The organism is Phytohabitans sp. LZ39 (genome assembly GCF_059359075.1).
Genome location: NZ_JCADBM010000015.1, coordinates 1 through 57,671, shown reverse-complemented (window position 1 = coordinate 57,671; position 57,671 = coordinate 1). Strand labels below are relative to the sequence as shown.

At 71.9% G+C, this 57,671-nt stretch carries 48 protein-coding genes (1 of these 48 running past the window's edge); 32 read left to right on the top strand and 16 right to left on the bottom strand.

The genetic code is table 11. The features are described 5' to 3' along the window. The 9 genes in view from AC5L36_RS26740 to AC5L36_RS26700 are tightly spaced (at most 5 nt apart) and all read left to right on the top strand, a layout consistent with a single transcriptional unit that may run on beyond the window. Positions 1-301, top strand: partial view of a hydantoinase/oxoprolinase family protein gene (locus tag AC5L36_RS26740; protein ID WP_441223023.1) — the final stretch only. The gene continues 1,748 nt to the left of window position 1, outside the view; only the last 301 of its 2,049 coding nucleotides appear in the window; its start codon lies beyond the left edge, outside the window; the stop codon is at positions 299-301. Further along, complete coding sequence (locus AC5L36_RS26735; RefSeq protein WP_441223022.1) at positions 298-1,953, top strand: hydantoinase B/oxoprolinase family protein; 1,656 nt, start codon at positions 298-300, stop codon at positions 1,951-1,953. Before AC5L36_RS26740 ends, AC5L36_RS26735 begins: the two co-directional genes overlap by 4 nt. Further along, on the top strand, positions 1,946-3,607 hold the full coding sequence (locus AC5L36_RS26730) for a hydantoinase B/oxoprolinase family protein (protein WP_441223021.1): 1,662 nt from the start codon (positions 1,946-1,948) through the stop codon (positions 3,605-3,607). Before AC5L36_RS26735 ends, AC5L36_RS26730 begins: the two co-directional genes overlap by 8 nt. Beyond that, positions 3,604-4,866: an amidohydrolase family protein gene (locus AC5L36_RS26725; RefSeq protein WP_441223020.1), complete on the top strand. Its 1,263-nt coding sequence runs from the start codon at positions 3,604-3,606 to the stop codon at positions 4,864-4,866. Before AC5L36_RS26730 ends, AC5L36_RS26725 begins: the two co-directional genes overlap by 4 nt. Further along, positions 4,863-5,300, top strand: a complete 438-nt coding sequence (locus AC5L36_RS26720; protein ID WP_441223019.1) for a YybH family protein — start codon at positions 4,863-4,865, stop codon at positions 5,298-5,300. The genes AC5L36_RS26725 and AC5L36_RS26720 overlap by 4 nt, the downstream gene beginning before the upstream one ends. Beyond that, positions 5,297-6,298: a zinc-binding dehydrogenase gene (locus AC5L36_RS26715; protein ID WP_441223018.1), complete on the top strand. Its 1,002-nt coding sequence runs from the start codon at positions 5,297-5,299 to the stop codon at positions 6,296-6,298. Before AC5L36_RS26720 ends, AC5L36_RS26715 begins: the two co-directional genes overlap by 4 nt. 5 nt (positions 6,299-6,303) lie before the next feature. Next, positions 6,304-6,609, top strand: coding sequence for a TIGR04076 family protein (locus AC5L36_RS26710; RefSeq protein WP_441223144.1), 306 nt, complete (start codon positions 6,304-6,306; stop codon positions 6,607-6,609). A gap of 5 nt (positions 6,610-6,614) precedes the next feature. After that, positions 6,615-7,616: an LLM class flavin-dependent oxidoreductase gene (locus tag AC5L36_RS26705; protein WP_441223017.1), complete on the top strand. Its 1,002-nt coding sequence runs from the start codon at positions 6,615-6,617 to the stop codon at positions 7,614-7,616. Further along, entirely contained in the window at positions 7,613-8,713 is a 1,101-nt protein-coding gene (locus AC5L36_RS26700) for an alpha/beta hydrolase family protein (protein ID WP_441223016.1), read from the top strand. Before AC5L36_RS26705 ends, AC5L36_RS26700 begins: the two co-directional genes overlap by 4 nt. Here AC5L36_RS26700 and AC5L36_RS26695 read toward each other — a convergent pair. Next, positions 8,694-9,311: a helix-turn-helix domain-containing protein gene (locus tag AC5L36_RS26695; RefSeq protein WP_441223015.1), complete on the bottom strand. Its 618-nt coding sequence runs from the start codon at positions 9,309-9,311 to the stop codon at positions 8,694-8,696. The two genes, AC5L36_RS26700 and AC5L36_RS26695, sit on opposite strands and share 20 nt — an antisense overlap. A 239-nt stretch (positions 9,312-9,550) precedes the next feature. On the opposite strand from AC5L36_RS26695, the gene AC5L36_RS26690 reads away from it, so the two are divergent. From AC5L36_RS26690 to fxsT (AC5L36_RS26635), 12 genes are all read left to right on the top strand, one after another. Beyond that, a complete protein-coding gene (locus tag AC5L36_RS26690) occupies positions 9,551-10,375 on the top strand; it encodes a tryptophan 2,3-dioxygenase (protein ID WP_441223143.1) in 825 nt (274 codons plus the stop codon). A gap of 8 nt (positions 10,376-10,383) precedes the next feature. Next, positions 10,384-11,601, top strand: coding sequence for a kynureninase (gene kynU / locus AC5L36_RS26685; RefSeq protein WP_441223014.1), 1,218 nt, complete (start codon positions 10,384-10,386; stop codon positions 11,599-11,601). Continuing rightward, complete coding sequence (locus AC5L36_RS26680; RefSeq protein WP_441223013.1) at positions 11,598-12,923, top strand: FAD-dependent oxidoreductase; 1,326 nt, start codon at positions 11,598-11,600, stop codon at positions 12,921-12,923. The genes kynU and AC5L36_RS26680 overlap by 4 nt, the downstream gene beginning before the upstream one ends. Further along, on the top strand, positions 12,920-14,425 hold the full coding sequence (locus AC5L36_RS26675) for a 2-hydroxymuconic semialdehyde dehydrogenase (protein WP_441223012.1): 1,506 nt from the start codon (positions 12,920-12,922) through the stop codon (positions 14,423-14,425). Before AC5L36_RS26680 ends, AC5L36_RS26675 begins: the two co-directional genes overlap by 4 nt. Further along, a complete protein-coding gene (locus AC5L36_RS26670; RefSeq protein ID WP_441223011.1) occupies positions 14,422-15,201 on the top strand; it encodes a 2-keto-4-pentenoate hydratase in 780 nt (259 codons plus the stop codon). The genes AC5L36_RS26675 and AC5L36_RS26670 overlap by 4 nt, the downstream gene beginning before the upstream one ends. Further along, positions 15,201-16,097: an acetaldehyde dehydrogenase (acetylating) gene (locus AC5L36_RS26665; RefSeq protein ID WP_441223010.1), complete on the top strand. Its 897-nt coding sequence runs from the start codon at positions 15,201-15,203 to the stop codon at positions 16,095-16,097. The genes AC5L36_RS26670 and AC5L36_RS26665 overlap by 1 nt, the downstream gene beginning before the upstream one ends. Next, entirely contained in the window at positions 16,094-17,104 is a 1,011-nt protein-coding gene (gene dmpG / locus AC5L36_RS26660) for a 4-hydroxy-2-oxovalerate aldolase (protein WP_441223009.1), read from the top strand. The genes AC5L36_RS26665 and dmpG overlap by 4 nt, the downstream gene beginning before the upstream one ends. Further along, positions 17,101-17,811 carry a 2-keto-4-pentenoate hydratase gene (locus AC5L36_RS26655; RefSeq protein ID WP_441223008.1) on the top strand — a complete coding sequence of 237 codons (711 nt, stop codon included), beginning with the start codon at positions 17,101-17,103 and terminating at the stop codon, positions 17,809-17,811. Before dmpG ends, AC5L36_RS26655 begins: the two co-directional genes overlap by 4 nt. Beyond that, a complete protein-coding gene (locus tag AC5L36_RS26650) occupies positions 17,808-18,206 on the top strand; it encodes a RidA family protein (RefSeq protein ID WP_441223007.1) in 399 nt (132 codons plus the stop codon). Before AC5L36_RS26655 ends, AC5L36_RS26650 begins: the two co-directional genes overlap by 4 nt. A 12-nt stretch (positions 18,207-18,218) precedes the next feature. Next, positions 18,219-18,743: a 3-hydroxyanthranilate 3,4-dioxygenase gene (locus tag AC5L36_RS26645; protein ID WP_441223006.1), complete on the top strand. Its 525-nt coding sequence runs from the start codon at positions 18,219-18,221 to the stop codon at positions 18,741-18,743. After that, positions 18,740-19,786 carry an amidohydrolase family protein gene (locus AC5L36_RS26640; RefSeq protein WP_441223005.1) on the top strand — a complete coding sequence of 349 codons (1,047 nt, stop codon included), beginning with the start codon at positions 18,740-18,742 and terminating at the stop codon, positions 19,784-19,786. The genes AC5L36_RS26645 and AC5L36_RS26640 overlap by 4 nt, the downstream gene beginning before the upstream one ends. A gap of 99 nt (positions 19,787-19,885) precedes the next feature. Further along, a complete protein-coding gene (fxsT, locus tag AC5L36_RS26635) occupies positions 19,886-22,843 on the top strand; it encodes an FxSxx-COOH system tetratricopeptide repeat protein (RefSeq protein ID WP_441223004.1) in 2,958 nt (985 codons plus the stop codon). Positions 22,844-22,850: 7 nt separating this feature from the next. Here fxsT (AC5L36_RS26635) and AC5L36_RS26630 read toward each other — a convergent pair whose 3' ends face one another. From AC5L36_RS26630 to fxsT (AC5L36_RS26610), 5 genes are all read right to left on the bottom strand, one after another. After that, positions 22,851-23,033 (bottom strand): hypothetical protein, encoded by a 183-nt coding sequence (locus AC5L36_RS26630; RefSeq protein ID WP_441223003.1) that lies wholly within the window; start codon positions 23,031-23,033, stop codon positions 22,851-22,853. Between the two features lie 98 nt (positions 23,034-23,131). Continuing rightward, a complete protein-coding gene (locus AC5L36_RS26625) occupies positions 23,132-23,317 on the bottom strand; it encodes an FxSxx-COOH-like cyclophane-containing RiPP peptide (protein WP_441223002.1) in 186 nt (61 codons plus the stop codon). A 116-nt stretch (positions 23,318-23,433) separates the two neighbouring features. Continuing rightward, positions 23,434-24,714, bottom strand: a complete 1,281-nt coding sequence (locus AC5L36_RS26620; RefSeq protein WP_441223001.1) for an HEXXH motif domain-containing protein — start codon at positions 24,712-24,714, stop codon at positions 23,434-23,436. Continuing rightward, entirely contained in the window at positions 24,711-25,889 is a 1,179-nt protein-coding gene (locus tag AC5L36_RS26615) for an FxsB family cyclophane-forming radical SAM/SPASM peptide maturase (protein ID WP_441223142.1), read from the bottom strand. The genes AC5L36_RS26620 and AC5L36_RS26615 overlap by 4 nt, the downstream gene beginning before the upstream one ends. 177 nt (positions 25,890-26,066) lie before the next feature. Continuing rightward, a complete protein-coding gene (gene fxsT / locus AC5L36_RS26610) occupies positions 26,067-28,895 on the bottom strand; it encodes an FxSxx-COOH system tetratricopeptide repeat protein (RefSeq protein ID WP_441223000.1) in 2,829 nt (942 codons plus the stop codon). 368 nt (positions 28,896-29,263) lie between these two features. On the opposite strand from fxsT (AC5L36_RS26610), the gene AC5L36_RS26605 reads away from it, so the two are divergent. Continuing rightward, complete coding sequence (locus tag AC5L36_RS26605; RefSeq protein WP_441222999.1) at positions 29,264-31,480, top strand: CATRA conflict system CASPASE/TPR repeat-associated protein; 2,217 nt, start codon at positions 29,264-29,266, stop codon at positions 31,478-31,480. A 67-nt stretch (positions 31,481-31,547) separates the two neighbouring features. Here AC5L36_RS26605 and AC5L36_RS26600 read toward each other — a convergent pair whose 3' ends face one another. After that, complete coding sequence (locus AC5L36_RS26600) at positions 31,548-32,213, bottom strand: hypothetical protein (RefSeq protein WP_441222998.1); 666 nt, start codon at positions 32,211-32,213, stop codon at positions 31,548-31,550. Positions 32,214-32,237: 24 nt separating this feature from the next. After that, positions 32,238-33,113: a CE1 family esterase gene (locus AC5L36_RS26595; protein ID WP_441222997.1), complete on the bottom strand. Its 876-nt coding sequence runs from the start codon at positions 33,111-33,113 to the stop codon at positions 32,238-32,240. 125 nt (positions 33,114-33,238) lie between these two features. On the opposite strand from AC5L36_RS26595, the gene AC5L36_RS26590 reads away from it, so the two are divergent. After that, a complete protein-coding gene (locus AC5L36_RS26590) occupies positions 33,239-33,703 on the top strand; it encodes a winged helix-turn-helix domain-containing protein (RefSeq protein ID WP_441222996.1) in 465 nt (154 codons plus the stop codon). Between the two features lie 283 nt (positions 33,704-33,986). Here the strand turns inward: AC5L36_RS26590 and AC5L36_RS26585 are convergent, their stop codons facing one another. Then, positions 33,987-38,387 carry a S8 family serine peptidase gene (locus AC5L36_RS26585; protein ID WP_441225176.1) on the bottom strand — a complete coding sequence of 1,467 codons (4,401 nt, stop codon included), beginning with the start codon at positions 38,385-38,387 and terminating at the stop codon, positions 33,987-33,989. 443 nt (positions 38,388-38,830) lie between these two features. Between AC5L36_RS26585 and AC5L36_RS26580 the strand changes: the two genes are divergently transcribed. The 6 genes from AC5L36_RS26580 to AC5L36_RS26555 all read left to right on the top strand — a co-directional run bounded on the left by AC5L36_RS26580 (position 38,831) and on the right by AC5L36_RS26555 (position 48,786). Next, positions 38,831-39,790 (top strand): sugar phosphate isomerase/epimerase family protein, encoded by a 960-nt coding sequence (locus AC5L36_RS26580; protein ID WP_441225175.1) that lies wholly within the window; start codon positions 38,831-38,833, stop codon positions 39,788-39,790. Positions 39,791-39,826: 36 nt separating this feature from the next. Continuing rightward, on the top strand, positions 39,827-41,881 hold the full coding sequence (locus AC5L36_RS26575; protein WP_441225173.1) for a PQQ-dependent sugar dehydrogenase: 2,055 nt from the start codon (positions 39,827-39,829) through the stop codon (positions 41,879-41,881). Between the two features lie 653 nt (positions 41,882-42,534). Beyond that, positions 42,535-46,560 (top strand): phage tail protein, encoded by a 4,026-nt coding sequence (locus AC5L36_RS26570; protein ID WP_441225171.1) that lies wholly within the window; start codon positions 42,535-42,537, stop codon positions 46,558-46,560. Between the two features lie 25 nt (positions 46,561-46,585). Further along, complete coding sequence (locus tag AC5L36_RS26565; protein WP_441225170.1) at positions 46,586-47,350, top strand: hypothetical protein; 765 nt, start codon at positions 46,586-46,588, stop codon at positions 47,348-47,350. A gap of 71 nt (positions 47,351-47,421) precedes the next feature. Beyond that, entirely contained in the window at positions 47,422-48,084 is a 663-nt protein-coding gene (gene lexA / locus AC5L36_RS26560; RefSeq protein WP_494909044.1) for a transcriptional repressor LexA, read from the top strand. Positions 48,085-48,132: 48 nt separating this feature from the next. Beyond that, on the top strand, positions 48,133-48,786 hold the full coding sequence (locus AC5L36_RS26555) for a hypothetical protein (protein WP_494909043.1): 654 nt from the start codon (positions 48,133-48,135) through the stop codon (positions 48,784-48,786). On the opposite strand, the gene AC5L36_RS26550 is transcribed toward AC5L36_RS26555, so the two are convergent. From AC5L36_RS26550 to AC5L36_RS26520, 7 genes are read right to left on the bottom strand one after another with little or no spacing between them, the layout of a single operon-like run. Continuing rightward, positions 48,749-49,528 carry an SIR2 family NAD-dependent protein deacylase gene (locus AC5L36_RS26550; RefSeq protein ID WP_441225164.1) on the bottom strand — a complete coding sequence of 260 codons (780 nt, stop codon included), beginning with the start codon at positions 49,526-49,528 and terminating at the stop codon, positions 48,749-48,751. The two genes, AC5L36_RS26555 and AC5L36_RS26550, sit on opposite strands and share 38 nt — an antisense overlap. A gap of 42 nt (positions 49,529-49,570) precedes the next feature. Next, the gene (locus tag AC5L36_RS26545; RefSeq protein WP_441225162.1) at positions 49,571-50,515 is read right to left on the bottom strand and encodes a M20/M25/M40 family metallo-hydrolase; all 945 of its coding nucleotides are present in this window, start codon (positions 50,513-50,515) and stop codon (positions 49,571-49,573) included. Position 50,516: 1 nt separating this feature from the next. Next, positions 50,517-50,783 (bottom strand): DUF6295 family protein, encoded by a 267-nt coding sequence (locus tag AC5L36_RS26540; protein ID WP_441225161.1) that lies wholly within the window; start codon positions 50,781-50,783, stop codon positions 50,517-50,519. A 2-nt stretch (positions 50,784-50,785) separates the two neighbouring features. After that, complete coding sequence (locus AC5L36_RS26535; RefSeq protein WP_441225160.1) at positions 50,786-51,559, bottom strand: dienelactone hydrolase family protein; 774 nt, start codon at positions 51,557-51,559, stop codon at positions 50,786-50,788. Positions 51,560-51,569: 10 nt separating this feature from the next. Continuing rightward, positions 51,570-52,421: a DUF72 domain-containing protein gene (locus AC5L36_RS26530; RefSeq protein ID WP_494909042.1), complete on the bottom strand. Its 852-nt coding sequence runs from the start codon at positions 52,419-52,421 to the stop codon at positions 51,570-51,572. A 9-nt stretch (positions 52,422-52,430) separates the two neighbouring features. Further along, positions 52,431-52,868, bottom strand: coding sequence for a hypothetical protein (locus AC5L36_RS26525; RefSeq protein ID WP_441225158.1), 438 nt, complete (start codon positions 52,866-52,868; stop codon positions 52,431-52,433). A gap of 11 nt (positions 52,869-52,879) precedes the next feature. Beyond that, positions 52,880-54,364, bottom strand: a complete 1,485-nt coding sequence (locus AC5L36_RS26520) for a hypothetical protein (protein WP_441225157.1) — start codon at positions 54,362-54,364, stop codon at positions 52,880-52,882. A gap of 117 nt (positions 54,365-54,481) precedes the next feature. Between AC5L36_RS26520 and AC5L36_RS26515 the strand changes: the two genes are divergently transcribed. From AC5L36_RS26515 to AC5L36_RS26505, 3 genes are all read left to right on the top strand, one after another. Continuing rightward, positions 54,482-55,474: a TRAP transporter substrate-binding protein gene (locus tag AC5L36_RS26515; RefSeq protein ID WP_441225155.1), complete on the top strand. Its 993-nt coding sequence runs from the start codon at positions 54,482-54,484 to the stop codon at positions 55,472-55,474. Positions 55,475-55,889: 415 nt separating this feature from the next. After that, positions 55,890-56,555 carry a hypothetical protein gene (locus AC5L36_RS26510; RefSeq protein ID WP_441225153.1) on the top strand — a complete coding sequence of 222 codons (666 nt, stop codon included), beginning with the start codon at positions 55,890-55,892 and terminating at the stop codon, positions 56,553-56,555. A gap of 5 nt (positions 56,556-56,560) precedes the next feature. Next, positions 56,561-57,169, top strand: a complete 609-nt coding sequence (locus AC5L36_RS26505; RefSeq protein WP_441225178.1) for a hypothetical protein — start codon at positions 56,561-56,563, stop codon at positions 57,167-57,169. Positions 57,170-57,671: the final 502 nt, after the last annotated feature.

Genomic DNA, 57,671 nt, shown 5'->3' with positions numbered 1-57,671 from the left:
CCAGATCCTCAACCTGCGCGTGCGCGGCATCGGCCGGACCAGGCGACCGGCGCTGGCGTCGCCTCCGCCCGGCGACGGCGATCCACGGCGGGCGCTGCGCGGGCACCGCACGGCGTACGACGTGGCCACCCGCGCGATGGTGCCGTTCGCGGTGTACGACCGGGACGCGCTCGCGCCCGGCGACGGCTTCACCGGCCCGGCGCTCGTCGACGAGGGCACCTCCACCACGGTCGTGCCGAGCGGCCAGCGCGTCGACGTGGACCCGCACGGCTACCTGCTCGTGACCTTGGGGGACTCATGACCGACGGCGCGACCGTCGAGGTGGTGCGCAGCTACCTCATCTCCGCGGCCGAGGAGATGCGGGCGACGCTGATCCGCACCTCGTTCAACCCGGTCATCTACGAGGTGCACGACTTCGGCATGTCCATGTACGACGCCGACCTGCGCCTGGTCGCCGAGGCCACCGGCCTGACGTTCTTCCTCGGCGCCAACGACTTCTCGATCCGCAAGGGCGTCGAGTACGTCGGCCGGGAGAACCTGCACCCGGGCGACGTGGTGCTGCTCAACTACCCGTACTGGAACGCCGCGCACGCCGCCGACGCCACGCTCTTCGCGCCGGTGTTCCAGGGCGACACGCTGGTGGGCTTCCTCTGCGTCCGGGCACATTGGATGGACCTCGGCGCCAAGGACCCCGGCTACGTGCTCGACTCGACCGACATGCACCAGGAAGGGCTCATCTTCCCGGGCACCAAGGTGGTCTCGCGCGGCGAGCCGGTACACGAGATCCACGAGCTGATCCGCTTCAACTCGCGGATGCCGGCCGAGGTGCTCGGCGACCTGCACGCCCAGATCGCCGCGCTGCGCACCGGCGAGCGGCGGCTGCTGGAGATCCTGGAGAAGTTCGGCCGCGACACCGTGGCGGCGGCCGTGCAGCTGATGATCGACGACGGCGCCGCGCGCAGCCGGGCCGCCCTCGACGCGCTCCCGCAGGGCTCGTGGACCGCGGTCGACTGGCTCGACGACGACGGCATCGGGACCGAACCCGTCCGGATGCAGGCCACCGTGACGATCGCGGACGGCGAGTTCACCGTGGACTTCGCCGGGTCGTCACCGGCGACGGCGGGCCCGATCAACATGCCGTTCGGCGCCACCGAGGCGATCTGCAAGGTGGTGCTCAAGTCGCTCACCTCGCCGGACCAGCCGTCCAACGAGGGCACCGTGGCGCCGCTTCGGGTCAAGGCCGAGCCGGGGACGCTCTTCCACGCCGTCTATCCGCAACCCACGTACACGCTGTGGACCGGCATCGTCGCGGTCGAGCTGATCCTCAAGGCGCTCGCCCAGGGGATGCCGGACCGGCTGCCCGCCTCGTCCGGCGGTGACGTGCCGGGCTTCATGATGGTCGGCACGCACCCGGACACCGGGCAGCTCTTCGCGGTCAGCAACAACGACCCGGTCGGCTGGGGCGCGACCGTCACGCACGACGGCATGAACGCGGCCACCCACGTCTCCGGCAGCACCGGCCGCGTCACGCCCATCGAGGTCCTCGAAGCGAAGACGGGCATGTTCTTCGAACGGGTGGAGATGCGCACCGACTCCGGTGGCGCCGGCCGCTTCCGGGGCGGTGTGGGGCTGCGGCGGGACATCCGGTTCGTGACGCCGGGCGAGTTCCTGTCGGTCATCAAGAAGACCCGCAGCCGCCCCTGGGCCTTGGCCGGTGGCCTGGAGCCCGAGCCCAATCAGGTCGTCGTCTTTCCGGATACGTCACGTGAGGCGCGGGTCAGCACGAAGCGGACCCGGGTGGACGTGGGCGACCGGGTGACGCTGCTGACCGCCGGCGGCGGTGGGCACGGCGAGCCGGGCGAGCGCGACCCGGTGGCGGTCCGGGAGGACGTGGCCGAGGGTTTCGTCTCGCCCGAGGCCGCCCGCGACGTGTACGGGGTTTCCGATGTCTGAGGTGGACGGTGCGACCGTCGAGGTGGTGCGCAGCTACCTCGTCGCCGCGGCCGAGGAGATGCGGGCCACACTGATCCGCACCGCGTTCAACCCGGTCGTCTACGAGGTGCACGACTTTGGCATCTCGGTCTACGACGCCGACCTGCGCCTCGTGGCCGAGTCCACCGGGCTGAGCCGCTTCCTCGGCGCCAACGACTACTCGATCCGCAAAGGCGTCGAGTACGTCGGCGCGGACACCCTGCGCGCCGGCGACGTCGTGCTGATGAACTATCCGTACTGGAACGCCGCGCACGCCTACGACGCGACGCTCTTCGCGCCGGTCTTCCTGGGTGCCACGCCGGTCGGCTACCTGTGCATCCGGGCGCACTGGATGGACCTCGGCGCCAAGGACCCCGGCTATGTGCTCGACTCGACCGACATGCACCAGGAAGGCGTCATCTTCCCGGGCACCCGGGTCTTCCGGGCCGGCGAGCCGGTCGCCGCGATCACCGAGCTGATCCGCTTCAACTCGCGGATGCCCGACCTGGTCCTCGGCGACCTGCACGCCCAGGTGGCCGCGATCCGCACCGGCGAGCGGCGGCTGCTGGAGATCTTCGCCAAGTTCGGCCGGTCCACCGTCGCGGCGGCCGTGCGCCGGATGATCTCCGACGGGGAGGCCCGGGCCCGGGCGGCGGTCGAGGGTCTGCCGCAGGGCTCGTGGACCGCCGAAGACTGGCTCGACGACGACGGCGTCACCGCCGACCCCATCCTGATGCGGTGCACCGTGACCGTCGCGGATGGACGGTTCACCGTGGACTTCGCCGGCTCCTCGCTGGCCGTGCCCGGCCCGGTCAACCTGCCCTTCGGCGCCACGATCGCCACCGCGCGGGTCGCGTTCAAGGCGATCACCACCCCGGCGGAGCAGACCAACGCCGGCCACTTCGCGCCGCTCGACGTGCGGGCCGCGCCGGGCACGCTCTTCCACGCCGTGTACCCGGCCGCGACGTTCACCCAGTGGACCGGCACCGTCGCGCTGGAGCTGATCTACAAGGCGCTCGCCCAGGGCATGCCGGAGCGGCTGCCCGCCTCCTCCGGCGGCGACGTGCCCGGGTTCATGATGGTGGGGACCCATCCGGACACCGGGCAGCTGTTCGCGGTCAGCAACAACGACGCGGTCGGCTGGGGCGCGGCGCCCGACCACGACGGCATCGGGCCGGCCAACCACCTGTGCCAGACGCAGGCCCGCAACACGCCGGTCGAGGTCCTGGAGGCGAAGACGGGCATGTTCTTCGAACGGGTGGAGATGCGCACCGACTCCGGTGGCGCCGGCCGCTTCCGCGGCGGTGTGGGGCTGCGGCGGGACATCCGGTTCGTGACGCCGGGCGAGTTCCTGTCGGTCATCAAGAAGACCCGCAGCCGCCCCTGGGCCCTGGCCGGCGGCCTGTCACCCGAGCCCAACCAGGTCGTCGTGTTCCCGGGGACAGACCGCGAGGCGCGGGTCAGCACCAGGCGGACCCGCGTGGCGGTGGGTGATCGGGTGACGGTGCTGACGGCCGGCGGAGGCGGACACGGCGACCCGCGGCGGCGCGGTGCGGCCGCGGTGCGGGAGGACGTCGCGGAGGGCTACGTCTCCGCCGCGGCCGCACGAGACGTGTACGGGGTGACGGCCGTATGAGTGAGCGGGTCCTGGAACGGTCCACAGTGGTGCTGGGATGCACGGTCGTGGACGGACGGATCGTGGACGGCGTGCCCGCCCTGCCCGACGCGGCCGTCTGGGTGCGCGACGAGCGCATCGCCGCGGTCGGCCCGCGCGACGAGGTGCTGGCCGAGGCCCGCGACGCCGGCGAGCACGAGACGGTCGACCTCGACGGCGCCTACCTGACGCCCGGCCTGGTCAACATGCACACCCACCTGTCCCTCTCGCTGCCCGGGAGCGGCGGCGACGGTGTGAAGACGATGAACCCGTACGAGCTCGCCCTCTACATGGCCGACGGCGCCCGCCGCACCCTGCTGTCCGGCGTCACGACCGTCCGGTGTGTCGCCGAGAAGGACCACGCCGACTTCGCGCTGCGCCGGGCGATCGCCGCCGGCCGGGTCGCCGGCCCGCGCGTCTACACCGCCGGGCGCGCGCTGGTCTGCACCGGCGGCCACGGCCACGAGAGCCCGGACACGCTCGAATGCGACGGCGCCGACGGGTTCCGCCGCGGTGTGCGCAGCCAGGTCAAGGCCGGCGCCGACCTGATCAAGGTGATGATCTCCGGCGGCATCGCCGGCGAGCACGAGCGGATCACCACCCGCCAGCTCTTCCCCGACGAGCTGGCCGCGGTCATCGAGACCGCGCACGCCTGGGGCCGGCGGGTCACCGCGCACGCCGGCCCGGCCGAGGTGATCGCCGAGGCGGTCGCGCTGGGCCTCGACTGCGTCGAACACGGCTACGAGCTGACCGAGGAGGTGGCCGCGCTGATGGCCGAGCGCGGCACCGCACTGGTACCGACGTTGCTCGTCACCCGGTGCAAGGAGTTCTTCGACGAGCTGGGCGTGCCGGAGTGGATGCAGGCCCGCTCGCTCGGCGCCGGGCCGAGGCACCTCGACAGCTATGCCATCGCCGTGGCAGCCGGGGTCGAGGTGCTGCTGGGCAGCGACATGCCGCCGTTCTGGCACTTCGAGGGCACCAACGCCTCGGTGCGCGAGCTGGAGTACATGTCCGAGGCGGGCATCGGCCCGGCGCGCGCCCTGTACGCGGGCACGCTCGGCCCGGTGCGCTGGCTCGGCGCGGCCGACGACCTCGGCACCGTCCAGCCTGGACGGTACGCCGACCTGATCGCGATGGACGCCGACCCGGTCGCGCACACCTCCGCCTTCCGCGGCGTGCGCTGGGTGATGGCCGGCGGCCGGGTGGTTCGGGACGACCGGGCGGGATGGAGCGTGTCATGAGTCAGGACGTGGAACGGATCGCGGACGGCATCGCGGACATGTACGACGCGTTCCTCGCCGGCGACCGCGACCGCTTCGACAGCCACCTGCACCCCGAGGTCACCACCTGGGAGACGCACCTGCCCGGGCCGCTGCGCAGCCGCGCCGAGCTCGACGCCTACCGGGACGGGCGCGACGCCTCCGGCCAGCGGCCGCGGCTCGACCGGCTCGACGCCACCGATCTGCGCGTCGACGTCTGGAACGACACCGCCGCCGCCCGCTACGTCCTCGTCGCCGTGCCGGCCGGCTCGCGCGACGCCGAGCAGACCCGGGTCACCGACGTACTGCGCCGCGACGGCGGCCGGTGGCTCATCGTGCACCACCACGCCGAACGGGTCGCCACTCCCGCCGGAGCCCCCGCCGGGCCTCGCACCAGGCCCGGCGGGCCGGCGTGATCCGCCGCCTGTGCGCGTACACGACCGGCGAGCCGGCCGACGTGCTCGCGGTCGCCGAGCTGCCCGACGACCCGCCGCCGGGGCCCGGCCAGGTCACCGTGGCGGTGCGCGCGGTCGGGCTCAACTTCCTCGACGTCATGCTCTGCCGCGGTACCTACCCGGTGCGGCCCGACCCGCCGATGACGCCCGGAGTCGAGGTGGCCGGCCGCGTGGTCGCGACCGGTGCCGGCGCCGAGCATATGTCCGATGTGGACGTCGTAGCCTGCCCGGCGCTGCCGCACGGCGCGCTGGGCGAGACCGTCACGCTGGACGCCGCGCTCGCCACGCCGTTGCCCGCGGGGTTCGACCCGGTCGTCGCCGCGGCGCTTCCGGTCACGTACCAGACGGCCTTTTGGGCCTTGGAACGGGCCGGTGTGGGTGCCGGCCAGACGGTGCTGGTGCACGCCGGCGCCGGCGGCGTCGGGATCGCCGCGACGCAGCTGGCGGTGGCCCGCGGCGCCCGGGTGATCTGCACCGCCGGCGGCCCGGCGAAGCTGGCCGTGTGCCGCGACAACGGCGCCGACCTCGCCGTCGACTACCGGGAGGGCGACTTCGTCGCGGCGGTGCTCGACGCCACCGGCGGCACCGGCGTCGACGCGGTCCTGGATCCGGTGGGCGGTGACGTGTTCGCCCGTTCGCTGTCCTGTTTGGACTTCGAGGGCCGGATCGTGGCGATCGGCGCCGCCGGCGGCCCGCCACCCCCGGTCGACCCCATGGCGCTCGTCGCGGCCAACACCACGCTCATCGGCCTGTCCTGGGGCTCGGCCTACCCGTGGCGGCGCCCGGATCGGGTGCGGCAGGTGTACGCGGAGCTGTTCGCGCTCTGCGCCGCCGGCGCCGTCCGCCCGCCGGTCGGCCGCACGCCCACTCTGGACGAGGCGCCGGCCGCGCTTGCCGACCTGGCCGCCCGCCGCACCACCGGAAAGATCGTCGTCCACGTTGGAGGGAGAACGCCGTGACCGATATGGAGCTGTACGACCTGCGCGTGTGCGTCGACCGCATAGAGGGCCGCTCGGTGTGCGGCATGGCGATGGGCGACTATTTCGAGCTGACCGACAGCGCCCACCTCACAATCCCAGAGGGCAAGCACTTCTGCGTGTACGCGCTTGCCGCCGTGCTGCCGTTCCTGGCCGCCAAGCAGCGCGACGTGCCGCCCGGCGACTGGCTGGCACAGGACTCGCACTTCGCCTGCCCCGACCCCGAGGAGCGCCTCGTCATGCGCGTGGAGCGCACCGGCCGGCGGGGCATGAACTCCGCCGACTTGACGTGAGTGCCGTGGAGATCGGCTTGGGCCTACAGAGCGACAAGCCGGCCGGTGCCTACGCGCGGCTCGCCCGGCGGGCCGAGGAGTGCGGCTTCGACGTGCTGACGGTCTTCGGCGACCTCATGTACCAGCCGCCGATCTTCCCGCTGCTGGAGATGGCGGACGCCACGGAGCGGGTGCGGCTCGGCGCGGCCTGCCTCAACCCGTACTCGATGGCGCCCTACGAGATCGCCGGCCAGGTCGCCGCGCTCGACCTCGCCTCGGCCGGCCGCGCCTACCTCGGGCTGGCCCGGGGCACCTGGCTCGGCGCGGTCGGGATCGCCCAGCCGCGCCCGCTCGCCGCGCTGCGCGAGTGCGCCGAGGTCGTGTACCGGCTGCTGAGCGGCGACTCGAGCGGGTTCACCGGCGAGGTGTTCACGCTCGCGCCGGGCACCGCCTTGCGCTACAAGGTGTGGCGCCCCGACCCGCCGCTGCTGGTCGGCGCGTGGGGCGCGCGTGGCGCGGCGCTGGCCGGGCGGATCGCCGCCGAGATAAAGGTGGGCGGCAGCGCCAACCCCGCGATGGTCCCGGTGATCCGCGACCGCCTGCGCGCCGGTGCCACACGGGCCGGCCGGCCGGTCGACGAGATCGGGATCGTGCTGGGCGCGGTCACCGTCGTGGACCGCGACGGGGGCGCCGCCCGGACCCGTGCCCGCACCGAGGTCGCGATGTACCTCGCCGTCGTCGCCGACCTGGACCCCACCGCGGGCGTACCGGCCGACCTGCTCGCCCGGGTGGCCGCGCTCGTCGACGCGGGCGAGCACGCCGCGGCCGGGCGCCTGATCCCGGACGACGTGCTCGACATGTTCGCCTTCGCCGGCACCCCGGAGCACGTGGCCCGGCAAGCGCAGGCGCTGATCGACGCGGGCGTGCGCCGGGTCGAGTTCGGCACCCCGCACGGCCTGACCGACGAGCGCGGCGTCGACCTGCTCGGCACGGAGGTCCTGCCGTCGCTGCGCCGGGAGGCCTCGTGAGCGGCGCGCGGGTGGTCGTCGCGGGCGGCGTGCGCGCCGACCACGCCCTCCTCGCTTCGGTGGCGCAGGGGGAGTTCGACCGGCTCGGCGTCGACGGCACCGTGGCGGTCGTCGACAGCGCCGCCGCGGTGCGCGCGCACCTCGCCGCCGGCGTGCCCACCGTCGTGCTGCCCGGCCGCCACCCGGAGATACGCGCGCTCATGCCGCACGCGCCCGCCGCCGTCTGGTACGACATCGAGGTCACCGGCCCGGCGGCGGTCGCGGCCGGCGCGGTCCACCTCTACGGCCGGGGCGTCTGGGGTCTGGTCTGGGCGATCCGGCACGCGGTGCTGCGGCGACGCCGGCCGGCGACCCGGATCGCGTACGGGCCCGGCGCCGAGCGGTACGGCGAGTTGCGGCTGCCACCCGCCGCCGAGCGGCCGTGTCCGGTGGCGGTCCTGCTGCACGGCGGGTTCTGGCGCTCGGTGTGGGCCGCCGACCTGATGGACGCGCTCGCGATCGACCTCGCGGCGCGCGGGTTCGCGTCCTGGAACCTGGAGTACCGGCGCCCGGACCGCCACGGCTGGGCGGCCACCGTGAGCGACGTCGCGGCCGGCCTCGCCGCGCTGTCCGATGTGGACGGCGGCCTCGATCTGGGTCGGACTGTCGTGCTCGGCCACTCGGCCGGCGGCCAGCTCGCGCTGCGGGTGGCCGCCGACCACGGGCGGGTGGTGCTCGCCGTGCCGCTGGCCGGCGTGCTCGACCTCGCCGGCGGTGACGGGCGAGGGATCGGCACCGGCGCGGTGACCGCCGCGCTGGGCGGCCCGCGCTACGAGGTGCCGGAGATCTACGCCGCCGCCGACCCGTTGGCCCGGGTGCCGATCGGCGTGCCGCAGCTCGTGGTGATCGGTGCCGACGACGACCTCGACCTGATCGACTTCAACCGGCGGTACGTGGCGGCGGCGCGGGCGGCCGGCGACGACGTGCGGTACATCGAGGAGCCCGGCGACCACTTCGCGGTGATCGACCCGGCGGCCCCGCTGTGGCACACGACGGCGGAGGCCATCGAAAATTACGTGACAGTGAACAAGGGCGGGTCTAGAACAGCCGCGGAGTGACTACCGAGACGACCGTGGTCACCTCGTCGGTGTCGTTGTACATGTTGTGCGGCACGTTGGAGCGCAGGTGCACGCTGTCGCCCGGCCGCAGCCGGTGCTCGACGCCGTCGACCTCGTAGAGCAGCTCGCCGGTCACCACGTACGCGAACTCCTCGCCGGCGTGCGCGTACGCCTCTTCGCGACGGCCGCCCGGCGCGATGTGCACCACCATCGGCTCGAGCACCAGGTTGGGCCCCCGGTCGGAGAGCATCCGGTAGGTGACCTGGCCCGACACGTACTCCGTCGCGCCGCTCTCGGCGCGGGTGAGCGTGAAGTGGCCGGGCAGCGCGGCCGCCGCGCCGTCGGAGCTGGCCTCGTCGCCCTCGGCGAAGAACTCGGCCACCGGCCGGTCGAGGGCCGCGGCCACACTGTTGAGCGCGGTCAGCCCGATCGACGAGACACCCCGCTCCACCTGCGACAGGAAACCGATGGAGAGCCCGGCCCGGGCGGCCAGCCCGCGCAGGGTCAGGCCGCGCTCGGTGCGGAACCGCCGCATCCGCGCGCCCACCCGGTCGGGGTGGGCGTCTGTCTTCTGCTCGCGGGCGGCCGAGGTGCGCAACGATCCTCCAGGGGGTGCCGAATCTGTTCGATCCTATCGAACTTGCCGCCTTCGGGACAGCAGGAGAACAGGACGTAGCACTCCAAAACAACCCCACTTTTCACTCGTTAAGTCGCGACGGCGTTCCACCGCTGGTTCTGCGGGTACTGCTGTCAGGGACCCGTTGAACCGCCATTCACCGCGGGCCCGTGACCGACGATGCTGGTGGTTGGAGGTGATCTTGCGTGACTGCGGCACCCATGGCCGTCCAAGAGGACGACCAGACGATCCAGTTCGCGGAGAGCGCGCCGTACGACGAGTACGTCCACGCCAGCACGCTGCACACGCTCCAGCAGACCATCAGCGACGACGCGGGCGAGATGTCGTTCCTCGTGGTCAGCCAGATCATGGAGCTGTACTTCGGGCTGATCCGCTACGAGCTGCGCGAGGCGCAGCGGCTGGTCCGCGACGACGACGTGTGGGGAGCGCTGGAGCCGCTGCGCCGCGCCGGCCTGCACCTGGAGGGCCTCAACGCCTCCTGGCGCACGCTGCGGTGGATGTCCCCGGCCGACTTCAACCGCTTCCGCGGCCAGCTCGGCGAGGCGTCCGGCTTCCAGTCCGCGATGTACCGGCACATGGAGTTCGCGCTCGGCCTCAAGAGCGAGCCGCTGATCCGCCCGTTCCGCCGCCAGAAGGCGGTGTACGCGGAGCTGACCCGCGACATCCGCGAGCCGAGCCTTTGGGACGAGGTGGTGGCGCTGCTGGCCCGGCGCGGCAACGACATCCCCGCCGACGCGCTCGACCGCGACCGCACCAGCGACCACGAGCCGCACCCCGCCATCGAGGACGCCTGGGTGCGGGTCTACCGCGAGCCGACCCCCGGCAACGACCTGTGGCTGCTCGCCGAGGCGCTCACCGAGGTCGGCGAGCAGTTCATGGACTGGCGCTACCTGCACCTCAAGGCCGTGCTGCGGACCCTGGGCGACAAGCCGGGCACCGCCGGCTCGTCGGGCGCCAACTGGCTGCGCCGCAGCATGGCCCGCCCGGTCTTCCCGGAGCTGTGGTCGGCCCGGACCCACATGTGAGGACCGCGATGACTGGGGACGACGCCCTCCGCCGGGACGAGGCCGATCCTGGCCACCGCGAGCTTTTCCACATCCCGCCGGGTACCGCCTACTTCGCCGGCAACTCGCTGGGCCTCCAGCCCAAGGCGACCGTGCCGGAGCTGCTGGCCGACCTCGACGACTGGGCCAGGCTCGGCGTCGAGGGGCACCTGGAGGGCGGCCGGCCGTGGCTGCCCTACCACGAGCTGCTGACCGAGCGGGCGGCCCGGCTCGTCGGCGCGCTGCCCACCGAGGCGGTCGTGATGAACTCCCTGACCGTCAACCTCCACCTGCTGATGGTCTCGTTCTACCGGCCGGCCGGCGACCGCACCCAGATCCTGATCGAAGACACAGCCTTTCCCTCCGACAGCTACGCGGTCCGCAGCCAGGCCCGCTTCCACGGCCTCGACCCGGACACCACCGTGGTACGCCTCGCGCGCACCGAGGACGTTTTCGCGTACCTGGGTTCGCACGGCGACCGGGTCGCGCTGGTACTGCTCGGCGGCGTGAACTACCTGACCGGCGAGCTGCTGGACATCCCCGCGATCACGCGCGCCGGCCGGGCGGCCGGTGCCGTGGTCGGCTGGGACCTCGCGCACGCGGCCGGCAACGTGCCGCTGCGCCTGCACGACTGGGACGTCGACTTCGCCGCGTGGTGCTCGTACAAGTACCTCAACGGCGGGCCGGGAGCCCTCGCCGGCGCGTTCGTGCACGAGCGGCACCTGGCCGACCCCACACTGCCGCGCTTCGAGGGCTGGTGGAGCACCGATCCGGCCACCCGCTTCGAGATGGCGCCGGTCGCCCGGCCACCGACCACAGTGGACGCGTGGCAGGTCTCCAACCCGCCCATCTTCTCGATGGGTCCGGTGCGCACCTCCCTGGAGATCTTCGACCGGGTCGGCATGGACGCCTTGCGCGCCCGCAGCCTGCGGCTGACCGGATACCTGCGGGAGCTGCTCGACGAGGCGGTCCCGTTCCTGGAGGTGGCCACCCCGCGCGCGCCGGAGCGGCACGGCTGCCAGCTCTCCGTGCGGATCCCCGACGGCGCGGCCGGCGACGTCACCCGCCGGCTGCGGCACGAGCACGGCGTGATCGCGGACGCGCGCGAGCCCGACGTCGTGCGCTTCGCGCCGGTGCCGCTCTATTCCACGTACCACGACTGCTGGCGCGCGGCGCGTGCGCTGGCCGCGGTCACGAAGGAGGTGTGACGGTGTCTGACTCCGATGTGGCCGTCGTCGGCGCGGGTCTGTGTGGCTGCCTGATGGCGTGCTTCCTGGCCCGGCGCGGCTACCGGGTCACCGTGTACGAGCGGCGGCCCGACCCGCGCACGAGCCAGCCCGAGCGGGGCCGCTCGATCAACCTGGCGCTGTCCGAGCGCGGGCTCAACGCGCTGCGCCAGATCGGCCTCGCCGACCAGGTGATGGCCGACGCGCTGCCGATGCGCGGCCGCATGATCCACCCGGTCGAGGGCGAGCTGGACTTCCAGCAGTACAGTGTGGACGGTCAGCGGGCCATCAACTCGATCAGTCGCGGCGCCCTCAACAACGCGCTGCTCGACGCCGCCGAGCGGGCGCCTGGCGTGCGGGTCGTCTTCGGCCACAAGCTCGTCGGGCTGGAGCCGGCCACCGGCGACATGGTCTTCGAGACCGCCTCCGGGAAGGTGCAGGCCGCGGCGGGCGTGGTGCTCGGCGCGGACGGGGCCGGCTCCGCGGTGCGCGGCCAGCTCCTCGCCCACGACGCGCTCACCGAGTCGCTCGACTTCCTCGACTACGGGTACAAGGAGCTGACCATCCCGCCGGCCGGTGGCGACTTCGCGCTCGACCCGGGCGCGCTGCACATCTGGCCGCGCGGCACGTCCATGATGATCGCGCTGCCCAACCCGGACCACTCGTTCACCTGCACGCTCTTCTGGCCCAACGGCGGCACCCGCAGCTTCGCGTCGTTGAGCAGCCCGGCGGCGGTCGAGCGGCACTTCGCCACCCACTACCCGGACCTCGTGCCGCTCGCGCCCAACCTCGTCGACGACTACCAGCACAACCCGGTCGGGCTGCTCGGCACCGTGCGCTGCGACCCGTGGCACGCGCACGGCCGGGTCGGGCTGATCGGCGACGCGGCGCACGCGATCGTGCCGTTCTACGGCCAGGGCGCCAACTGCGCGATGGAAGACGTCGTCGAGCTGGACCGGTGCCTGGACGGCACCGGCGACGACTGGACGCGGGCGCTGCCGCTCTTCCACGAGCGGCGCCGCGACGACGCTGATGCGATCGCCGAGATGGCGCTCGCCAACTTCGTCGAGATGCGCGACAAGGTCGCCTCACCCGTCTTCCGCCTCGGCAAGCGTGTCGAGCACGCCCTGGAACGCGCGCTGCCCGGCCGTTACGTCTCCCGTTACGAGCTTGTGTCGTTCTCCAACACGCCGTACGCCGAGGTGCGCCGCCGCGTCCAGTGGCAACACCGGGCCGTGGGCGTCGCGGCGCTCCTCGCCGGCGCCGGGCTCGCCGCCGTGGGCATCCGGAGGTGGGCGGCATGACGCTCTGGGATCCACGGTTGGCGACGACCGGCCGCCCGGTCGGGTCGCCCGGCCAGCTGCGCAACTTCGTCGGTGGGCGCTTCGAGTCCGGGCGGGCCTTTTCGAAGGTCTCACCGGTCACCGGCGAGCAGATCTTCGAGGTGGCCGAGGCCGATCAGTCCACGGTGGACGCCGCCGTCGCCGCCGCGCGCGCCGCGCTGCGCGGGCCGTGGGGCCGGCTGGGGGAGCGGGACCGGGCGGCGGTGCTGCGCGGGATCGCCGACGAGCTCGACCGGCGCTTCGACGACCTGGTGACCGCCGAGGTCGCCGACACCGGCAAGCCGGTGAGCCAGGCCCGGACGCTCGACGTGCCGCGCGGGGCGGCCAACTTCCGGGCGTTCGCCGACATCGTCTCCGCCGCGCCGACCGAGTCGTTCACCACGGTCACGCCCGACGGCGGCCGCGCGCTCAACTACGCGGTGCGCAAGCCGGCCGGCGTCGTGGCCGTCATCGTGCCGTGGAACCTGCCGCTGCTCCTGCTCACCTGGAAGGTGGCCCCGGCGCTCGCGTGCGGCAACGCCGTCGTAGTCAAGCCCTCCGAGGAGACACCGGCCTCCGCGACGGTGCTGGCCGAGGTGATGGCCGCGGCCGGCGTCCCCGACGGCGTCTTCAACCTGGTACACGGCTTCGGTCCCGACTCGGCCGGCGAGTTCCTGACCCGCCACCCAGGGGTCGACGCGATCACCTTCACCGGCGAGTCGGCCACCGGCAGCGCCATCATGCGGGCCGCCGCCGACGGGGTGAAGGCGGTCTCGTTCGAGCTGGGCGGCAAGAACGCCGGGCTCGTCTTCGCCGACGCCGACCTCGACGCGGCGGTCGACGGCTCGGTCCGCTCCAGCTTCACCAACGGCGGCCAGGTGTGCCTGTGCACCGAGCGGCTGTACGTGCAGCGGCCGGTCTTCGACGAGTTCGTCGAGCGGCTCGGCAAGCGCGCCGCGGCCTTGCCGTTCGGCTGGCCGTCCGACGAGGGCACCGGCACGATGCCGCTCATCTCCCGCCAGCACCGCGAGAAGGTGCTCGGCTACTACGACCTGGCCCGCACCGAGGGCGCCTCGGTCGTGGCCGGTGGCGGGGTGCCGGCGCTCGGCGACGCCCGCGACGGCGGCGCGTACGTGCAGCCGACCGTCCTCACCGGACTGTCCAACGCCGACCGTACCAACCGCGAGGAGATCTTCGGACCGGTGTGCCACATCGCACCGTTCGACGACGAGGAGGAGGCGTTCACGCTGGCGAACGACAGCCAGTACGGCCTGGCCGCCACGGTCTGGACCCGCGACGTCGGGCGGGCGCACCGCGCCGGCGCCGGCCTGGACGCCGGGATCGTGTGGGTCAACACGTGGTTTCTGCGCGACCTGCGCACCCCGTTCGGCGGGGTCAAGGCGTCCGGCGTGGGGCGCGAGGGTGGCGTGCACTCGCTCGCCTTCTACTCCGAGCTGACCAACGTCTGCGTGGACCTGTCATGACCGCAGCGGCTCTTCTCACCGAGGCTTACCGGACCGGGGTCCCGTGCCCACCGCTGCGTGGAACGCATATCCCGGTGGGCGATGTGGACGCCGCGTACGCGGTGCAGCGCGAGCAGGTCGACGCCTGGCTCGCCGCCGGTCGCCGCCAGGTCGGCGCGAAGATCGGCCTGACCGCGCGGGCGGTGCAGGAGACGTTCGGCGTGTTCCAGCCCGACTTCGGCGTGCTGATGGCCGACGCGGCCGTACCCGACGGCGCCGAGATCGCGCTCGACCGCCTCTTGCAGCCGCGGGTCGAGGCCGAGGTGGCGTTCGTGCTCGGCGCCGACCTCGTGGAGCCACAAGTGACCACGGTCGACGTGATCCGGGCGACCGACCACCTGCTGCCCGCCATCGAGGTGGTCGACTCGCGGGTCGCCGGCTGGGACATCTCCATCGTGGACACGGTCGCGGACAACGCGTCCAGCGGCCTGTTCGTGCTCGGCACCCGCCCCGTCCGGCTCTCCGATGTGGACCTTCGGCTGTGCGGCGCGGTGCTGGAACACGCCGGCGAGCCGGTCTCGGTCGGCGCCGGCGCCGCGTGCCTCGGCAACCCGCTGCACGCCGTCGCGTGGCTGGCGGCCACCCTGGCCACCGCCGGGCAACCGCTGCGCGCGGGTGACGTGGTGCTCTCCGGCGCGCTCGGGCCGATGGTGCCGGTCACTCCCGGCGCCGCGTACGAGGCGCGGATCTCCGGGCTGGGCTCGGTGCGCGCCTGCTTCGACAAGGGGGCGGTGTGATGACGACCGGGGTGGCGGTCATCGGTTCGGGCAACATCGGCACCGATCTGATGATTAAGGTCCTGCGGCTCTCCACATCCTTGAGAATGGTGGCCATGGCCGGCATCGATCCGGAGTCCGACGGCCTGGCCCGCGCCGGGCGGCTCGGTGTCGCCACGACGGCGGGCGGCATCGACGGGCTCGTCGCGATGCCCGAGTTCGCCGACGTCGGCATCGTCCTCGACGCCACGTCGGCCGGCGCGCACCACCGCCACGCGGAGGTGCTCCGCGAGCACGGGCGGCTGGTGGTCGACCTGACGCCGGCGGCCGTCGGCCCGTACGTGGTGCCGCCGGTCAACCTCGACCAGCACCTGCGCGAGCCGAACGTCAACATGGTCACCTGCGGCGGTCAGGCCACGGTGCCGATCGTCGCCGCCGTCGCCGCGGTCACGCCGGTCGGGTACGCCGAGATCGTCGCCGCCATCGCCTCCCGCTCGGCCGGGCCCGGCACCCGCGCGAACATCGACGAGTTCACCGTGACGACCGCGCGGGCCCTGGAGGTGGTCGGCGGGGCCGGCCGCGGTAAGGCCATCATCGTGCTCAACCCGGCGGACCCGCCGATGCTGATGCGCGACACCGTCTACTGCCTGTGTCCCGACCCATCCGCCGACCGGGAGCGGATCGCCGCGTCGGTGGGGGAGATGGTGGCAAGCGTCCAGCAGTACGTGCCCGGATACCGCCTCAAGCAGGACGTGCAGTTCGCGTCCACCCCGGACGGTCTACAGGTGACGGTCTTCCTGGAGGTCTCCGGTGCCGGGCACTACCTGCCCGCGTACGCCGGAAACCTGGACATCATGACGTCGGCGGCCCTGCGTACCGCGGAGCGCATGGTGGCGTTGCGGGGTGCGTTCGCATGAGCCTCTACATCCAGGACGTGACGCTGCGGGACGGCATGCACGCCTCGCGGCACAGCTTCACCGTCGACCAGGTGCGCGAGATCGCCGCCGCGCTCGACGCCGCCGGGGTCGCCGCCATCGAGGTGGCGCACGGCGACGGCCTCGCCGGTTCGAGCCTCAACTACGGGCGCGGCGCGCACACCGACGCCGAGTGGATCGCGGCCGCCGCCGAGGTGGTCCAGCGGGCCACGCTCACCACGCTGCTGCTGCCCGGCATCGGCACCATCGACGACCTGCGCGCCGCTCGCGACCTCGGCGTGACGAGCGTGCGGGTCGCCACCCACTGCACCGAGGCGGACATCGCCGCCCAGCACATCGGCTGGGCCCGGGAAAGCGGCATGGACGTGTCCGGATTCCTGATGATGTCGCACATGAACGACCCGGCCGGCCTCGCCGCGCAGGCCAAGCTGATGGAGTCGTACGGCGCGCACTGCGTGTACGTGACCGACTCCGGCGGCCGGCTGCTGATGCGCGACGTGGCCGCGCGCGTGGACACCTACCGCGAGGTGCTCGACCCGGCGACCCAGATCGGCGTCCACGCCCACCACAACCTCTCGCTCGGCGTGGCCAACTCGGTCGTCGCCGTCGAGCACGGCGCGACCCGCGTCGACGCGGCCCTCGCCGGGCACGGCGCCGGCGCCGGCAACGCACCCCTCGAGGTCTTCGCCGCCACCGCCGACCTGATGGGGTGGGCGCACGGGTGCGACGTGTTCGCGCTGATGGACGCGGCCGACGACCTGGTCCGCCCGCTTCAGGACCGGCCGGTGCGGGTCGACCGGGAGACCCTCTCGCTCGGCTACGCGGGCGTGTACTCGAGCTTCCTGCGGCACGCCGAGGCCGCCGCCGACCGCTACGGCGTCGACGTGCGCACGATCCTCGTCGAGCTCGGCCGCCGCGGCATGGTCGGCGGTCAGGAGGACATGATCGTCGACGTCGCGCTCGATCTGGTGAAGGAGGGCGCACGGTGAGCGACCTGGCTGAGCGGCTCGACGCGGCGGCGCGTGACGGTGTGGCCATCCCGCAGATCGTCTCCGCCGCCGGGCTGGACGCGGCCGACGCCTACACGGTGCAGGAGGCCCTCGTGGCGCGGCGGCTCGCCCGGGGTGAGCGGCTCGTCGGCATCAAGCTGGGCCTCACCAGCCGCGCGAAGATGGCACAGGTCGGCGTCGACGAAGTGATCTGGGGCCGCCTGACCGATGCGATGGCGATCGCCGACGGCGCCACTGTGGACACTTCGGGCTACATCCATCCGCGGATCGAGCCCGAGGTGGCCTTCCTCCTCGACGCCTCCGGAAACGCCACGGCCGTGGCCCCGGCGTTGGAGATCATCGACTCCCGGTACGCCGACTTCAAGTTTTCGCTGGCGGACGTCATCGCCGACAACTCCTCCGCGGCGGCGTTCGCCATCGGGGATTGGAAGCCCTTGCCTGGCGGCTTGGACAACCTCGGCGTGCTGCTGGAAGTCGACGGCCGGGTGGTCCAGATCGGATCGACGGCGGCGATTCTGGGCGACCCGCGGCGGGCGGTTTCCTGGGGTGTCCGCCTCGCAGGCAAGGTCGACCCGGGCTGGGTGCTGCTAGCCGGCGCGGCCACGGCGGCGGTCCCCTTGGCACCTGGTGTCCATGTGCGCGCGGTCGTCGAGGGCCTCGGCACGGTGGCGGTGCGGACAGCATGATCGTCGACGGCATGGCCCGCCCACGCGGCCGCTTCCCGCACGTGAAGGTCGCGGGCGGCTTCGCGTTCGTCTCCGGCACCTCCAGCCGCCGGCCGGACAACACCATCGCCGGCGCCGCCGTCGACGAGCTGGGCACGACCACATTGGACATCCGCGAGCAGACCCGCGCCGTCATCGAGAACATCCGCGAGATCCTCCGCTCCATCGGCGCGGACCTCCGCGACCTCACCCAGGTCACCACCTACCTGGTCAACATGAACGACTTCGGCGGCTACAACGAGGTGTACGCCGAGTTCTTCGACGAGACCGGACCGGCCCGCACCACCGTCGCCGTGCACCAGCTGCCACACCCGCACCTGCTGATCGAGATGCAAGCCGTGGCCCTTCTACCGTAAAAGGGAGTTGCCATGTCCGAGGTCGCGCAACCGGTGAGCTTCCCGAGCTGGCTCGCCGAAAACCAGCATCTGCTCAAGCCACCGGTGGGCAACAAGCAGATGTTTCCGACGGGGTCCGACTTCATCGTGATGGTGGTCGGCGGACCCAACCAGCGCACCGACTTCCACGTCGACCCCTACGAAGAGTTCTTCTATCAGATCAAAGGCAACATGCACCTCAACGTGATGACGCCCGACGGCCCCGACACCATCCACATCAAGGAAGGCCACATGTGGGTGCTGCCGGGCAACATGCCGCACTCGCCGCAGCGCCCCGAGGAGGGCTCGGTCGGGCTCGTCGTGGAACGGGTCCGCGAGGAGGGCACGCTGGAGAAGTTCCAGTGGTACTGCCCCGAGTGCGGCAACCTGGTGCACGAGGTGGAGCTCCAGGTGCGCGACATCGTGGTCGACCTGCCCCCGGTCTTCCAGGCGTTCTACGCCGACGAGACCGCCCGCACCTGCGACAAGTGCGGCACGCTCCACCCGGGCAAGGGATGACGCACCGACCGGTGTACGACGTGCACACGCACGTCGTGCCCAAGGGCTGGCCGGACCTGGCCGCCGAGTGCGGTGGGACCGGCTGGCCCTGGCTCCGCGTAGACAACGAGCGCGCCGCCATGCTCATGCTGGGCGAGCGCGAGTGGCGGCCCATCCAATCCGCCTGCTGGGACGCACCGACCCGACTGTCCGACATGGACGCCGACGGCATCGACGTCCAGGTGGTCTCGCCCACCCCGCTCTTCTTCTCCTACGACCGCCCGACGGACCAGGCGATTCGCGTCGCCCGCATCTTCAACGACCTCGTGCTGGAGTGCGCGGCCGCGGGCGGCGACCGGCTGATCCCGTTCTGCCAGGTCCCCTTGCAGGACCCGGACGCCGCCAGCGCGGAGCTAGACCGCTGCCTGGCCGCCGGCCACGCCGGCGTAGAGATCGGAAACCACGTAGGCGACCGCGACCTCGACGACCCAGGTGTGGTGGAGTTCCTCAAACACTGCGCGGCGGTGGGAGCGCCCGTGTTCGTACACCCGTGGGACATGCCCGACAGCCCCAGGCTGGACCGGTGGATGGCCCGCTGGCTGACCGGCATGCCGGCCGAGACCCACCTCTCCCTATTGGCGATGATCCTCGGCGGCGTCTTCGACGAGGTGCCCGATTCGCTGCGGATCTGCTTCGCGCACGGCGGGGGCAGCTTCCCGTATTGGCTCGGCCGGGCCGACAACGCCTGGCACCGGCGGGGGGATCTGGTGCGGGGGCGCTCGGCGCACCCGCCGAGCCACTACCTCGGGCGCTTCTATGTGGACAGTGTGGTGTTCGAGGAGCCGGCATTGCGCCTGCTGGTCTCGGTGGTCGGCGAAGACCGGGTGATGGTCGGCAGCGACTACCCGTACCCACTCGGCGAGCGCCCAGCGGGTCAGGTGGTGCGCAAGTCCGAATTCCTGACCGACGAACAACGGACGAAACTCATGAGCGCCAATGCCGCACGATTTCTGGGACACCGCGCGTCAGATCCGGCTAGCGGTCCGGAACCTGACAGGAACTGACGTTTTCTGGTGCGAATGTTCAAGCCAACTATCGTACAGTCATCCGCCACACGATTTGCTGACTGGTCCCATATGAGATCTGTAGATTAGATTCGGGGTGTGACGGGCGAGCAACACTCCGCGTTCGCGGGTCATCTCCGCGACGCCCTGATTCGCCTGCTCGATGCTGTGACGCCCGCGCAGCTCGCGGTGGCCGGCGAGACGCTCCGGCCCACTCAGGACGATCTTCCGTGGCACGACACCGCCGCGGTCGTCGAGCGCATCGCCGCGATGTCGGCTGATGCGGCCGGGATTCCGCCGTTGCTGGCATTCGCCGCCAGGATAGGTGCGGAGGCTCCGAGCGGCCTGGCCGCGGAGATCGACCGATGGATCGACGTGGCCGCCGCCGCCAGTGGCACCGATCGTTCCACCGTCCGGCACTGGCTCCGACAAAACCCCACGAAACACGAGACACCACCCAATAATGGTTCGCAGCGGATCTTGTCAAGGGGGGAGTCGGGAGCCGTCACGGTGATCGGCCGGAGCGCATCGGCTGTGCGGGAGCCGACCGGAGCGCCCCAGGAGAGCGGCAGGCGGCTGCCGATCTGGGGCGGTGTGCCGGCGCGCAACGCCGCGTTCACCGGCCGGGCGGGTCTCCTGCTCGCCCTACAGCGGGCGTTGGAGCGGCGTTCCAAGGCCTCGGTGTTGCCGCGCGTGCCGCACGGGATGGGCGGTGTGGGAAAGACGCAGCTCGTCACCGAATACGCGTACCGGTACGCGGACCGCTATGACATCGTCTGGTGGATTCCCTCCGAGCAACAGTCGCTTGTGCTCCAGTCGCTGCACGAGCTCGGCCGGCGCCTCGACACGCCCGCGACCGCGGACCTCCAGCAGGCCGCCAGTCTCGTGCTGGAGGAGCTGGCGGCCAGCTCGCTGCGCTGGCTCCTGATCTACGACAACGCCAACGAGCCGGAGGACATCACCCGGCTGATACCCGTCCGGGGCGGCCACGTCGTGCTCACTTCGCGCGACCAGACCTGGTCGGAGGTCTGGGACCCGATACAGGTGGGCGTTTTCGAGCGGGCCGAAAGCATCGAGTTGCTCCGGAAGCGGAGCGGGAGCATGTCGGCGGCGGACGCCGACCGTCTGGCGGCCCGGCTCGGTGACCTGCCGCTCGCGCTGGACCAGGCGGTCTCGTGTCAGGTCGCCACCGGCTTGTCGGTTACCGAGTACCTCGCGGAGCTCGACCAGCAGGTGCACGAGCTGTCGAGGCCGGAGTCGCTCCGTCCCACGATCGTCGCGCTCGTGCGGCTCACCATCAAGCGGCTGCGGGACGCCGCGCCGGCGGTGGCCGATCTGCTGGAAATGTTCGCGTTCCTCGGCGCGGAGCCGATCTCCGGCGAGCTGTTGCGGCGGGGCAAGGACGCGCGTGTCTCGCCGGCGCTGGGTGCCGCGCTTCGCGACCCGGTCGCCTGGGAGCGGGTGATCCACGATCTGCGCCGGTACGGTCTGGCCAAGGTCGACCCGGACCAACGTATCCACGTGCACCGGCTCTTCCAGGCGGTACTGCGGGACGAGCTGAGAGAAGAGGCGGCCCAGCGTGGCCTGGGCAACGTGCAGCGCCTGCTGGCGGCGGCGAACCCCGGGGATCCGATAGACCAGGCCACCTGGCCGTTCTACGCCGAGTTGGGGCCGCACATCGGTCCGGCCGGTCTGATTGACTCCGACCTGCTCGACGCCCGCCGCGCCTTTCTCGAGCAGGCGCGATACCTGAACATCACCGGCGACACCGAAGGCTGCCGGCGTCTGGCGGAGGCGGCGGTCCAGGTGTGGTCGAAGGTTGAAGGAGTGCGGAGCCTCGGGCCGGACGGCGAGTTGACCCTGCGCGCCACCCTCTGCCTCGCGATCACGTTGCGGCAGCTGGGTTTCAACGACCGGGCGTGGAGTCTCACCAGAAGCGCGTTCGAGCGGCTGCGGCACCATCCCGCGTTCGGGCCGGACCACGTGTACACGCTGGCCGCCGTGGACGGGCTCGCGGTGAGTCTGCGCGTCGCCGGTCTTTTTCGTGAGGCCATGGAGTGGGACCGGGAAAACGTCGATCGGCACCTGAGGGTTTTCGGTGGCGAGCACGAGAGGACGCTCCGGGCCCGCACCAACCTCGCCGTCAACCTTCGGATGCTGAGCGACTTCGCCGGAGCTCACCGGATCGACGCCGATGTGGTCCGCACGTGGCAGCGGGCGGTGGGCCAAGACGACCGCCGGTTGCTTTTCGCCCAGGCCAACCTCGCGCGTGACCTGTACGGCCTCGGTCGCTACGCCGAGGCGCTCGCACTCATCCGGAAGGTCGTTCCCCCGTTTCGCCGGCAGCTGGGTGCCGCACATCCGAACGTGTTGCTGGCCAGCCGCACGCTCGCCATCACACTGCGGAAGGCGGGCCGGTACGAGGAGGCGCTGGCGGCAGCGGCCGAGCACGACCGCGACAGCGAGCGGCGGTACGGGCCCCAGCACGAGCATGCCCTCGCAGCCGCGATGACCCACGCGAACACGCTCCGCGTCACCGGCGACCTGGCCGCCGCGCACGGTCGCGCGGCGGCGACGATGGACCAGTACGTCCTCGTGTTCGGGGAGGGCCACCCGCTCGCACTGACGGCGGCGGTCAACCTCGCGATCGTGCTGCGCGAACTGGGCCAGCTGGCGCAGGCACGCGAGCTGGACGAGCGTGCCCATGCCCGGATGAACGAGGTGCTCGGACCCGAGCACGAGTTCACACTGAGTGCGGCCGTCGGCCTCGCGAACGACCTCGCGTTGGCGGGCGAGTTCGAGGCGGCGCGGCGACTCTCCGCGGCGACCCTCCAGATCTCGCAGCGGGCCCGCGGCCAGCCGCATCCGTACACAGTGGCCTGTGCGGTCAACGCGGGGCTGGACGCGGTGTCGACAGGTCGGGGCGACGAAGGCCGGTCACTGATCGACGAGGCGGTGACAGCGCTCGCCGCGCTGCTCGGTGCCGACCATCCGGAGACGGTGGCCGCGCGCGAGGGACGCCGGGCCGAATCCGACATCGAGCCGGCGCCGACGTAGCGGCCGCTCAGTCTCGAAGGGTCGACGGCGGCACGGCGTCATACGCCGTGTACCGCTCCGTGGGCTGCCGGCGCGACACGAACTGCTCCGTGATGACCGTCAACATCGGATGCCCGCCGTCGAAAACATCGTCTATCGACCAGCGTGTGAGGTCGGGTATCGCCGCCGGCTCGTGTCGCAGAACGTCCACGCCCTCGGGCATCGTGCCACTCCGTCTCGTCCCACGGTGGTTTTGGCAGCCACCACGGTAACGGGCGGGGTGCGACACGCCAGTTTGCCACGCCGAAGTCAGGTGGTGCTGCCGTGCGCGGCGTAGTGTTCGCCGGACTGGCGCATATCCTCCACGAGGCGCCGCATCGAGCTTGTCAGCGCGGACTCGCCGGAGCCGAGCACGTCGTCGAGAGAGTGCGCGGTGAGGTCGGCGATGGGTGTGACACCGTCGCCCTCAGCGGGAGGGCGCTCCGCTTCCGCCATGTCCGTGCCTTTCCGCCGCGTCGAGACAGAATGATAGGGACGCAGGCTTTTTGGCACCATGCCGCCTGTCGGTTGGCAGCCTATCGTGTCACCCATCTCCTCGATGGTGGTTCGGGCTAGCGTGCCCAGGTCCGCCGCCGTCGCTCCACGGCCTCGACCGCCCATCTCGCCGCCGGCGCCGGCACGCGCTCGGCGCCGAGCGCGTCCACCGACTGCCGCAGGCCCTCCGCGAAGGCATGACCCGCCGGCGTCAGCTCCGTCGAGCTCTTCAACTCGGCGACGCCGTGTGCGACCTGTTCGCGCGCGAACGCGAACTCGCGGGTGGCCGACTCCTCGAGCCCGGGAGCCGACCGGAGGCCGCGCCAGGTGTCCGCCACACCCAGGAACGCGTAGACGCCTTGGAGTAGAGCGCCGGTGGGCCGGGCGTCCGAACGCCACAGCACGTTATGCCCCTCCCGCCCGTCCGGCCGGCAGAGCGGCACGAGGTCGAGCAGCGCGCTCAGCTTGGAGTGCTGGAACTCGTGGACGAGCGTGACGGCCAGGTCGGCGGGGGTGCGGGGCCGGGCGAGGCCCAGAGTCCCGAACACGTCCCGCGCGGTCGCACTGCGCGCCACGCCGTCGTCCCTCGTCACCAGCGGCACCACCGAGCGCAGCCCGGCGGCCAGCTCGGCGGCGCGCTCCGGGACGAACTTCGCCAGCATCGGCCACGCCTCGCCGTGCAACTCCTGCCACCGCCGGAAATCGCCCTCCGGCAGCCGGTCCGCCGGCGGCGCGTGGTAGCAGTTCCGGTACGGGTTGGTGTCCTCCAGCGCCAGCGAGCCGTCCAAGCCGTCATGGCGGGCGACAAGGCGGCGCAGCGCCCGCCAGCCAGGCTCGCCCTCGGCGACCCGTACCTTCGTCGTGCCGGCGGTGATCGTGGCTTGGCCGCCGCTGACCGCTACGACAGCGGGACCGTCCGAGTCCAGAAAGGCGTTCCCGAGCGTCGGCAGCGTGACGGTGCCGACCAGCGTCCGCGTCCGTATCTCGGCGTCCATCCCGGTGCGGCGCGCGGCGGCGGCGGCCACCGCACCCAGCTGTGCGAGGTCGGCCTCGAGCGGGCCGACATGCTCCACCTCTTCACCGGTGAGCCGCCGGGTGGTCCGTGCCGCCCAGGCGCCGACCATCGGATCGGTCATCAGGTAGGCGACTTCGTCCGGGTCGCGCCGCTGGGCCCAGCCGAACACCTCCACCGCGGCCGCGCGGTTCGGGTCGCCGGAGTACGCGTCGGCGAGGTACCGGAGCAGCAGCAGGTGCTTGCTGTGTTGGACGCGGACGAGATGCCTCACCGCCGCCGGACCGCCGAGCCCCGAAGCCAGGCCGGCGAACGCTTCGGCTGGCAGGTCATGGAACGTGATCATGGGTTGGTTTCCAGGCGGGCGCGCAGGTTGTCGATGTCGACGTCGGCGTGTACGCGTCGTTTGACGTGCTGGACGAGTCGCAGCATGTCGGCACAGTAGGCGGTCGGGTTGAGGAAACCCGTACCCGGGCGGTAGCGGTGGGCGTAGTGCCCGCCGCCGCAGATCGTGTGCTCGGGGCAGTCCCGGCAGGTGGCGGAGAGCGCGGCGAGGCCGATCTGGCGGGCGACGATTCCGGGGTGCTCGAGAGCCTGGTCGAGGGTGTTGGCGAAAACCGTCAAACCGGTCGCGGAGGCCCCGTGGTATGCCGACTTGAGCGAGTCGACCTGCTCGATGGCTCCGTCGGACTCCACCACGACGACCGCGACAGGGCTGAGGCCGATCTGCTCCGAGCGACCGCGGCCGCCCAGGATCAGCCCGATGACGTCCTCGAAGAGCCTTACCCTCGTCTCCTCCCGGGGCGCGCCGGACCAACGATCGAAGGCCTTGACCAGCCAGTCGCCGAATGGGGTAGGGCCTGCGCCGGCCGCACGCTTCGGCAGGTCCAACCAGTTGGCGTGCGGCAGGAGGAAGTCGATTGTGGGCGGCCCGTACTGGATGAGCGCCTCGTAGCAGGCGACGGGATCTGTGTCCGGGTCGACCGTGCAGAGCAGCCCGGCGAAGGCCGACCGGTACTCGGGGGCACTCAGGAGCCGGATCGCGCGGTCGACCGCCGCGAAGCTGCTCTTCCCGTCGGCGCGCCGGCGGTGCCGATCGTTGTCGACAGGGCTGCCGTCGAGGCTCACCCCGACTGTGACACCCTGCTCGTACAGCGTGTCGAGGACGTCGGCCGTGAGCCGCACACCGTTGGTCTGCATCCGGATCCGCAGCCGGCACAGGCCGTCGAACGCGTCGCGGAAGTCGGAGACCAGCCGGCCCAACCGGTCGGTGCCGGCGAGCAGTGGCTCGCCACCGTGCAGGACGAGCCGCATGGCGTCGAGCTTGTGTATCCGGGCGTGCTCGGCCATCCGGCCGGCCGCCGCGAGCCACGTCTCCCGCGCCATCACCCGGGGGCGATCCCGCCACGACTGGTCCGCCATCGTGTACATGTAGCAGTAGTCGCAGGCGAGGTCGCACCTTTGGTGCACCTTCAACACGACGTCCCGAAAGGGCGTCGGTCGCCAGCCGCCGGCCCGCATCGCGTTCACGTCAAGCGTCGACGGCCAGTCAGCCGGACCAAGAGCCACTGGGAGCCCCAGCGGCACGCCATCAGGAGGCACGGTCAGGCCATCCTCGCGGGCAGCAAGACAAAGCCACAGTTCACGTAATCCTCCCGCAGGGGATATTAGTGTCTCGACGTTCGGCGGTCCGGCGAATCACGCAGGCGGGGGTTCTATTTCGGACTCTCCTGGATGCCCGTCGGCGGCGGCGGTTACCAGCGGGTGCTCCGGGCCGAGCACCCGCCGCAGCTCCGCTATGGCCGAGCCGAGCAGGTCGGCGTCCGGAGTGCCCGCCGGTGCGAGCAAGCCGAGGTCGACCGCACACACCAGCGTCTCTGGGTGCCGCTCACCGCGAACCCGCCGCGCGTCGTCGAGCGTGCTGGCGAGTAGGCGGCGCGCGCGTTCTGTCTCGTGCGCGAGTACCAGGTCGTTGCCGACACCGATGGCGGCGGCGATCGTGTACGGGTGCTGCTGGCCGAGCACCTGGCGTAGCCTGTAGAAGCTGCTCTCACCGAACTGCCGGGCGCGACGCCGTTCGCCCATCGCGCGCAGGATGATGGCCTGGTTCGCGGCCGCGACCAGGCTCAGCGGATTACGCTCCCCGAAATGGCGGCGATATCGGTACATCGCGTCGGTGGCTACATTCCACGCCTGACCCAGGTCGCCGGCCGCGCACAGCGTATTGGCGTACGTCATCATCGCGGCGAGGCTGAGCTCATGGTCGGCGCCTACGTGACCCTGGGTGACGAGATAGAGCCGGCGGGCGTCCTCCAGCGCCGCGGTGACCTGGCCGGTCTTCCGCAGGCCGAGCACGATGGTGCGCCAGGCACTGAGCACCAGGGGATGCCGGTCGCCGAGCCGCTCGCGGTACGCCGGCCAGACGGTCCGCTGAAGCTCCAACGCCTCCGCGTACCTACCGAGCCCGTAGAGATCGCGGGCCACATTGGAAAGTGACAGGAGCGTGCGCTGGTCGTCCGGGCCGAGCGACCGGCGGCGGACCTCCGCGAGCCCCGTGTCGAGGTCGTACGCCGTGCGGAAGTCGCCCATCGCCCGGAGGCTGGCACCCAGGTTGTTACGGGCCGCCAGGGTGTGCGGGTGGGCATCACCGTGGATCCGGCCGTAGCGCTCGACCCGGTCCTGGTCGAGCCTCAGCGCCTCGGCGTACCGGCCGGACACCCGCAGCAGGACAGCGGTGGTGTCGGCGATCTCCAGGGTCGACGGGTGGTCGGGACCGTACTCGGGGTCGGCGAGCAGCCGCTGCCACGCCTCGTCGGCCAGCCGGCGCGACTCGCCGTAGCGGCCGAGGGCGTACAACGCGGCGACGAGCCGGCGTAGGCACGCGAACACCTGGGCGTCCTCCGGGCCGCCCTGCCGCGTCCACGTGGTCCACGCCTCGTGACTGAGCCGGCGGCTGCCCTCGAAGTCTCCGATCTCGTACAGATATGTCGCCTGGTGGACCACCGCCTTCCGACTGTCCGGATCGGACACCTCCATGGCGCGCGCGGGTCGCAGGTGCGGGCCGATCTGCGCGTGCATGTCCCAGGTCAAGGGGTCCAGGGGGTTGCCGGGATTGGCCACCGCGAGCAGCCGGCGGGCGTTGTGGTACGCCCGTTCGCGGACGCGGGTGGGCAACGCGTCGCGGACGATCGCCTGCACCAGCCGGTGTACCTGGAGGGCCTGGCCACCATCGAGGAGCTTGACAAGCCCGTACCGGCGCACCAGGCGGACCGCCTCGTCGAGCAGATCGGGCTGGGCGAGCAGCCGGCCCAGCGGCGGTGGGACCCGACCTCCGGCGCGGCGCAGGAGGGACAGCGGGATCGGGTCGGCGCCCAGGCAGGACAGCAGCTCCAGAAGCTGGCCGGCGGCCAGCGACTCGGCACGCACGTGGTCGGCGGCGACCGCGAAGGCGGTGGCCACGGTCGCGCGGTACTCGCCCGGCTCCGCCGCGGCCAACAGCCCGGTCGCACGCTCGTCCAGCTGGCGGAGATACTCCCGGACCGGGGTCCGCGTCGCCGACTGCATGGCGGCCACCTGTTCGAGCGCCAGCGGCAGATCGCCGAGACGGTCGGCGAGCTGGTCCGCCTCGTCGAAACTGATGTCGTGCCCGCGCGCCCGAAGCAGCTCGATGCTCTCCCGGCGGGCGAAAACGTCCACCTCGATCGAACGGCCCGAGTCGAGCCAAGCCACGTCGCGGGTCGTCACGACGACGTGGCCACCCGCGGCCGGAACGAGCGGCGCGAGCTCCTCCGGCGCACCGGAGTTGTCCAGGACGACCAGCCATCGTAGGCTGCCGAGCTCCAGACGGCTCAGCACGGTGGTAACTGTCTGCGCCATATCGAAGCTCGTCGGCCAGTCCTGCCGCTCGCCCAGCGCGACCAGCGACGCCGTCACCCGTGAGCGGTCTTCGGCGGCGATCCACCAGACCAGGTCGTACTCCTCGGCGTGCCGGTGGGCGTACTCCACCGCGAGCTGCGTCTTACCTACGCCGCCGAGCCCGTAGAGGACCAGGGGCTGCCACGGCTCGCCGACGAGTCGGGTCCTCATCAGCTCCAGCAGGTCGTCGCGTCCGGTGAAGGCCGGGGTGCGGTGCGGTGCCAGGCCCAGGTGGGCCACGCCGGCGGGCGGTGGCGGGGCGTCCGGCGGGGCGGCGGCGGGCGGTGCGGTCGGTGTGGACGGGGGATCGACGGCGGGCGGTGCCGCCCGCGCGAGCCGGTCCGAGGCGGCCAGCCAGAGCGCGTGAAACCGCCGCACCTCCTCGTCCTGGTTCGGCCGATGGACGGCCATGGCGGCCAGGTACCGCACCACACACTCCACCTTGGACCATCGGGCGAGTCCTTCGCCGCGGAGGATGGCGCTGACCGTCTCGTGGCTGACGGTGTCAGGCATCTGGTTCTGTCTGCGGACCTCGGAGCTGATCCGGCGATACGACGGGCGGCCGGCGGCGCGGTGCAGCAGTTGCAGCTCGGCGACGAGGTCCTGCGTCACCTGCCACGCTCCCTGGTCCGCGAATCACTGCCGTCGCTTGGCCGCCAGCTGACAACTAACGTCAATTTCTGGCAGAAACAGCATTCCATATCGAGGCAGTGCCAGGAACACCTTGTAAAGCTTTGTAGGTGACCGGCAGAAACTGATCCGGGGGTGCGCTCATGGCACACCATAGAAATGTGGATACGTTAGTGCAGCCCGGTCCGACCTGCGGATATCACGTAGCGACCGGATTCGAGAATCCGCTGAAAACCCGACCGGTTCCGGCGCCGCCTTTGCAAATTGCATTCCTGACGGTCCCGTCGGATCGCCGCCCGGAAAGATCGATTCAGCCCTCGGTTGCTCGCCGGTTCGACCATCTCCGAGAGATGTCGGTGAATAGCCGGTTCATGGCGCGCGTGATCTCGCGGTGGCTGCCGGCGGTGTGCGAGGACGCCGCGGCGGCCCTCCAGGCGCTGAACCCGGTCCGGCTGACGCCCGGCGACCCGCGGTCCGCCCGCCCGGCCGAACCACACCGATCGCCGCGGCTGCGCGCCAACATGCTGGTGCACAGGCTGACCGTCGCCTCGCCGAGTCGCCGGCGCGGGCCGACCGCCGCGCGCCGTCCGGCCAAGCCGCCACCACCGCCGCGGGCGACCGACGTGGCGGTCCGGCAGGAGCTTGTCGTGCACGTGTTCGCGCCGCTGGACGGGCCGCGGCGCGAGCTGGCGTACCAGCAGGTCCGGCGAATGTGGACGGCTGCCCGGACGTTGCTCCGCACGACGGAGGGGATCGGCCGCGGCGGACCGCCCACGGATCTGCCGGACGAGTGCGCCGAGCTGCCCGCCGGGCCGGTGGTCGCGGCCCAGCAGAGTGCGGATCGGCGGGTGCAGGCGATCCTGCGCCGCGAGCACGACGTGCTCAGCCTGTCGATCGGCTGGCTGGCCGACCCGGACGCGCCGCCCCGGACCTGGGAGGAGTGGGAGGCGCAGTGGGCCGCTGTCGCCGCCGGCGGCACCGAGGAGATGGTCGGCGTGGTCCGGCTCTACATCGGCACGCATCCGGCGGCCCGGCGCGGTGGTCCTCCGGTGCGGCCGTCGGTCGAGTTGGCGGCGGAGCTCGCCGCGGACCTCACCCCGGACGGTGGGACATTGTGGAACGACGGCGTCCTGGTGGACGGGTGCGTGCTGTGGGAGCTGCCTCCGTTCGACGGGCACGCGCGGCGGGAGCGGCGCATCCTCGCGCTGGCGACGCCGGATCGCGAGCGGGACATGAGCGCGCTGGCCTGGTGGCGCGGCGAGGCGGAGCTGGCGCCGCTGGCCCGATACCTGCTCGACGCGGCGAAGGTGCGCTACCAGCTGCGGGTCCGGCAGGCGGCCGAGGTCTCGCTGCGGGCCGCGCTGGCCGGTCGTGCCACGGCGACCGAGATGACGGTCCTGTTGACCCGGCTGGCCGACATGAAGCTCACCGTCGAGATTGCCCGGTCCAATATGGACACGGTGCTGCGGACGATCGATCCGTGGGGCGGCACCCCGGCGGGTGGGCTGTTCGCCGACGACCGGGGGTGCGCGGCGTGGGTGGAGTCGCTGCTCGCCGACGACGTGCGGTACATGTCGAACGCGCATCGGCGGGCACAGCACCTGCTGGACCGTGGGCCGCGGGTCGCCGCCGGCAAGGCGCCGGTGCAGCCGGTGATCGGGCTGGTCACGGCGTTGCCGGAGGAGTTCGCGGCGATGTCCGCGCTGGTCGACGGCGTCGAGGAGTGGTCGGTGGCCGGCGATCCCGCCGAATACGTCTGCGGGACCATGCCCAGCGCCGCGGCGGGCCGGCCGCACCCGGTCGTGCTGACCCTGCTCACCGAGACCGGCACCAACTGGGCCGCTACGGCGGTGGCGAACATGATGCGCAGCTTCGAGTCGGTCGACCAGATCCTGATGGTCGGCATCGCCGCCGGCGTACCCGCGCCCGTCGACCCGCACCGGCACGTGCGGCTCGGTGACGTCGTGGTGGCGACGTGGGGGATCGTCGACTACGACCACGTGGTCGACCGGCCCGACGGGGTCACGTTGCGGCAGGGGTTTCCGCAGCCGTCCGCGTTGCTGACGCATCGGGCGAAAGGGTTGATGGCCGCGGCGTTGCGGGGGCAGCGGCCGTGGGAGGAGGAGCTGGTGGTGCTGCTGCGGGAGTTGCCCGGGTTCGCCCGGCCGGACCCGGCGACCGACCGGCTCTACGCGCACGACGGCCCGGACGCCGGGCAGGTGCGGCATCCCGATCCCGCCGTGTCGGGGCACCGGCCCGGTCTGCCGAAGGTCCACGAAGGACGGATCGGGTCGGCCAACCGCTCGCTGCGCAACGCCGCCCGCCGCGACGCTCTGGCCCGGGAGTTCGACCTGCGGGCGATCGAGATGGAGGGTTCCGGCATCGGCTCGTCCGCGTTCGCCGGCGGGCGGGACTGGCTCGTGATCCGCGGCATCAGCGACTACGGCGACCAGCGCCTGGGCCACCTGTGGCGCGGGTACGCCTCGGCGGCGGCGGCCGCGTACACCCGCGCGCTCCTGCGCCGCTGCCCGCCGATCACCCCGCACGGCGGCCGCGTCGGCGGCTGAGCGCCCCGCCGGGGAGGCCGAACGCCGCACCCGGTGGCGCCGCCGAGGAGAGCGGGTAGCGCGGGCGTCACCGCCCCAGCAGGCTCGCTACCCGCAGCAGTGGCGCGACCAGCGCCGGGATCCGCGAGGGGTCGGTGAGGCGCCCGTGTTCGTACGTCACCAGCTCCGTGCCTTGCAGGCTCCAGTGCGGCACCCGCCCGGCGATGTGTTCCGCCACCAGCGCCGGGCCGAGGAAGCCGCGCACGATGGTCGGGTCGTCCGCGCTCACCCGCCACCGGCTGTCGAACCGCTCGTCGCCGAGGGCCGTGGCGCGGTCGCCGAAGATGCTGCGGCCGAGCTTGGACAGGGCGCCGCGGTGCTGCACCGCGATCGTGGCGCCGGGCCGGTCCAGGTGGACGACCACCACGATGAAATGGTGGGTCGTCGACGACGTGCTGTTGTTGCTCGTGGAGGTCGTCTCCGTGTACCGGTACTCGGCGACGCTGACGTGATGTCCCTGCTGCACGCCGACCAGCGCGCGCGACACGCCCCGGCGGTTGCGGCCGGGCACGCGGGAGGTCCACCCGACCGGCTGCGGCGAGTCGACGATCCGCCATTGGTGCGCGTGGGCCCAGGCCCGCAGGGCCTCGACGCGGCGGCGTTCCTGGCGGACGCCGTGCACGACGGCCAGGACCAGGAGCGCGACCAGCAGGACGCCGCCGAGGCCGAGGAGTGCCGGAACGAGATGATCCACGCCTCCGAGTAAAGCCGATCCGAGCTACCGGGCCGGGGCGGACCGCGCGAGGAGGAAATCCACCACCGCCGTGGCGAAGGTCGGGGTCAGCGCGGGGATGTGGCTGCCGTCTTCGATCGACCACAGCTCGGCCCGCGTCCCGTCCCGGCAGCCCTCGTGCCAGGAGGTCACCGTGGTCTCGGCGCCCGGGAGCGTGGAGTCGAGGTCGATCGGTGCGGCGGCCGTGCCCGCGCGGTCGGCGCAGCCGTCCAGCCCGCGCCACAGCGCTACCGTGTCCTTCGCGGCCGGGTACCGGCGGCCGCCGGTGGTGCTGCCCTCGTAGAGGATGGTGCGGTCGGACGTGCCGTGGATCTGGAGGACGCTGACCGGGCGGGCCGGCTCGCACGCGGCCGGGTCGGCGGTGGCGGCGCCGGCCAGGGAGACCACGGCGGTGACCCGGTCGGCGTGGTCGCAGGCCATGCGGAGCGCCATGAAGCCGCCGTTGGAGTGGCCGACGAAGTAGACCCGCGCGGGGTCGATCGGGTGCTTCGCGGCGACCGTGTCGATGAGCCGCGCGAGGTAGGCCGAGTCGTCCACACCGGACCGGTAGAAGTCGCAGCAGGCCGGCGTAGCGTTCCAGAAGCGCTCGCCGCGCTGGTCAGTCGTGCCCTCGGGCGTCGCGTAGAGGAAGCCGCGGCGGTCGGACTCGGCGGTGAGCTGGAAGTACGACTCCTGCTCGTCGGCGCTCGACGTGTAGCCGTGCAGGAGCACGACGAGCGGCGCCTTGTCGGGGGCGGTGCTCGGCACGTGCAGGCGGAAGGGCCGGCCGTCGAGCTCGAGCTCCACGTCCTCAGTGGCAGGCGTCGACGACGACGAGCACCCCGCCAGCAACAGCAGCACCACCAGCGCGAGCCTTCTCATGGCCACGATCCTGCCTGAAGCTGTCGGACATGCGCCATGGCGCATTCAAGACACTCGTTGTAACCCCGCCGTGTCATATCGAGTCGCATCCTTACGTCTATCGTGCTCGCGGGGAGGGGTTGGGGATGAGTGGAGACCTTGCCGTGCCACTGATCATCGGGATCGCGCCGTCGGAGGCCGAGCGTCGGCACCTTGCCGAGCTGCTCGGCGGGACGGAGGCGTTCCTCATCGTCGCCAGCGTGGAGCAGGCGCGCGAGATCCTCGACGCGGCCGTGCCACGCACGACCACGGACGCCACGTCGAAAACGGACCTGAGCGTCGACTCGGACCGGCGGGTGCTGCGCTGGCTCGACCGGGAGGTGGAGCTGACCCGGCTGGAGCACGACTTCATGCACCGGTTGCTCGACGCGCCGGGCCAGGTCTTCACCTACGAGCGGCTGCACCAGGAGGTCTGGGGCAACCAGCACCTCGGCCGCGGCTCGGACATCCACTCGGTGGTCCGCCGGATCCGCCGCAAGCTCGCCGAGCTGGGGTCCGCCGCGACCATCCACTCTGTACGCGGCGTCGGCTTCAGACTCACCGCGGCCTAGCGAGAAACGATTTCCCGGGTCCGCGTCAGCGGCGGGCCGCCGCTCCCGCCGGAGACCGCGGCGGCCGGCGGCTCGCGGGGCGAGCCGAGATCCCCGGCCTCCGCTGCCATGTCCGCGGTGCAAGACCAACCGCGTGACCACAGCGGACGGGTGAGGCCGCGGGAGCGACGGTCCGGACCACGGCGGACGTCGCGGTAGCTCGAATCTGTCTTTCGAATCTGTCTTTCGAAATGCGGAGGCCCCGCCTGGCCGAGACCAGGCGGGGCCGAGATCCGCTAGCGGGTCAGCACTTGACGGGGGAGAGGGTGAAGTCCTCCACCGTCGGCGTGCTGGCGTTGACCTTCGTCTGGCGCGTCTGGGGCTTCCAGCCGTCCTTCGCGACGATCATCGTGAGCGGGTTGTTGCGGCGGTCGAGCCAGTACGCGTACTTGCCCTGCGCGTCCGTGGTGAACGTGAAGGACATCGCCCACGAGTCGACCTGCACCGTGGCGCCCGCGATCGGTGCGCTGCCGTTGCAGCCCGCCCCGGCCACGGTGCCCAGCAGCTTGCCCCAGGTCGTCGGGGGCTGCACCTCGAACGTCACCGGGACCGCCGGTACGGCGTAGGGGGTGTTCTCCCCGATGGCCACCGAGCCGGAGTAGGTGCCGGGCTGGTCGACGTTCGCGGTCATCGTGACCGTGACGGTGACCTGCTCGCCCGGCGCCAGCGTGGCCTCGGTCTTGTCGATCGAGAACCAGCTGACGTCCGCGCCGGCCGCCGCGCACTCCTCGAAGCCGGGCAGCGCCTCGCTGTCGGGCGTGGCGTTGAACTGCCCCGAGGAACCACCGATCTTGTAGAAGCCGCACGCCGCGCCGCCCCGGTACCGGGGGACGTTGGCGTTCGGCAGCGCGGACCAGGCGTTGGCGGCCGGGTCGTAGGCGAAGCCGGCGTTGCTGATCGCGCCGGCCTGCGAGCCGCCGACGACCAGCAGCTTGCCGTTGGCCACCGCGTACGAGCTGGCCCAGTTGTCGGCCGGCGCGTCCGCGATCGGGGTCCAGCTGCCGGCACCCGGGTCGAAGGCGAAGCTCGCCTTCTGTCCGACCGACGAGGCGTTGACGCCGCCGGTGCAGTAGAGGACCCCGTCGACCCCGCCGCACGAGACGAACGCGACCGACAGCGGGTACGCGGGCAGCGTCTCCCACGCGTCGGTGACCGGGTCGTACCGGACGGCGCTGTTGGACATCGGCGTACAGCCGGCGGTGGTGCAGCCACCGACCGCGTAGAGCTTGCCGTCCACCACGCCCTGGCCCGCGGCGGAGCGCGGCGCCGGGTTGTCCGCCTTCTCGGTCCACGCGTTCGTGGCCGGGTCGTACGACCAGGTCGTGCTGTCCGGCCCCGCGGCGCCCCAGCCACCGGTCGCGATGATCTTCCCGCCGGCGACGCCCACCGTCATGGCGTTGCGCGCGCCGGGCAGGTCCGCGATCGCCGACCAGGTCTGCGCCGCCGGGTCGTAGACGAAGTTCTTCGTCGTGGAGGCCGACCCGTTGCCGCCGCCGATCGAGTAGATTTTGCCGTCGAGCGTGACCACCCGGTTGTCCATCACGGCCGCCGGGTAGTCGGTGATGTCCGTCCACGGCGCGGCCTGCGGGCCGTTGGCCGCGGCGCCCACCGAGCTGGCGCCCATCGACGCCTTCGCGGCGAACGACGTCGGCACGTCGAGCCGCTGCTCAGGCGCGCCGTCCGAGGCGAGGATCTGCGCCCGGGTCATCCGCGAGCCGTCGGCGCGCAGGAGCTCGAACCCGCCGTCCCGCTCGCCGAACGTGACGTCCACGGGCGCGCCACCGGTGTTGGTCACCGTGAACGTCTTGGTGACCTTGCCGCTGGGCATCCGTGCCTTGCCGGTCACCGCGGCCGGCTGGACCGAGAGCTTGCCGGCGGCGAGCGCGAAGCTCGTCGACGTGGTCCAGTCCGCCTCCACGTCGACCACGTTGGTCTGGCTGACGTAGCTGCCCGCCGAGGCGGTGAACTTGTGCTCGCCGGTCAGCGACGAGAACAGCCAGAAGAAGCCGTCCGGGAGGCCGCTGTCGTCCGGCGTCGCCGCGGTGGTGGCCTTCTCCGCCGGCCGGTCGACGCTCGTGACGGTGGCGCCGTTCACGTACCCGTTGTCGTTCTGGTCGCGGACGTGCCCGACGACCAGGCCGCCGTTGGTCGGCACGCAGGTGACCTGGCTGCCGATCAGGACGTTGTCGACCTCCCACCACCAGTCGAACGCGGCGTCGTAGTAGTGGAACCGGACCTGCACCTGCGCCTGGCCGGCGGCCTGCGGGATCGGGATCTCCTTCACCTGCGGTCCGCGCGCGTTGGCCGTCTGCCGGAGCAGGTTGGTCCAGGTCGCCCCGCCGTCGAGGCTGAGGTCGACGTCGGCCTTGTTGGTACCCAGGAAGCGGAAGTCCTGGTTGAAGCGGATCACCGGCGCGGTGACCGCGGTCAGGTCGACGACCGGGCTGACCAGCGAGGTGTTCTGCGTGTTGCCGCCGCCATAGTCGTCACTGTCGATGATGGCGAAGCCGCCGGTGCCGCCGGTCAGGTTGCCCCGGTTGCCGTCGTCGGTGAACTTCCAGACCTGGCCGTTGCCCTGGTGGTCGACGACCGTCCAGCCGGCCGGTGCCGTGGTGCCGTCGAAGGTCTCGTACTCGCCGTCCGAGCCGTACTCGTACCCCGGCGCGGTCGTGCACGACTGGATCGACACCGGTACCTCGACGTTGGTGACGACGTTCCGCGAGCCGACCACGACCTCCTTGGTGACGGTCTGGTAGCCCGGGTACTGCGGTACGTACGTCAGCGTGTAGGTCGCGCCCGCCGGCAACGAGAGGCTGTAGCGGCCGTTGGTGGGGTTGGTGTAGTCGGCCGCGCCCGAAGGCCCGGCGACCGACACCTTCGCGTACAGCGGCCAGCCGTGCCCGGAGCCGTCGGTCACCGCGCCGCTGACCGTGACCTTCGGGCTCGCGTCGAGCGCGACGTTGAGGGTCGTGGTCTGGCCGGCGGTCACCGTCGCCGATACGGTCTTGCTCCCGTACCCGAACAGCGACACCACGGCCTGGTACTCGCCGGCGGGAACCAGCGACGAGAACGTCCCGTCGGCGGCGGTCTTCAGCTGGCGGTCCGCCGGACCGGTCAGCGTGATGTCGACGCCGGCGAGCGGGCCGCCGGTGGCCGCGTCGGTCACCTTGCCGGCGAGCGTGCCGTTGTCACCGGTCGGTGCGGCGTTGAGCAGCGCCAGCGCGTCGAGGCGGCCCTCGCCGTACACGTTGTTGTCGTCGGCCGTGCCACCGCACTGGGCGTCGAGCTTGTCGGTGGCGGTGTCGTTGAGTAGTTGGCGGGTCGCGGTGACCTCGCCGACCAGGCTGGGCGCCGCCGACCACAGCAGCGCGATGGTGCCCGCGAGATGTGGCGCGGCCATCGACGTGCCGTTGGAGCTGCCGTACCCGTTGCCCGGAATGCTCGACCGCACGTTGACGCCGGGCGCGGCGATGTTGGGCTTGATCTCGTCGTCCTGCCCGGCACCGCGTCCGGAGAAGCTCGCGACGTTGTTGTTCACGTCGTACGCGCCGACCGAGTAGTTGGCGATCCGGCTGCCCGGCGAGCCGCTGGACCGGCAGCCGAGGGTGCCGCTGTTGCCGTTGGCCCAGACGCCGAAGATGCCGGACGCCTCCCAGGCCAGCGACACGTCCTCCATGAACGGGTCGGTGGACGGGTTGCGCGAGCCCCACGAGTTGTTGATGATGTTCGGCCGCTTGCTGACGTCCGGGTTCTGGCCGTTGGAGTCGCGCGGCTGGAGCATCCACTGGCCGGACGTGATGAGCGCGTTGTCGTTCGGGCAGCAGCCGTTCGCCGCGATCCACTTCACCTCGGGGGCGACGCCGATCTGGTTGGCGCCGTCGAGGCCGGCCATCGTGCCCATGGTGTGCGTGCCGTGGCCGTCCGTGTCGCACGGCGCCGCGGCGCAGGTGCCGGCGGCGTTGAACCAGTTGTAGTTGTGGTTGAACGTCCCGTCGCCGTTGTTGCCGCGGTACGAGTTGACCAGCGCGGGGTGGTCGAACTGCACGCCGCTGTCGATGCTGGCGATCGTGATGCCGGCACCCTTGACGCCGTACTGGGCCCACACGGCGTCGGCCTTGATGTTGGCGACGCCCCACTCGACGGCGTTCACCGTCTTCTGGTCGGTGCCGGCGGTGAGCTCGGGCAGCTCGTACACGACCGGGGCGTAGAGGCCCTCGACCTCGCTGTGCGCGGCGATGCTCTGCGCCATGCCCGTCGAGGCGCCGCTGACCTTGATGGCGTTGGTCGCCCAGAAGCTCTGGTACTTCAGGCCCGCCGCGTCGAGCTCGGCGCGGACCTTCTCCTGGCTCTCCTCCGCGGTCTTCTGGAGGGCGGTGGCTACGGCGGTGCCCCGCTCGTTCCAGTCCTTGATGGCGCTGGCCTTGCTCAGGTCGGCCTTGGGCGCGAACCGGATCCAGAAGTCAGACTCGCTCTTCGCCTCCAGCTGCTCGGCGAGCTCCGGGCGGATCTTGTCGGACGCGGAGCCGCCGGGCGCGGCCTGCGCCGCCGAGCCGGTCGCGGCCACGCTCGTCGCGACGACCACCAGTGCCGCGCCGGCGCTCAGCAGCGACCTGGCCAGGCGTAGTCGGCGTGTCGGTCTCAACATCGATGCTGCCTCCCCTAGTGAAGGGCCGCCCCGCGGTTCTCGCTGATGGCCCGGTTGGACCCTAAAGATCACGGAAGAGATCGATCAAGGACACTGCGTCAGCAAACTGTCACCAAAACATGAGCAGGACCGCGGTCTGCCCGATTCGCCTTGCTAGGGACGGCGTGACGTGCATATGATCCGGATCAGTTTGATTTAGTCCCACCTACGGATGCGACGACCGCGCCGCCGACGTCAGGGACCCGATGGCAAGGGTTCGGCAGCCTGGCCCGGTGTGTCGCGGGTCCTCGCCCTCCATCGGTCGTCGGCGTGTGGCACCGCTCGACGAACGCCCGGTCACCCCGTGACCGGCCGTTTCGCGTCGTGCTCTGAAGTCGGCGATCTGGGCTCTTGACGCTGTCCGGTCGGGGTGACTCATGTCCACCCCATCAGGAGGCGTCTCCATGTGCATCACCCACGACCACTCCGGCTCCGCGTCCGCGCCGGACGTGCCGGCGCTCAGCCGCCGCGGAGTGTTGAAGGCGGCCACGGCCGCGACCGTCGGCGCCGCGGGCGTGCTCGCCGCGGCCGGGCCCGCCGAGGCCTCGGGCGGTAGCCACGGCGGGCCCCACCGGGTGCCGCTCGACCGCATCAGCGTCCAGCTCTACACGCTGCGCGACCAGCTCGCGATCGACCTCGACGGCACGCTCGCCGCGCTGCGCCGGATCGGCTACACGCGGGTCGAGCACGCCGGCTTCGTCGGCCGCACCGCGGCGCAGTTCAAGGCCGCGCTCGACAAGGCGGGGCTGCGCGCCACCTCCGGGCACTCCGGCATCCCGCAGCCGTTCGACGCGGCGGCCTGGCAGGCCACGCTCGACGACGCCCGCACGATCGGCCAGCGGTACATCGTGCACCCGTTCTTCGGCGTCGACGCCAACGGCCCGATCCGCAGCTCGGCCGTGTACCGGGCGTTCGCCCGCGACCTCAACAAGGCCGGTGCGATGGCGCGCAAGGCCGGCCTGAAGTTCGGCTACCACAACCACCACTTCGAGTTCTTCCGCCAGGACGGCGGTTCGCGCACCGGCTTCGACGTGCTCACCCGCGAGACCGACCCGGACCTCGTACACCTGGAGGTCGACCTCTTCTGGGTGACCAGGGGCGCGCACGACCCGGTCGACGTCATCCACCAGAACCGCGGCCGCATCCGCCAGTTCCACGTCAAGGACATGGACGCCAACGGCAGCTTCGCGGACGTCGGGCAGGGCCTCATCGACTTCGCCCGCATCTTCCGCTACGGCCGGGAAGCGGGCATCGACGAGTTCATCGTGGAACGCGACGACGCCGGCACCCCGCCGCGCGCCCCCGCGGACGCGATCAGCACCGCCGACGTCGGCTACGACTACCTGGCCGCCCTCCGGTTCTGAGGTGATGTTGTGAAATCGCTAGCCATCGTGGCTGGGATGACGCTCGTGGTCGGCGCCGTGGCGACGCCCGCGGCCGCCGGTGCCGCCCCGACGCCCCCACCGGACAGCAGCTTCCAGAAGGTCACGCTCAACGACTTCCCGGGCGAGCCGATCAGCCTCGCCGTGCTACCCGACAACCGGGTGCTGCACACCGCGCGGACCGGCGAGGTGCGCATCCACGACCCGCGCACCGGGCTCAACGTACTCGCCGCGGACGTGCCGGTGTACCAGCACGACGAGGAGGGCCTCCAGGGCATCGCGATCGACCCGGACTTCGCCCGCAACAAGTGGGTCTACCTCTATTACTCACCACCGCTCGACACGCCCGTCGACGACCCGGCCACCCCGGACGTCAACGAGGGCGACGCGCCGACCACGGGCACGGCGGCGGACTTCGCGCCGTTCAAGGGCGCGCTGCGGCTGTCCCGCTTCAAACTGTCCGGCAACACGCTCCAGCTCGGCACCGAACAGCGCATCATCGACGTGCCCGTGGACCGGGGCATCTGCTGCCACGTCGGCGGCCAGATCGGCTTCGACGGCAAGGGAAACCTCTATCTGTCCACAGGGGACGACACGAACCCCTTCGAGTCCGACGGCTACGCGCCGCTGGACGAGCGGGCCGACCGCAACCCGGCCTTCGACGCCCAGCGCACCTCGGCCAACACCAACGACCTGCGCGGCAAGCTGCTGCGCATCCGGGTCAAGCCGGGCGGCGGGTACACCATCCCGTCGGGCAACCTCTTCCGCCCGGGTACACCGAAGACCAAGCCCGAGATCTACGCGATGGGGTTGCGCAACCCGTTCCGCTTCGACGTCGACCCGAGGACCAACCAGGTGTACATGGCGGACTACTCGCCCGACGCCGGTGACCCGGACCCGGCGCGCGGCCCGGCCGGGCAGGGGCGCTGGATGGTCATCGACCGCCCGGCGAACTACGGCTGGCCCTACTGCGCCACACCGGATCTGCCCTATGTGGACTACGACTTCGCCACCGGCCGGTCGGGCGCGCCGTTCGACTGTAAGCGGCCGGTCAACGAGTCGCCGCACAACACCGGCCTGACCCGCCTGCCACCGGTCGCGGAGCCGGAGGTCAACTACTCATACGACGCGTCGGCCGAGTTCCCGGAGCTGGGCGAGGGTGGCATCGGACCGATGGCCGGCCCGGCGTACGAGTTCTCCTCCAACGACCGTTCCCGGGTCAAGTGGCCCGAGTACTACGAGGAGAAGCCGCTCTTCTACGAGTGGACCCGCGACTACGTCAAGGCGTTCACATTGGACCGTCGCGGCGAGGTGAGCCGGATCGAGCCGGTGCTGCCGTCGTTCGTCTTCGACAACCCGATGGACATGGAGTTCGGCCCGGACGGCGCGCTCTACGTCCTGGAGTACGGCGACGGCTTCTTCTCGGAGAACCCGGACGCCCAGCTCGCCCGGATCGACTTCGTCCGCGGCAACCGCACGCCCATCCCGAAGATCAGCGCCTCGCCGCTGGCCGGTCTCGCGCCGCTGACGGTCACGTTCTCCAGCGCGGGCACCACCGACCCCGACGGCGACCCGCTACGCTACGCGTGGGACTTCGACGCGAACGGCACAGTGGACTCCACCGCGCCGAACCCCACGTACACGTACCAGCGCAACGGCTCGTACCGGCCCACGCTGAAGGTCACCGACAGGACGGGCCGCTCCGCCTCGGCCGAGCTGCCGTTCGTGGTCGGCCCGATCGCGCCGGTGGTCACCATCGTGGAGCCGGTGGCCGGGCAGCCGTTCCAGTTCGGGCAGCAGGTCTCGTACGAGATCAGCGTCCTCGACGACGAGCCGATCGACTGCTCGCGTGTCGTCATGAACTACATCCTCGGCCACGACCAGCACGGCCACCCCATCACCACCGCCACCGGATGCTCGGGCACGATCACCACGACCATCCCCGGGCACGGCGAAGGCGACAACCTGTTCGCCGTGTTCGTGGCCGAGTACACGGACGCGCCGAGCGACCCGGGCACGCCACCCCAGACGGGTACCGCCCAGGTCATCCTCGACCCCACGCCCGCCACATAAGCGCGCCTCCTGGGGAGCTGGCCGGGCCTTCGGGCCCGGCCAGCACTTTTCCACCGAATCCCTTATTTGGACAGAGATTTGAGCTACCGCGACGTCCGTCGTGGTCCGGACCGCTGCTCCCGCGGCCTCACCCGTCCGCCGCTGGTCGCGCCGGTGGTCGACGTTTGTCCACAATGTCTGTTCCCGGATCGGCGATCCGGGAAAGCAACGGGGTTGTCGTCGCCGCGGGTAACCGCCACGAGGGTGTGAGCGGCGCGAGCTTCGAGATCTAGGAGAGTTTGGGCGCTATTTCAACCCTAAGCCTCCTAGATCTCGAAGTCTCGACCCATGAGCTGGTAACGCTGCGTCAGGATGGCGCAGGTAGGCCCCGCGAAGACTCCGGCGGGGCTTGTCTCGCGGAGCTGGCAGTGGACGGCCGGGGGGTTCGGCGAGCGCTGCGAGCCGCCGGCCGGGAACGGTGCCCGCGGGAGCATACGGTCCGCCACTGACGCGGACGTGGGCAAATCTGCCTTGAAGCAACACCCCCGACGAGCGGCGACCCTGACCCCGAAAAGGTCTCTAGACCTAGGGTTTTCATCGGCGCGGGCGTGGCAGGCCGCTTCCTAAGCTCGGTGAAGGGTGCGACTACCCGATAACCAGCGGGGAGGCGAGGGGTGCCGCGGCCACCGGCGAAGGGCATGGTGCCGCCGCCGGTCGTGGCCGCGACAGTGCTTGTCGCACCGTCGCGGCCGGCCGTGGCCCCGCCCTCGCCGACGCCCCGGGCGGCTGGCGGCGTGCCCGCCCAGTCCACAGTGGGCAATGCCGCCGTGGCGGCCGGGCTGGCCGGGGCGGCGCCGGACGCGGTGCGGCCGCCGCCCGCGCTGGGCAACGCGGCGACGGCGGCCGCGCTGTCGGCGATACCACCGCCGCCGCTCACCCTGCCCGCGACGGGGCCGCCGCTGCCCGGCGCGCCGGTACCACCACTGGCTCTGACTCCGCCCACGACGGCGCCGCACCCGCCGGTGGAGCCCGCCCTCCCGGCGGCCGGCGCGGCTCCGCCGGCGCCTGTGGTCGGCGTGAGTCCGGCGCCTGCCCTCCCGGCGGCCGGCGCGGCTCCGCTGGCGCCTGTGGTCGGTGTGAGTCCGGCGCCCGCCTTCCCCGCGGCCGGCGCGGGGCCGGCGGCTGCGCCCGCGCCCACGGTCGGTCCGGAGGCCGCACCCGCGAAGCCTGAAAAGGCGGCGGCTGGGCCGGAGGTGGCCCGGGCGGGCGGACCGGATGCGGTGGCGGCGCCGGAGAAGGCGGCGGCCAAGCGGCGCAGTCCGGGGAGCGATCCGAAGTTCCAGGCGTTGGCGAAGGACGTCGCCCGGAAGAAGAAGGCGGTCACGTCGAGCCATCCGCCGGCCAAGGCCGAGGCCGGTGCCGCGCAGGCGGCGGCCGTGCCGCCGCCGGACGACCGCGAGGCGCGGGGCAAGGCGGCGCACGCGGAGGAGATGAACGAGGCGCAGCCGAAGGTGTTCGACCGGGCCGAGTTCGTCCGCGCGGTCGAGGAGGCCATCGCCAAGCGGACGCCGCAAAACCTGAAGGAGGCCGACGAGTTCGGCACGTCGGGCAAGACCGAGGAGGCCAAGGCCGAGGTCCAGGGCAAGGTCGGAGAGGGCAAGCGGGCCTCCGCCGAGGAGATCGCCACCACGACGGCCGCGCAGCCGCGGCCGGCGCCGGACGCCAAGGACGTCGTGCCGATGACGCCGGACAGGCCGCCGAGCGCGCCGGGCACACCGCAGCCGGCCAACGCGATACCCGATCGGCTCCCGCCGGCGGCCACCGACATGTCCGCCGGGCCCGAGCAGGTCGAGGCGCGGATGGCCGCGGCGGACGTGACCGAGCCGCAGCTGGCGCGTTCCAACGAGCCGCGCTTCAAGCAGGCCTTGGCCGAGAAGGAGAAGCTCGACGCCCACTCGGCCGCGGCGCCACCCGCGTTGCGGGCGGAGGAGGCGGCCGTGCTCGGCGGCGCCGAGGGCGACGCCAGGCGGCTCGGTGGCGGCGCGATGTCGTCGATGGCCGGCACCCGCGCGGCGACCGGGCGGACGGTGCAGGCCGGCATGGGCGGCGCGAAGAAACGCGACGAGGACAAGCGGGCGCGGGTCACGGCGATCCTCCAGTCGGTGTTCGACGCGACCCGCACCGACGTCGAGAAGATACTGTCCGATTTGGACGGTAAGGTCGACCGGCAGTTCACCGCGGGGGAGAAGGCGGCGCGGGAGCAGTTCACCCGCGAGCACGGCGCGGACATGCGGCGGTGGAAGGACGAGCGGTACTCCGGACCGTTCGGCTGGACGATGTGGCTGCGCGACTGGGCGCTGCCGCTGCCCGACGAGGTCAACCGCTTCTACGAGAACGCGCGCCGCAACTACATCAACCGCATGCGCGGGGTCATCTCCGACGTCGCCACCACCATCGAGGTGGAGCTGCGCCGGGCCAAGGACCGCATCGCCGCCGGCCGCACGCAGCTCCAGGACGCGGTGCGCAAGCTCCCCGCCGACCTGCGCGCGATCGGCCAGGAGGCGGCGGGCGAGTTCGCGGAGAAGTTCACCGAGCTGGCCGACACGGTCGACGAGAAGGGCACCGAGCTCGTCGACACGCTGGCGACCAAGTACACCGAGGCGGTCAAGTCGGTCGACGACGAGATCGCCCGGGAGAAGGAGAAGAACAGGGGCGCGCTCGCCAAGGCGGTCGACGCGGTCAAGGGCGTCATCGACGCCATCATCGAGCTCAAGAACATGCTGCTCGGTGTGCTGCGAAAGGCGGCACAGGCGCTCCGGGCGATCCTCGCCGACCCGATCGGGTTCCTCGGCCGGCTGATCTCGGCCGTGGGTGGCGGCCTGAAGCTGTTCATGCGCAACATCGGCCGGCACATGGCGGCCGGCATCCTCGGGTGGCTGCTGGGCACCGCGCCGCAGGCGGGGTTGCGGCTGCCGGCCCAGTTCGACGCCCGCGGCATCGTGCTGCTCATCTCCACGCTGCTCGGGCTGACCTGGTCCAACATCCGCGGCCGGATCGTCCGCAGGGTGCCCGAGCCCGCGGTGGCGGCGGCCGAGACCGCCCTGCCGATCGTCGGGAAGGTCAAGCGCCAGGGCGTCGGCGGCATGTGGGACGACATCAAGGGCCGCGTCGGCGACCTGAAGAAGGAACTGATCTCCAAGATCATCGCGTATCTCGTGCCGACCGTGATCATCGCCGGCGTCACCTGGATCCTGTCGCTGCTCAACCCCGCCTCGGCGTTCATCCGTGCCTGCAAGATGATCATCGACATCGTCCGGTTCATCGTGACCCAGGGCCGGCAGATCATCGAGTTCGTCAACGTGGTGCTCGACGCGGTCATCGCGATCGCCCGCGGCGGCGGCGGTGGGGTGCCGCAGCTCGTCGAACGCGCGCTGGCCCGCTCGATCCCGGTGCTCATCGGCGCGCTCGCCGCCATCCTGGGCATCGGCGGGATCGCGGGCAAGGTCAAACAGATCTTCCAGACGCTGTCCCGCCCGGTGAACCGCGCCGTCGACTGGGTCATCGGCAAGATCGTCGACCTGGTGAAGAAGCTCTGGGCGAAGCTGAAGCCCAAGCGCCGCCCGGACAAGCGACCGCGCCGCGACCGTCCCGGATTGCCCCGAGTGCCCCGCGCGCCACGCCGGCGGCGCCCTCCTCGCGCGTCGCGCCCGCCGCGCGCCAAGCGGCCCGACGACCGCCGGGACCGGCGCCGTCCGGACCAGCGGGAGCAGCGCCGGGCGCTGGCCGCCGCCCTCCGCGAGGCGCGCGCCCTGGTACGCCCCGGAGCGTCGATCCAGGAGATCCGGGCCGAGCTGCCGGAGATCCGCCACCGGCACCGCCTGACCTCGCTGCGGCTGGTCGTCGACGGGGTAACGGCCACCTCGACGTTCCTGCACTTCGAGGCGGTCGTCAACCCGAGCGAGCAGAGTCCGCGGGACGAGATCCGGCTGACCCACCAGGAGATCCAGGAGACATACGGCATCCTGGCCGCGCACCAGGACAGGTTCCAGCGGTTCGCCGACCAGCGCGGGCTCGTCATCGACATCCGCGCCACCAACCCCTACTCGGCGCCGTGGATCGAGCAAGGCGCGATCCCGAAACCGACCAAGGTCAAAGCCAAGACCATCAAACCCGAGGACACACTCATCGGAGTACAGGAATGGAAGCTGGGACTGGTCGGATTCTTCGAGCCCACCAGGCCTGTGCCGGGCTCGCGTAACTTCGACGCGGCGAACGAGCGGTTCAACGAGCGGACGAAGGAGTACGCGAAGTACTACAACGCCATGCAGGACCTCCGCCCTCCGCCCGAGACGCGCGGCTACTACGTGGTCGAGGACCAGGTCGTCTGGGGCTTCACCGACCAGGGCGAGAAACGGCGGCTGGCCGGCGACAACGATCTGTTCCAGATCAGGTACATCAAGGACGAGTCGCTGCTGGAGGGCAAGCCGTACGTGAAACTGCTCAATAGGATGATGGCGGCGAACATCGGCGTGGCGCACGGGGCGACCGTCAACTGGTCGCCCCCGGCAGACCTGGTCGAGATCAAGATCGAGGTCATCCGGAAGGCGGCGGACGAGAAGATCATCCGGTTCCGCCCGCACCTGCCGCCCCGGCTGGTCACGTCCACGACACCGATCGAGGCGGTCGACCGGGCACGATGAGGCGACGTCTGGAGAGGACACCCGCATGACCACCGGCTCCACCGCCGAACGGGCCGCGCTGCTCGCCGAGGGCAATCGGCTGTTCGCCGAGCAGCAGGCGCTGTCCGCCACCGACCCGGAGACCGCCGCCGACCTGGGCGACCGCTACTCGGACCTCGTCGACAGCTACCTCGAGCTGCTGGCCGAGGTGCCGCTCGCGCGCTCGCCCCACACGGGCGAGGTCGTGCGGTGGCGGATCGACACGGCCGGCCTGGACGGCTGGTTCTGGCGCCGCCACACGTCCGAGCGCGACGATCCCGAACCGATGCCGGCGGGCTGGCTCGCGATGCACGGCGCGATGCGTCTGGTCGAGCCGGTGGAGCGCACCCCGTTCCAGGTGGTGCCGGGCCCCGGCGTGCCGTACGTGGTGCCGCGGCTGCTGGAGGTGCCCGGCGTCCGCGCGGTCGTGTCCCAGGTGCCGGTCGGTCGCCACACCGGGTGGGCGGTCACCTACTTCGGCGCCAACCCGGACAACGTCGAGCTGGTCAACACCTGGGGCAGCGACACCTACTACGTGTACGACGAGTCGGGCACGTGGGTCGGCTGGCACCAGAGCACCGACCGCGTGTCCGACTACGACTTCGAGCTTGAGCCGTGGCTGCGGTCCGGCAAGCTGCTGTGGATCGCGCCCGACGACGAGTCGGCGACGCTTCGGGAGGGCGCGGAGGATTGCCCTTATCGCGACCTCGAGGGCCCGCGCCGGATCGCTCACATCCAGAACGGCGAAATCGAGTACGGCCCGGCGGCCTAGCATTTCCGGAAGGGCTGTTGTCCCGCGATCGGCTGGGTTTCCGGCGCGCCATGCCGGCGTCTCGCCGGCCGATGGGTCAAGATCGGGGCGTGGTACTGGCTGAGGATCTCGATACGTCCACCTTGAACGCTCGGCAGCAGCGCATTCTCGCCGCCATCCGCGACTGGGTGGTCCGGTACGGTTACGCGCCCTCCACCCGGGAGATCGGGGACGCGGTCGGGCTGGCGTCGACGTCGTCGGTCAGCCGGCACCTGCGCGTGCTGGAGGATATGGGCTTCCTGCGCCGCGGTCGCACCGCCACCCGACCGGTCGACGTGCGCCTGTTCCTCGGGGCCGGCGAGTCCGAGCGCCGCGACCCGGCGACCGTCGGCGTACCCCTCGTGGGCTCCATCGCCGCCGGGACGCCGATCCTCGCGGAGGAGATGGCCGAGGAGACGCTCACGCTGCCGCGCGACCTCGTCGGCAAGGGAAACCTGTTTTCGCTGCGGGTGCGCGGCGACTCGATGATCGACGCGGCGATCTGCGACGGCGACATCGTCGTGGTGCGCCAGCAGCACGAGGCGTACAACGGCGACATCGTGGCCGCGGTGATCGACGAGGAGGCCACCGTCAAGGTGTACCGGCGCCGCGGTGGCCACGTCCTGCTCGAACCGCGCAACCCGGCCTACGACGTGATCGACGGAGACCGCGCGGTCGTGCTGGGCCGGGTCGTCTCGGTGCTGCGCAGGATATGAGAAAGTCGCGAATTCGCGTCGGGTAACTACCCTCGCGATGTGGGTCTTTTGTTCGACCAAGCCGACAAGGTCGCGTCGGTCGTCGGCGCGCTCGCGGCGATTTTCGGGGCGTGGGTCGCTTTTCGCGATCGGAGTTTCCGCAGGCGTGATCCGCGCCATCGCACCACGGATGGGAGTTCTCCCATTTGGCGCGGCATGGTGGTCGCCGCGGTCGGTCTGCTGATCATTCTCGGCGCGGCCGCGTCAATGCAATATCGCCGCGACGCGGACGAGAAGCCACCCGGCCCGCCCGCATCGACACCTACTCCAACACCCGCACCGACGCCAAATTCAACACCGACGGGTGACGTGCGCGAGCTGGCCGTCACCTATCCGCTGCCGGGCAAGGTCGGCTTCCGCGAGGTGGTGCGGGTCGTGACGCCCCCGCTGCCCCCGGGGACCACCGTCGTCGCGATGGTGCGGGTGGCCGGCGGGAGCTGGTATCCCACGGAATGCGTTTTCGACGACGCGCGGCGGACCGGCGCCTGCACCTACGCGCAGTTCGGAGCGAATCCCGCCGCGTCCGCCGGCAAATTCGAGATCGTCGCTCTCGCACTGCCCGACGGCGTGGTGCGAGACCTGGTCGACAACCAGCCCTACCGGGGCGAGCTCGACGATCTCGGGCCTATGCGGCGTTCGAAGGTCTACGAATACTCGCGTTAGCCTCCTTGAGCGCCGCGCATATCTCCGGCAGCGAGGCGCCGATCGGCTCGCGGATCACCTCGACGGCCAAGGGGTCGTAGGGCGTGGGGTCGCGGTTGACGATCACCAGGCGGTTGCCCGCCTCGACGGCCATCGCACACAGCGAGGCGACCGGCTCGACCTGCAACGAGCTGCCCACCGCGAGCATCAGGCCACTGTTGGCGGCGATCTGCCGGGCGTGGCCGAGCGTGACCGCGTCGAGGTTTTCGCCGAACATGACGACCGCCAGCTTGAGGATCCCACCGCAGTCGCCGCAGCGCGGGTCGTCGTCGCCCGCGGCGACCCGCGCGAGGGTCTGCTCGCTCGGCGTGCGCCGCCGGCAGCGGGTGCAGGCCACCTCGTGCATGGTGCCGTGCAGCTCGAGGACCTTGCGCGGGCTGACGCCGGCCTTCTGGTGCAGGCCGTCGACGTTCTGGGTCAGGACTCGGACCGCCACGCCGGCCTGGTCGAGGTCGGCCAGCGCGCGGTGGGCCGCGTTGGGCTCCGCCGTCCAGGCGGCGTGCCCGAGGTACGCCCGCCAGAACTCGGCCCGCGTCGCCGCGCCGGCCATGTACCTGTCGTAGGTGAACGCGTTGGCCAGCTTGGGGTTTCGCGTCCACACGCCGTCCGGACCGCGGTAGTCGGGGATGCCGGAGTCGGTCGAGATGCCGGCGCCGGTCAGCACCGCCACCCGGGTCACGCCCTCGGCCCAGCTCGCGTCCATGACTGCCGATGGTAGGCGCGGCCGCGGCGCCCGGGCGACGGGTTATCCGGTGACGACCGCGGCGGTGGCGGCGACGATGTCGGCGATCCGTTGGTAGTCGAGGGTTTCCGGCGTGTCCGTCGGCTGGTGGTAGTGCGGGTTGCGGAAGTTGGCGGTGTCGGTGACCTGGATCGCCGGCATCCCGAGGTCCCAGAAGGGTCTGTGGTCGCTGCGGGCGAAGTCGCGCACCAGCGGCGCCACCCGGCCCAGGTGTCGCCCGATCACCGGGAGGTCGACCGGGTCGCGGGCCAGCATCACCGCGTGGCGGCCGGCGGCCTGGGACAGGGCGCCGCCGAACGCGGCCGCCAGCCCCCGGGCGGTCGCCCGGTAGAGGATGATCGTCCACTCGCCACGGTGCTCGCGGGCGCGCATCCGCTTGATCTGTCCACGGTAGAGCAGGCCTAGGCCGGGAGGCAGGTGCTGGCTCGCCGGGGTCGTGGCCGTGTAGCCGATGCACTCGAAGACGATGACGCCGCCCGGCTCCCGGCCGGCCGCGGCGAGCTCGTGGGCCAGCGCGCGGGAGCCGTGCAGGCCGGTCTCCTCCTGGTCGAAGACGGCCAGGGTGATGTCCGGCCTCGGCGGCACGATGCGGGCCAGTTCGAGCAGGCCGGCGACCCCCGAGGCGTTGTCGTCGGCGCCGGGGCTGCCGGGCACGGTGTCGAGGTGCGCCCCGACGAGAAAGCGGGCCGGGCCGCCACCGGTGATCAGGTTGACCCCGGCGACCCCGTCGTCGAACGGGCGGCGCCGCACCGACCAGCCGGCCGCCTCCAGCTGGTCGGTCACGTACCGTTCGGCGCGCGCCATCGCCTCGGGCGCGTGCAGCCGGCCGCGTGGCTCGTCGAGGCGTTCCACGTCGGTGCGGATCCGCGCGACGTCGACCTTCGCGCGCAGGTCGTCCAGGAGGGTGGTGGACGGGCGGTCCAACCGCGGCTCGGTGGCGCCGAACATGTCAGACCGGTGCGCCGCTGCGCTCGGCGGCCTCGATCACCGACTGGAGCGCGGCGAGCAGCGCGCGCCCGGTCTCCAGGTCGAGCTCGACCGCCACGCGGGCGGACGGGCCGCGCTCCGGGTCGACGAAGTCGAGCAGCAGCGCGTGGTCGAAGCGGGAGCCGACCGCGTGGTCGAAGCCGACGTTGGCCGCGGTGACCGGAAACCAGCCGGCACCGCCCTTGGCGGCCCCGGCGGCGGGCACGGTCTCGGAGATGTTCGTGCACATGGTCAGCTCCCGGTGGAGAGGTGGCGGCCGAAGAAGGTGAAGACCTTCGCCCAGCCGTCCATCGCGGACTCCGGGCGGTACGCGGCCCGGTGGTAGTAGAAGAAGCCGTGGCCGGCGCCGGCGTACCGGTGGAACTCGTACTCTTTGCCGTGCCTCTTGAGCTCTTCCTCGTGCCGGTCGACGAGCTCGGGCGTCGGGAACTGGTCCTGGTCGCCGAAGAGGCCGAGCAGCGGCGCGTCGAGGCCCGCCGTGTAGTCGAGCACGGAGACCGGCTGCTGCGGGGTGAGCGCGTCGGGCGCGGCCACCACCCCGCCGCCCCACAGGTCGGCCACCGCGTCGAAGCCGCCGGCCTTGCTGGCCGCGAGCAGCGCGTGGCGGCCGCCGGAGCAGGTGCCGAAGACGCCGACCTTGCCGTTGGCGGTCGGCAGCGCGCGCAGCCAGTCGCGGGCCGCGACGAGGTCGGCGACGGCGAGGTCGTCGGAGGCGCCACCGGCCGCGCGGACCGCGGCGGCGACGTCGTCGGGGTCACCGTGCCCGGCGCGGCAGTAGAGGTCGGGGCAGATCGCGATGTACCCGTGGTCGGCGAACCGGCGGGCGAACTCCCGGTACAGCTCGTCCCACCCCGGCAGGTGGTGGGCGAGCACCACACCCGGGTACGGGCCGGGCCCTTCGGGGCGGGCGACGTACGCGTGGACGAGGTCGCCGTTTCCGGCACGGTACGAGGTGACGCCGGCGAGCAGGCCGGCCGGCGCGTCGGTGCGCAGTGAGTTCCACACGGACAACACCCTAAAAGAGCGTCAAGGGCTCCACGGGTACCGGCTGGGGGAGCGGCGCCAGCTCGGGCACTCTGGCTCGCACCTCGTCGTGGAATCGGCGGGCGAGCGCGGGCGCCTCGGCGTTGTCGGGGGTGTGCACGAAGACCGTCGGCGAGCGCCCTTCGCGCAGCCACCTGGCGGCGACCTCGACCCACCGCCGCCAGCCCTCGACCGTGCGGTCGGTGTCGTCGCGGCCGAGGTAGCGGACGATCGGCCGGCCGGTCAGCGCCCGGGTGCGCACCGGGACGCGCGGCTTCTTCATCCAGGCGTCCCGCTCGGCGTCGCTGGTGGGCGGGCTCGCGAAGAACGCCGTGGTATCGAAGGGAATCCACTCCGCGTCGGCGGCGGTGAGCACCTCCTCCAGCCGCGCGGCGGTGCCGGTGTCGGCGAAGAACGCGGGGTGGCGGACCTCCACCGCGTACCGGTGGGAGGCGGGCAGCCGGCGGAGGAAGCGGGTGAGCACGGGCACGTCGTCCGGCGCGAACGACGCCGGCAGCTGGATCCAGAGCGCGTGCGCCCGCGGCCCGAGCGGCTCGATCGCGTCGAGGAAGGCGCGCAGCGGCTCGCCCGAGTCGGCCAGGCGGCTCTCGTGCGTCACCACGCGAGGCAGCTTGAGCACGAACCGGAAATCGGGGTCGGTCTGGCGCGCCCACGAGGCCACCGTCTCCCGGGTGGGTGTGGCGTAGAACGTGGTGTTGCCCTCGACCGCGTCGCACCAGCCGGCGTAGTGGCGCAGCCGCTCGTGCGGCGGCAGCGGGTGCGGCACGAACCGCCCCTGCCAGGCCTTGAGCGTCCACATCGCACAGCCCACGTGAAGACGCATGGGCACAGCCTACCGGCGCGACCGCCGCCCGCGGCCGACGAGGAACACCATCGCCACCACGAGTACCGCCGCGCAGGCGAGCGTGATGACGCCCCACGGTGTGGTCGACGGCGCCGGGGCCGCGGGCGCGGGCTCCTCGGGGAGGGCGCACGTCACGGCCGCCGGCGCCGCCGGCACCTGGAGCTGGGCGTCGCACCGGGCCACCGCCGGGATGGCCATCTCGGCGGTCACCGTCCACCGGCCCGGTGCGAGCTGACCGGAGTAGGTCAGCGCGCCGTCACCGAGCGCCTTCAGTGGCACCGGGCCGACCCGCTGGCCGGTGGCGGTCGCGGTCAGGATCGCGCTGGCCGACCCGGTCACGGGATGGCCGTCCGCCCACTTGGCGGTGATCCAGACCGAGCCGGCGCCGTCCGAGTGGACAGTCAGGACGGCGCCGGCGTGTGCCATGTACCTCAGAATCACAGGGCCTTGACTTCCAGCAGGCCCACCGACCCGGCGCCGCTCTGGAGCAGCACCCGCAGCCGGGTCGTGCTCACGCTGGTGAAGGTCACCCGGTTGTACTGGTTGAGCGCGACGGGATACCCGCTCGCCCCGGCCACGTCGACGTACGCGCTGCCGTTCCAGGACTGGAGCTTCCACGACGCGGGCACGCGCACGCCGCCGTTGTCGTCGAAGAAGTACACCTCGGCGGAGGTGAGCGTCTGCGCGGCCGACCAGGTCAGCAGCGCCCACTGCTCACCCGTGTTGGGCCAGGTGCCCCAGCGTGGGTTGACGGTGTCGTTGGACTGGGCGGGCTCGGCGCCGTCGTTGATGGCGGCGACGCTCTCCCACGACGAGGTGTACGACGCTGATGCCGCCGCGGCGAGGGCCTTGTTCGGGTTGGGCTGCGGGTTGCCGCCCCCGGGGCCCTTGATGAGGAACAGGTTGTCCGCCACGTTGAAGTTGTTGGCCAGGTAGGAGCCGGCGGCCGGGTTGGTGTGGTAGTAGTCGTCGTGGTTGCAGTCCAGCCGGTTGTCGTGCGCGCGGTCGGTGCACTTGGTCTGGATGACCACGTTGGGCCCGTCCTTGTAGCACATGACGTCCCACTCGTCGACGCAGTGCGCCGCGCCGGATGCGTTGGGCGCGTTGTTGTTGACGGCGCCGAGCGTGTGGCCCAGCTCGTGCGCGGCCACGCCGGCGCTCCAGCAGCCGTTGTCGGCGCGCGCGTACTCGGGGCCGGAGTTGGAGCGGTTGGCGTCGGTCTTGCGGGTGTCGCCGGCGAAGCCACCGATTCCACAGTAGACGTTCGCGTCGACGAACTGGAGGTACTTGCGGTCGGTGCGCGTGTAGCCGGCGGCCTTCACCGCGTTGAGCAGTGGCGCCCAGTCGTTCGCGTTGAGCGCCGAGTCGGCGATCTGCACGTCGCGCACTACCGGGCGGCAGGCGCCGTTGACGGTCTCGGTCACGTACCGCACGTGGCGCTCGCCGCCGGTCTCCCGGGCGCTCTCGTTGAAGATGACGTCGACACCCTCGGCCAGCGAGCGGAACGTCTCCAGGTACTGCTGGTACCGGCTGGTCGAGCCGTGTATGTACAGCACCTCGACGCGGCGGCCCGAGGTGCCGTCGCCCTCGCAGACCGCGAGCGCGCTGGCGGCCGCGGCGGGGGCGGCGGCGAGCGGCTGGATGCGGCGCTTGACGGACAGGCCGACCGGTGGGGTGTCCGGGCCGTGCGTGCACATGACCGGCGTGACGCCCTTGACCTGGAACATGCCGGCGCACGGACCCGTCCGGTCGACGCGGAGTCCATTGTAGATCATGCCGCGGGCGGCGTCGTTGGCCGGCAGTGCCGGGTCGGCCGCCTCACCGGCGAACGCGCTGCCGCCGAGCAGTCCGATGAGGACGGTGATAGCGAAGGCGCCGGCGAGCAGTGTCCGGCGCCGGCGGCGATGGGGATGGTCGGGCATTCGCGGCTTCCCTTTCATAGGAGAAACGGCGCGCCGCCCGGAGGCGCGGGGGGTTTGTCATAGACAAGCAGCAAAGGTCATCAATGTCAAGGCGGTCCATGACGGTACATTGACCGCATGAGCGTGAATCGACGTACGTTGATCAAGGCGGCCGGCGCTGCCCCGCTCGCCCTCGCCGCGCCGACCCACGGCCGCCCGCGACCGCCCGTCACCGTGCGGGTGGCGACCCCGTTCGCCGCGGGGCACATCTTGGCCGACACCGCGCTGAAGTTCAAGGAGATCCTGGAGGCCGGCACCCGCGGCCGCCTGGTCGTCGAGGTGGCGACCTCGGTGCTCAACGAGCAGACGATCAACCCGGCGATGGCACCCTGCGACCCGGCCGAGCGGGTCGCCGACATCGTCCTCACCGGCGGCCAGCCGATCCAGGACTACGCGCCGGCCTACTTCTTCTTCAACGGACCGTACGTGATCCGTGACTACGCGCACTTCCAGCGGGTCTGGCGCAGCCATCTCGGCGACGAGGCCCGCGCGCTGGTCCGCTCCGGCGGAAACCTCGTCTCGCTCGGCACCGTCTACAGGGGATTCCGCCAGTTCACCGCCAACAAGGAGATCGTCACCCCGGCCGACCTGGCCGGCGTCAAGCTGCGCCTGCCGCCCGTGCCAGACTGGGTCGCGGTCTGGTCCGCGCTCGGCGTGGTGCCCGTGGAGGTGCCGCTGAACGGCATCTACGAGGCGCTGCGCACCGGCGTCGCCGAGGCCTCCGAGGGCGACCTCACCCAGATCTCCTCGCTGCGCCTCTTCGAGGTGCAGTCACACCTGGCGCTGACCGGCCACCTCGTCGGCTTCGGCCTCGTGGCCGCCAACGCCTGCTTCCTGCGCGACGTGCCCTGGCCGCACAAGGTGCGCGCGGCCATGCGCGCCGCCACCGACTGGGGCTCCCGCTTCATGGCCGACCGTGAGGCCACCCTGCTGACCGAGCTCGCCGCCGCCGGCATGACCGTCGTGACCCCCGACGCCGCGGCCATCGAGGCCGCCGCCAAGCCGGCCATCGACCAACTCTTCGCCACCCGGTGGAACGTGACGACCTGGGAGGAGGTGCTCGCCCTCTGATCGGAGACTTTCGGTGTCGGGCCCGCCGTGACGGTTCAGAGGCCTATTTGCCCATGCCCGCGTCAGCTGCGGACCGCCGCTCCCGCCGGAGACCGCGGACGCCGGCGGCTCGCTGGCGCGAGCCGAGAGCCCCGGCCTCCGCTGCCGGGTCCGCGAGACAAGAACCCAACGGCCGGCTTCGCCGGCCGCGTAGGCCCTGGGGTGACCTTGTGGGCCGCGGAGGGTGAGGCCGCGGGAGCAGCGGTCGAGACCACGCCGGACATCGCGGTAGCTCAATATCTCTGACCCTGGAAGCTCTTCGTCGAAGAGAATGATCAACTAATTGTTCACGATGTGATCACTGTGCTTTGCCCGTGGGTTTCAAAAGGGTGGCACACACTCAGGCCACCCCCTTCCTGAGCTGGAGCGTCGTCCCTTGCCCCTCCGTGGCCTCGCGTGCGCCGTCGCGTGTGCCGTCGCCGTTCTCGCGGCGCCGGCGCCGGCCGGCGCGCACCCGTTCGGCGACCCGCAGACGGTGGCGATCGCGGCCGACCCGGGCCGCCCGGAGGTCGTCGACGTCCGGTGGAAGGTCGGTGGGCTCGATGACCTGACCGTGCTCGGGGTCGCGCTCGGCCTGCTGCCGGAGGACCGGGTCATGCTCGACGGCGCGGTCTTCTACCGCGACTCGGACGCGGCGGCGGTCGGGCCGTCCCCGCGGTTCGCGGCGTACCTGCTCGAACGGGTCACGGTCACCAGCGACGGCGACGCCTGCGCCGGCCGGGTCACCCCGCCGGCCGACCTGGCCCGCGACGGTGCCTCGATCGAGTACGCCTGCCCGGGGCCGGTCGGGGTGGTGTCGGTCGCGGTCCGCACGCTCACCGACCTCGACCCGGCCTACCGGACGCTCGCCACCGGACCGGGTGGTGCCCGCGCGGTGTACACCTCCGCGGAGTTCACCCACAACTGGACGCTCGGCGACGTCCCGGCGGCGGCCGGCCGCGGGCGCGGCGCTCTCCTCCAGATCGGCGCGGTGGTCGGTGCCGTGGCGCTCCTCGCCTTCGCCGCGGTGACCCTCGGTAGGCGGCGGAGGGCGGTCGCGTGACGACCATGCAGGCCATCATCGAGTCGCCGGGCGTGCCGCCGCTGGCGTTCGCGCTCGCGTTCGCCGCCGGGGCCGGCCACGCGGTGACGCCGGGACACGGCAAGAGCCTCGCCGCCGCGTACCTCGTGGGGTCGCGCGGCCGGATCCGGGACGCGGCCTGGCTCGGCGGCTCGGTGGCCGTGATGCACACGCTCTCCGTACTGGTGATCGGTCTGCTGTGGACGTTTCTGTCCCTTTCGGACGCGATCCGGCTGGAGGAGCTGACCCGCTGGCTCCAGCTGGGCGCCGGCCTCCTCGTGGTGGAGCGCCACGAAGGTCTACGACACCGGCGACCGGGTCACGTACCAGGGCAAGGTCTTCGCGGCCTCGTGGTACGCGAAGAACAACAAGCCCGGCGACCCCAACGGTCCGTGGCAGGAAATCGCCATGACCGAGGAGGGCGTGGCGATCTGGACGCCGTCGCGCGTCTTCAACAGCGGCGACGTCGCGACGCACGAGGGCAAGCGGTGGCGGGCCCGCTGGTACACCCGCAACCAACCCCCAGGCGACCCCAAAGGCCCCTGGAGGCCCGTCACCTGACCGTCGCTCCCGCGGGCCGGGCACCGGCGGGGTAGCTTCGGCCCCCTCTTTAGACAGAGATTTGAGCTACCGCGACGTCCGTCGTGGTCCAGACCGCTGCTCCCGCGGCCGCACCCGTCCGCCGCTGGTCACGCTCACCCCGGAGGCTGCGCCGGGCCTTTACGGCTCCGGGTGGGTAGGTGTGCGCGGGATGCATTTGCTCTGCTTCCCTAGAGTGGCCATCCCACGCCTCGACGGGTGAACGCGTTGACGCGCGCGGCTCGACAGCTTTCCCGACGGACCAGCCGCGGCCGGTCCGCGAAGATCTTCATCCAAAACCTTGTTTCGCGGGCCCGGCAGCGCGGCCACATCCTCCCGCGGCGGTCTCCGGCGGGAGCAGCGGTGGCGGCGGTGTGCGCGGCGCGGGATTCGAGATCTAGGTGTACTGCCCACGGACGTTGGTGACACGGGGATCTTGATTGGGTGAGGACCTCCTCGGTAGGTGTGGAGCTACCACAACAGCCGCACCATCCGAGGGAGGTCCTCGTGCCCCACCGT

Excerpts from the sequence above, each read along its gene's own strand:
- AC5L36_RS26665 (WP_441223010.1), top strand. The coding sequence starts at position 15,201 with ATGACGACCGGGGTGGCGGTCATCGGTTCGGGCAACATCGGCACCGAT.
- AC5L36_RS26565 (WP_441225170.1), top strand. The coding sequence starts at position 46,586 with ATGACCACCGGCTCCACCGCCGAACGGGCCGCGCTGCTCGCCGAGGGC.
- kynU (WP_441223014.1), top strand. The coding sequence starts at position 10,384 with ATGACTGGGGACGACGCCCTCCGCCGGGACGAGGCCGATCCTGGCCAC.
- lexA (WP_494909044.1), top strand. The coding sequence starts at position 47,422 with ATGGGTCAAGATCGGGGCGTGGTACTGGCTGAGGATCTCGATACGTCC.
- AC5L36_RS26525 (WP_441225158.1), bottom strand. The coding sequence starts at position 52,868 with ATGGCACACGCCGGCGCCGTCCTGACTGTCCACTCGGACGGCGCCGGC.
- AC5L36_RS26645 (WP_441223006.1), top strand. The coding sequence starts at position 18,219 with ATGTCCGAGGTCGCGCAACCGGTGAGCTTCCCGAGCTGGCTCGCCGAA.
- AC5L36_RS26650 (WP_441223007.1), top strand. The coding sequence starts at position 17,808 with ATGATCGTCGACGGCATGGCCCGCCCACGCGGCCGCTTCCCGCACGTG.
- AC5L36_RS26730 (WP_441223021.1), top strand. The coding sequence starts at position 1,946 with ATGTCTGAGGTGGACGGTGCGACCGTCGAGGTGGTGCGCAGCTACCTC.
- AC5L36_RS26515 (WP_441225155.1), top strand. The coding sequence starts at position 54,482 with ATGAGCGTGAATCGACGTACGTTGATCAAGGCGGCCGGCGCTGCCCCG.
- AC5L36_RS26590 (WP_441222996.1), top strand. The coding sequence starts at position 33,239 with ATGAGTGGAGACCTTGCCGTGCCACTGATCATCGGGATCGCGCCGTCG.
- AC5L36_RS26670 (WP_441223011.1), top strand. The coding sequence starts at position 14,422 with ATGACCGCAGCGGCTCTTCTCACCGAGGCTTACCGGACCGGGGTCCCG.
- dmpG (WP_441223009.1), top strand. The coding sequence starts at position 16,094 with ATGAGCCTCTACATCCAGGACGTGACGCTGCGGGACGGCATGCACGCC.
- AC5L36_RS26595 (WP_441222997.1), bottom strand. The coding sequence starts at position 33,113 with ATGAGAAGGCTCGCGCTGGTGGTGCTGCTGTTGCTGGCGGGGTGCTCG.
- AC5L36_RS26575 (WP_441225173.1), top strand. The coding sequence starts at position 39,827 with ATGACGCTCGTGGTCGGCGCCGTGGCGACGCCCGCGGCCGCCGGTGCC.
- AC5L36_RS26720 (WP_441223019.1), top strand. The coding sequence starts at position 4,863 with ATGAGTCAGGACGTGGAACGGATCGCGGACGGCATCGCGGACATGTAC.
- AC5L36_RS26675 (WP_441223012.1), top strand. The coding sequence starts at position 12,920 with ATGACGCTCTGGGATCCACGGTTGGCGACGACCGGCCGCCCGGTCGGG.
- AC5L36_RS26615 (WP_441223142.1), bottom strand. The coding sequence starts at position 25,889 with ATGCGGGCCGGCGGCTGGCGACCGACGCCCTTTCGGGACGTCGTGTTG.
- AC5L36_RS26625 (WP_441223002.1), bottom strand. The coding sequence starts at position 23,317 with ATGGCGGAAGCGGAGCGCCCTCCCGCTGAGGGCGACGGTGTCACACCC.
- AC5L36_RS26505 (WP_441225178.1), top strand. The coding sequence starts at position 56,561 with ATGCAGGCCATCATCGAGTCGCCGGGCGTGCCGCCGCTGGCGTTCGCG.
- AC5L36_RS26520 (WP_441225157.1), bottom strand. The coding sequence starts at position 54,364 with ATGCCCGACCATCCCCATCGCCGCCGGCGCCGGACACTGCTCGCCGGC.
- AC5L36_RS26620 (WP_441223001.1), bottom strand. The coding sequence starts at position 24,714 with ATGATCACGTTCCATGACCTGCCAGCCGAAGCGTTCGCCGGCCTGGCT.
- AC5L36_RS26540 (WP_441225161.1), bottom strand. The coding sequence starts at position 50,783 with ATGTGCACGAACATCTCCGAGACCGTGCCCGCCGCCGGGGCCGCCAAG.
- AC5L36_RS26530 (WP_494909042.1), bottom strand. The coding sequence starts at position 52,421 with ATGCGTCTTCACGTGGGCTGTGCGATGTGGACGCTCAAGGCCTGGCAG.
- AC5L36_RS26585 (WP_441225176.1), bottom strand. The coding sequence starts at position 38,387 with ATGTTGAGACCGACACGCCGACTACGCCTGGCCAGGTCGCTGCTGAGC.
- AC5L36_RS26580 (WP_441225175.1), top strand. The coding sequence starts at position 38,831 with ATGTGCATCACCCACGACCACTCCGGCTCCGCGTCCGCGCCGGACGTG.
- AC5L36_RS26725 (WP_441223020.1), top strand. The coding sequence starts at position 3,604 with ATGAGTGAGCGGGTCCTGGAACGGTCCACAGTGGTGCTGGGATGCACG.
- AC5L36_RS26545 (WP_441225162.1), bottom strand. The coding sequence starts at position 50,515 with ATGTTCGGCGCCACCGAGCCGCGGTTGGACCGCCCGTCCACCACCCTC.
- AC5L36_RS26710 (WP_441223144.1), top strand. The coding sequence starts at position 6,304 with ATGGAGCTGTACGACCTGCGCGTGTGCGTCGACCGCATAGAGGGCCGC.
- AC5L36_RS26640 (WP_441223005.1), top strand. The coding sequence starts at position 18,740 with ATGACGCACCGACCGGTGTACGACGTGCACACGCACGTCGTGCCCAAG.
- AC5L36_RS26690 (WP_441223143.1), top strand. The coding sequence starts at position 9,551 with ATGGCCGTCCAAGAGGACGACCAGACGATCCAGTTCGCGGAGAGCGCG.
- AC5L36_RS26605 (WP_441222999.1), top strand. The coding sequence starts at position 29,264 with ATGTCGGTGAATAGCCGGTTCATGGCGCGCGTGATCTCGCGGTGGCTG.
- AC5L36_RS26735 (WP_441223022.1), top strand. The coding sequence starts at position 298 with ATGACCGACGGCGCGACCGTCGAGGTGGTGCGCAGCTACCTCATCTCC.
- AC5L36_RS26550 (WP_441225164.1), bottom strand. The coding sequence starts at position 49,528 with ATGGACGCGAGCTGGGCCGAGGGCGTGACCCGGGTGGCGGTGCTGACC.